The 57671-nt window shown below is 34.5% G+C and carries 43 protein-coding genes and 1 tRNA gene (2 of these 44 only partly in view); 24 read left to right on the top strand and 20 right to left on the bottom strand.

Annotated features, from left to right (window positions below; all coding sequences use genetic code 11):
• Window positions 1–1279: the 5' portion of a BamA/TamA family outer membrane protein gene (locus ACH2AZ_RS01245; protein ID WP_394906277.1), read on the bottom strand. The gene continues 1004 nt to the left of window position 1, outside the view; 1279 of the gene's 2283 nt are visible here — the first part of the coding sequence; its start codon is at window positions 1277–1279; its stop codon lies beyond the left edge, outside the window.
• Complete coding sequence (locus ACH2AZ_RS01240) at window positions 1272–6368, bottom strand: translocation/assembly module TamB domain-containing protein (RefSeq protein WP_394906276.1); 5097 nt, start codon at window positions 6366–6368, stop codon at window positions 1272–1274. The genes ACH2AZ_RS01245 and ACH2AZ_RS01240 overlap by 8 nt, the downstream gene beginning before the upstream one ends.
• Window positions 6369–6580: 212 nt before the next feature.
• Here ACH2AZ_RS01240 and ACH2AZ_RS01235 point away from each other — a divergent pair, with 212 nt between their 5' ends.
• Together ACH2AZ_RS01235 and acnA are read left to right on the top strand one after the other, a co-directional pair.
• On the top strand, window positions 6581–10153 hold the full coding sequence (locus ACH2AZ_RS01235; RefSeq protein ID WP_394906275.1) for a ShlB/FhaC/HecB family hemolysin secretion/activation protein: 3573 nt from the start codon (window positions 6581–6583) through the stop codon (window positions 10151–10153).
• A 33-nt stretch (window positions 10154–10186) separates the two neighbouring features.
• A complete protein-coding gene (gene acnA, locus ACH2AZ_RS01230; protein ID WP_394906274.1) occupies window positions 10187–12961 on the top strand; it encodes an aconitate hydratase AcnA in 2775 nt (924 codons plus the stop codon).
• 45 nt (window positions 12962–13006) lie between these two features.
• On the opposite strand, the gene ACH2AZ_RS01225 is transcribed toward acnA, so the two are convergent.
• Window positions 13007–13927: a ChaN family lipoprotein gene (locus tag ACH2AZ_RS01225; protein WP_394906273.1), complete on the bottom strand. Its 921-nt coding sequence runs from the start codon at window positions 13925–13927 to the stop codon at window positions 13007–13009.
• On the opposite strand from ACH2AZ_RS01225, the gene ACH2AZ_RS01220 reads away from it, so the two are divergent.
• The 4 genes from ACH2AZ_RS01220 to asnA all read left to right on the top strand — a co-directional run bounded on the left by ACH2AZ_RS01220 (window position 13926) and on the right by asnA (window position 20478).
• Window positions 13926–14435, top strand: coding sequence for an NADPH-dependent FMN reductase (locus ACH2AZ_RS01220; protein WP_394906272.1), 510 nt, complete (start codon window positions 13926–13928; stop codon window positions 14433–14435). The genes ACH2AZ_RS01225 and ACH2AZ_RS01220 overlap by 2 nt on opposite strands.
• A gap of 49 nt (window positions 14436–14484) precedes the next feature.
• Entirely contained in the window at window positions 14485–17133 is a 2649-nt protein-coding gene (locus tag ACH2AZ_RS01215) for a cation-translocating P-type ATPase (RefSeq protein ID WP_394906271.1), read from the top strand.
• Window positions 17134–17229: 96 nt separating this feature from the next.
• On the top strand, window positions 17230–19215 hold the full coding sequence (locus ACH2AZ_RS01210) for a monovalent cation:proton antiporter-2 (CPA2) family protein (RefSeq protein ID WP_394906270.1): 1986 nt from the start codon (window positions 17230–17232) through the stop codon (window positions 19213–19215).
• 258 nt (window positions 19216–19473) lie between these two features.
• Window positions 19474–20478 carry an aspartate--ammonia ligase gene (gene asnA / locus ACH2AZ_RS01205; RefSeq protein WP_394906440.1) on the top strand — a complete coding sequence of 335 codons (1005 nt, stop codon included), beginning with the start codon at window positions 19474–19476 and terminating at the stop codon, window positions 20476–20478.
• Between the two features lie 86 nt (window positions 20479–20564).
• On the opposite strand, the gene ACH2AZ_RS01200 is transcribed toward asnA, so the two are convergent.
• Window positions 20565–20649: transfer RNA gene (locus tag ACH2AZ_RS01200), tRNA-Ser, on the bottom strand.
• A 141-nt stretch (window positions 20650–20790) separates the two neighbouring features.
• Between ACH2AZ_RS01200 and ACH2AZ_RS01195 the strand changes: the two genes are divergently transcribed.
• Window positions 20791–21825: a M28 family metallopeptidase gene (locus ACH2AZ_RS01195; RefSeq protein ID WP_394906269.1), complete on the top strand. Its 1035-nt coding sequence runs from the start codon at window positions 20791–20793 to the stop codon at window positions 21823–21825.
• On the opposite strand, the gene ACH2AZ_RS01190 is transcribed toward ACH2AZ_RS01195, so the two are convergent.
• Window positions 21815–22342, bottom strand: a complete 528-nt coding sequence (locus ACH2AZ_RS01190) for a hypothetical protein (protein ID WP_394906268.1) — start codon at window positions 22340–22342, stop codon at window positions 21815–21817. The two genes, ACH2AZ_RS01195 and ACH2AZ_RS01190, sit on opposite strands and share 11 nt — an antisense overlap.
• Before the next feature lie 111 nt (window positions 22343–22453).
• Between ACH2AZ_RS01190 and ACH2AZ_RS01185 the strand changes: the two genes are divergently transcribed.
• Genes ACH2AZ_RS01185 through ACH2AZ_RS01175 form a run of 3 tightly spaced genes read left to right on the top strand, consistent with a single transcriptional unit; the run spans window position 22454 to window position 24926 of the window.
• Complete coding sequence (locus ACH2AZ_RS01185) at window positions 22454–22915, top strand: cell division inhibitor (RefSeq protein ID WP_394906267.1); 462 nt, start codon at window positions 22454–22456, stop codon at window positions 22913–22915.
• A gap of 5 nt (window positions 22916–22920) precedes the next feature.
• Window positions 22921–23616: an SDR family NAD(P)-dependent oxidoreductase gene (locus tag ACH2AZ_RS01180; RefSeq protein ID WP_394906266.1), complete on the top strand. Its 696-nt coding sequence runs from the start codon at window positions 22921–22923 to the stop codon at window positions 23614–23616.
• A gap of 2 nt (window positions 23617–23618) precedes the next feature.
• Window positions 23619–24926, top strand: coding sequence for a cryptochrome/photolyase family protein (locus ACH2AZ_RS01175; RefSeq protein ID WP_394906265.1), 1308 nt, complete (start codon window positions 23619–23621; stop codon window positions 24924–24926).
• Between the two features lie 26 nt (window positions 24927–24952).
• Here the strand turns inward: ACH2AZ_RS01175 and ACH2AZ_RS01170 are convergent, their stop codons facing one another.
• Window positions 24953–26113, bottom strand: a complete 1161-nt coding sequence (locus ACH2AZ_RS01170) for a class I SAM-dependent RNA methyltransferase (protein ID WP_394906264.1) — start codon at window positions 26111–26113, stop codon at window positions 24953–24955.
• A 43-nt stretch (window positions 26114–26156) separates the two neighbouring features.
• Between ACH2AZ_RS01170 and ACH2AZ_RS01165 the strand changes: the two genes are divergently transcribed.
• The 3 genes from ACH2AZ_RS01165 to ACH2AZ_RS01155 are packed head-to-tail and all read left to right on the top strand — an operon-like array spanning window position 26157 to window position 27993.
• Window positions 26157–26900, top strand: coding sequence for a class I SAM-dependent methyltransferase (locus ACH2AZ_RS01165; protein WP_394906263.1), 744 nt, complete (start codon window positions 26157–26159; stop codon window positions 26898–26900).
• Window positions 26893–27558 carry a ZIP family metal transporter gene (locus tag ACH2AZ_RS01160; RefSeq protein WP_394906262.1) on the top strand — a complete coding sequence of 222 codons (666 nt, stop codon included), beginning with the start codon at window positions 26893–26895 and terminating at the stop codon, window positions 27556–27558. Before ACH2AZ_RS01165 ends, ACH2AZ_RS01160 begins: the two co-directional genes overlap by 8 nt.
• Before the next feature lie 3 nt (window positions 27559–27561).
• Window positions 27562–27993 (top strand): DUF4268 domain-containing protein, encoded by a 432-nt coding sequence (locus ACH2AZ_RS01155; protein ID WP_394906261.1) that lies wholly within the window; start codon window positions 27562–27564, stop codon window positions 27991–27993.
• 56 nt (window positions 27994–28049) lie between these two features.
• Here the strand turns inward: ACH2AZ_RS01155 and trxB are convergent, their stop codons facing one another.
• Window positions 28050–29030, bottom strand: coding sequence for a thioredoxin-disulfide reductase (gene trxB / locus ACH2AZ_RS01150; protein ID WP_394906260.1), 981 nt, complete (start codon window positions 29028–29030; stop codon window positions 28050–28052).
• A gap of 134 nt (window positions 29031–29164) precedes the next feature.
• Between trxB and ACH2AZ_RS01145 the strand changes: the two genes are divergently transcribed.
• Window positions 29165–30085 (top strand): tryptophan 2,3-dioxygenase family protein, encoded by a 921-nt coding sequence (locus ACH2AZ_RS01145; RefSeq protein WP_394906259.1) that lies wholly within the window; start codon window positions 29165–29167, stop codon window positions 30083–30085.
• A gap of 15 nt (window positions 30086–30100) precedes the next feature.
• Window positions 30101–32002 carry an acetate--CoA ligase gene (gene acs / locus ACH2AZ_RS01140; RefSeq protein WP_394906258.1) on the top strand — a complete coding sequence of 634 codons (1902 nt, stop codon included), beginning with the start codon at window positions 30101–30103 and terminating at the stop codon, window positions 32000–32002.
• A 48-nt stretch (window positions 32003–32050) separates the two neighbouring features.
• Here acs and ACH2AZ_RS01135 read toward each other — a convergent pair whose 3' ends face one another.
• From ACH2AZ_RS01135 to ACH2AZ_RS01110, 6 genes are all read right to left on the bottom strand, one after another.
• Window positions 32051–32668 carry an L-threonylcarbamoyladenylate synthase gene (locus ACH2AZ_RS01135; protein ID WP_394906257.1) on the bottom strand — a complete coding sequence of 206 codons (618 nt, stop codon included), beginning with the start codon at window positions 32666–32668 and terminating at the stop codon, window positions 32051–32053.
• Between the two features lie 44 nt (window positions 32669–32712).
• Window positions 32713–34101, bottom strand: coding sequence for a TolC family protein (locus ACH2AZ_RS01130; RefSeq protein WP_394906256.1), 1389 nt, complete (start codon window positions 34099–34101; stop codon window positions 32713–32715).
• A complete protein-coding gene (locus ACH2AZ_RS01125) occupies window positions 34102–35442 on the bottom strand; it encodes an HlyD family secretion protein (RefSeq protein WP_394906255.1) in 1341 nt (446 codons plus the stop codon).
• 5 nt (window positions 35443–35447) lie between these two features.
• The gene (locus tag ACH2AZ_RS01120) at window positions 35448–37049 is read right to left on the bottom strand and encodes an ABC transporter ATP-binding protein (protein WP_394906254.1); all 1602 of its coding nucleotides are present in this window, start codon (window positions 37047–37049) and stop codon (window positions 35448–35450) included.
• Window positions 37036–37722, bottom strand: coding sequence for a TetR/AcrR family transcriptional regulator (locus ACH2AZ_RS01115; protein ID WP_394906253.1), 687 nt, complete (start codon window positions 37720–37722; stop codon window positions 37036–37038). The genes ACH2AZ_RS01120 and ACH2AZ_RS01115 overlap by 14 nt, the downstream gene beginning before the upstream one ends.
• Before the next feature lie 230 nt (window positions 37723–37952).
• Window positions 37953–40277 (bottom strand): ATP-dependent helicase, encoded by a 2325-nt coding sequence (locus ACH2AZ_RS01110; protein ID WP_394906252.1) that lies wholly within the window; start codon window positions 40275–40277, stop codon window positions 37953–37955.
• Window positions 40278–40426: 149 nt separating this feature from the next.
• Between ACH2AZ_RS01110 and ACH2AZ_RS01105 the strand changes: the two genes are divergently transcribed.
• Together ACH2AZ_RS01105 and ACH2AZ_RS01100 are read left to right on the top strand one after the other, a co-directional pair.
• Window positions 40427–42031, top strand: coding sequence for an FMN-binding glutamate synthase family protein (locus tag ACH2AZ_RS01105; protein ID WP_379044642.1), 1605 nt, complete (start codon window positions 40427–40429; stop codon window positions 42029–42031).
• Between the two features lie 2 nt (window positions 42032–42033).
• Window positions 42034–42552, top strand: coding sequence for a hypothetical protein (locus tag ACH2AZ_RS01100; RefSeq protein WP_394906251.1), 519 nt, complete (start codon window positions 42034–42036; stop codon window positions 42550–42552).
• A 27-nt stretch (window positions 42553–42579) separates the two neighbouring features.
• On the opposite strand, the gene ACH2AZ_RS01095 is transcribed toward ACH2AZ_RS01100, so the two are convergent.
• Entirely contained in the window at window positions 42580–43485 is a 906-nt protein-coding gene (locus ACH2AZ_RS01095; RefSeq protein WP_394906250.1) for a patatin family protein, read from the bottom strand.
• Complete coding sequence (locus ACH2AZ_RS01090; protein ID WP_394906249.1) at window positions 43485–45569, bottom strand: M1 family aminopeptidase; 2085 nt, start codon at window positions 45567–45569, stop codon at window positions 43485–43487. Before ACH2AZ_RS01090 ends, ACH2AZ_RS01095 begins: the two co-directional genes overlap by 1 nt.
• A gap of 104 nt (window positions 45570–45673) precedes the next feature.
• Between ACH2AZ_RS01090 and recG the strand changes: the two genes are divergently transcribed.
• From recG to ACH2AZ_RS01070, 4 genes are all read left to right on the top strand, one after another.
• The gene (gene recG, locus ACH2AZ_RS01085; RefSeq protein ID WP_394906248.1) at window positions 45674–47779 is read left to right on the top strand and encodes an ATP-dependent DNA helicase RecG; all 2106 of its coding nucleotides are present in this window, start codon (window positions 45674–45676) and stop codon (window positions 47777–47779) included.
• A 108-nt stretch (window positions 47780–47887) separates the two neighbouring features.
• On the top strand, window positions 47888–50308 hold the full coding sequence (gene pheT / locus ACH2AZ_RS01080) for a phenylalanine--tRNA ligase subunit beta (protein WP_394906247.1): 2421 nt from the start codon (window positions 47888–47890) through the stop codon (window positions 50306–50308).
• A 184-nt stretch (window positions 50309–50492) separates the two neighbouring features.
• The gene (gene lysA, locus ACH2AZ_RS01075; RefSeq protein WP_394906246.1) at window positions 50493–51707 is read left to right on the top strand and encodes a diaminopimelate decarboxylase; all 1215 of its coding nucleotides are present in this window, start codon (window positions 50493–50495) and stop codon (window positions 51705–51707) included.
• 25 nt (window positions 51708–51732) lie between these two features.
• A complete protein-coding gene (locus tag ACH2AZ_RS01070) occupies window positions 51733–51957 on the top strand; it encodes a DUF2007 domain-containing protein (RefSeq protein WP_394906245.1) in 225 nt (74 codons plus the stop codon).
• 38 nt (window positions 51958–51995) lie between these two features.
• Here ACH2AZ_RS01070 and ACH2AZ_RS01065 read toward each other — a convergent pair whose 3' ends face one another.
• Window positions 51996–52820, bottom strand: coding sequence for a M48 family metallopeptidase (locus ACH2AZ_RS01065; protein WP_394906244.1), 825 nt, complete (start codon window positions 52818–52820; stop codon window positions 51996–51998).
• A gap of 134 nt (window positions 52821–52954) precedes the next feature.
• Here ACH2AZ_RS01065 and msrB point away from each other — a divergent pair, with 134 nt between their 5' ends.
• The 3 genes from msrB (at window position 52955) to lpdA (ending at window position 55490) form a co-directional block, all read left to right on the top strand.
• Window positions 52955–53464, top strand: a complete 510-nt coding sequence (gene msrB / locus ACH2AZ_RS01060; protein ID WP_394906243.1) for a peptide-methionine (R)-S-oxide reductase MsrB — start codon at window positions 52955–52957, stop codon at window positions 53462–53464.
• Window positions 53461–53988, top strand: coding sequence for a collagen-like protein (locus ACH2AZ_RS01055; protein WP_394906242.1), 528 nt, complete (start codon window positions 53461–53463; stop codon window positions 53986–53988). Before msrB ends, ACH2AZ_RS01055 begins: the two co-directional genes overlap by 4 nt.
• A gap of 113 nt (window positions 53989–54101) precedes the next feature.
• Window positions 54102–55490: a dihydrolipoyl dehydrogenase gene (lpdA, locus tag ACH2AZ_RS01050; protein WP_394906241.1), complete on the top strand. Its 1389-nt coding sequence runs from the start codon at window positions 54102–54104 to the stop codon at window positions 55488–55490.
• Between the two features lie 71 nt (window positions 55491–55561).
• On the opposite strand, the gene ACH2AZ_RS01045 is transcribed toward lpdA, so the two are convergent.
• The 4 genes from ACH2AZ_RS01045 to ACH2AZ_RS01030 all read right to left on the bottom strand — a co-directional run.
• Complete coding sequence (locus ACH2AZ_RS01045) at window positions 55562–56107, bottom strand: hypothetical protein (RefSeq protein WP_394906240.1); 546 nt, start codon at window positions 56105–56107, stop codon at window positions 55562–55564.
• A gap of 124 nt (window positions 56108–56231) precedes the next feature.
• Entirely contained in the window at window positions 56232–56969 is a 738-nt protein-coding gene (locus ACH2AZ_RS01040) for a diphthine--ammonia ligase (protein WP_394906239.1), read from the bottom strand.
• On the bottom strand, window positions 56956–57381 hold the full coding sequence (aroQ, locus tag ACH2AZ_RS01035; RefSeq protein WP_394906238.1) for a type II 3-dehydroquinate dehydratase: 426 nt from the start codon (window positions 57379–57381) through the stop codon (window positions 56956–56958). Before aroQ ends, ACH2AZ_RS01040 begins: the two co-directional genes overlap by 14 nt.
• A 10-nt stretch (window positions 57382–57391) precedes the next feature.
• Window positions 57392–57671 carry the 3' portion of an outer membrane beta-barrel protein gene (locus ACH2AZ_RS01030; protein WP_379044684.1) on the bottom strand. 206 nt of this gene lie beyond the right edge of the window, so the window shows 280 of its 486 coding nt (coding positions 207–486); its start codon lies beyond the right edge, outside the window — the gene reads right to left on this strand; its stop codon occupies window positions 57392–57394.

Here is a 57671-nt window from a genome sequence, read left to right as displayed (position 1 = left end):
CTAAGCCCAATTGTAAACTCTGTAAACCTTTTTGCTGCCCCCCAAATTGTCTTTCATAAGAAAAAGTTGAACCCGTTTTTAGAACCTCTCCGCCTTTTAACCAGTTTTTATTGATGTAATCTAAGCCTATACCAGGGCCTGCAAAAGAATTCGATTTAGTAACGGTTTGCAGGTTGGCTCGAATTGCCCTTTTTTTATAGGGAGATAACCTGATTTCGGCAACCAATTCATATTGATTATTTTCGTTTAAAACAGTGTCTTTTTCTTTATAAACAATATTTACAAATTTATACACTCCCGTCGAAGCCAAACGTCTGCTGGTGCTTTTAGATTTATCTGGGCTATACGTTTCTCCTGGTTTGATTTGTATAAAAGGAGCTAGGCGTTTAGGTTTAAAGAAGAGGGTGTCTTGATAATAATGAATGTTATTAAAAACTTCGGGCAATAGCTTTCTTTTTTCTTTTTCGATGCTTTCATTAGGAAAAACCAAAACACTATCTAAAACATAGGGGTGTTTTGATCTTCTAGGTATATTGTTTTTTAAAGATAAAAACAAGTCGAACCTTTGTTTATCATAACGATTGGTATCGGCTTCAAATATCAAAAAATCACTATTAAAATTATAATAGCCTTTTTCTTTTAAAAATTTATCAATGCGCTCGCGTTCTGCTTTGAATTGTTGCAAATTAAATCGCATTCCCTTCTTGATTAAAGAATTTTGCAAGCTACTCTTAATGTCTTTGTATAATTGCGCCGGATGTATAGAGTCTTCTTCTACCAAATAATCTGCTATGGTATATGGGCGTTTTGCCGCAATTTGATAATTTACCGATGTGGTTTTTGCCGTAGTATCTTGATCAACTTTAGAATTTACCGTGTAATAATAATATCCGTGGTTTTCAAGTCTGTTTTTTATGAGTTCAACTGTTTGATTAACGTTTTCATCTTCAAAATAAACTGGTTCTTCTCCCCTTTTCTTGGCTAAAAATTTATAAATAAATCCCGGATTTTCTTTTTGTCCTTTATAATAAAAAAACAGATTAGGGTACCCCCCTAAAAATTTGGAGTTTGGTTCTGGATAAAGCACCGCATTCAAAGCGTTTTTAAGATTTTCATCTTGTTTAAAAGAAGCATAGAGCGTATCATTAAGTTTAATATCTGCTCCAGTGTAAAGCGTTTTACCTTGGGGAATGAATTTTTTGACCGAACATGCCTGTAAAATCAATGCTAAACACATCCACCCTAAAAACGCTAAGCATGAAAATTTTATTTTAGTCATTTTGGTCTTCTTTTGTTGTTTCTGTAGCCTTGAGCTTACTTGATTTTTGTTTATTTTCTTCTTCGGGAGCGGGCGTCGATGTTTTTTCTTTGTCAAGCTCTTTTTTAAACAATTCTTTAAATTGATTAAACTCTCGATTAAAAATTAAAGCGATACCGCTTACAAAAACTTGACCGTCTATTACGTTTTCATATTCGCTTTTTCTAAATCCGCGCAAGCGCCACCTTCCTGAAGGTGCTAATAAATATTCAATACTTACATTTCCAATAACCGGGTTTTCTTCACCTGGTCTAGCATCTCCTTGTACACCAACTTGACTGCCGGCTTGTACGATCAAACGGTCATTAAATAGCTTTTTGCTAGCCGAGATATTTAAATCGGTTCGACTTTCTGAGGTCGAGCCTTGGTAGTCGGTATAGGAGTTTAAACCGAAGTCTAAATCGATTCCTGTATCGCCTACCAACTTATCTGAAAATACATTTAATTGATCTGATAAAGCATCGTTAATATTATCTCTTGCCACGGTTGCTGGCCCTCCTGAACTACCATCACTTCCCGAGCTAGGGTAAAATCTATTTAAGACCAATAAAGAAAATATTTGTTTGTTAAGTGCGTCTTCTTGTTGATTGAGTTGGTTTATTCTTCCGTAAAGCGCTCCGCCAAAGGCCCCGCGTTGGTCTTCAGGAATTCCTAATCTAAAATTAAGCTTAGGTTTAAGTAATTCTCCTTCTACATTTAAATAGACTTGAAAGGGAATGCGTTGTTTAAACTGATTTTGAACTTCTAAGGAGGCATTGGAAGTTTGACTGGCCATTAGCGCTGAAGCGGATGTTTTTACATCATAAATGGCTGTAACATCTAATTGCGCGTCTGTAGGATCTCCCACCCATGAAATGCTGCTATTATCGGCTAAATCAAACCTGCGTTTTACTAGGTTATAAAGGTTCATTTCATAATGCCCATCGCTAATATCATACCTTCCTGTTAGTGTAGTTCTACCGTTTTTAAAAATATTGAAAAGCAATTCACCTTGACCTACGACTTCTAAATTGTCATTGGTTCGCTCGTCTAAAATGACTTTAAAAGAAGCTCCGGGTTCGACACGTAATTTACTTTTGAGTTCTATGCCTGTATTAAGGGTGTTTTTTTCGGCTTTTGCGTTTTGGGTTAATATATTATCGGGGTTTTCTTTATTTACAAAGACCACTACCCCATCTTGCGTGATACGATTGGCCGCTACATTAGGATAAATATAAGTAATATCTGTACCTTCTTTCACACTTAAATCGGCTTGTATTTTAGGAAAATTCAAGTCTCCCTTTACCTGTGCGTTTAGATCAAAAATTGCTTTACCAAAAAACGAATCATTATCTTCTTCTTTGGCATTTAATGCTAAGAAATCTCGTGCTTTCACACTCAAGTCAAACTCAGGATTAAGTAGAGATTTTGTCAAAATTTGTCCGTTTACTACAAATTGATTTTCTCGTTCATCCTTAATTGTAAATGCATTAAAATCAATCTGTTCTTTAGTAATGCCTATTTTTTCTTTTCCAAGTTTATAAGGAGTGTTTAAAGCGCGAGGTACCACTTGTGCGTTTAGGAAGTTAATGTTTCCTTTATAAGCTAGTTGGTTTTCCTCTTGGGCGAGTTTGATTTGAGCCGAAACTTCTCCCGAAGCCTCTTTAATACTGCTGTCTGCAAATTTTTGCACCAGTTGAAGATTTAATCGTGCAAGATTCAAATCAAACTCATACTGGGTGGTATTTTCTTTAATGGTGTAGTCACCTTTTAATTGCGCCTCTATTTTATCACCTTTTAATTCGGCCAGTAAATCGTAGGTTTTATAATCATTCGCTTGGGCATCGATCTTTAAAACGCCTATTTCATTTTCAAGAATATGCAAATTAGCAATCTGTAAATCGGCGGTAAACGCATTTTCTTTTAAGGGATTGATAAATTTCACCTCACCATCAAGTAATCCGGTAGCAACCGAATTTTTAGGGTTTAAATAATGAAATAAATTCTCAATTTTAAAGCTCTTCCAATCGAGGGCTAACGCAAAATCATTTTCGAGACGTTCGGTGTAAAATTTAAATACCTGCTCTTGATGCTTAAAACGCATTTGCTGCACATTAATTTCTTGGTCATTAAAAACTACCTTATTTTCTGCTGGCACCTGCCAATTTTTGCCGTCTAATTTTAAATCTTCAGGAAGAATTTTAAAATGTTGATAACCGTCTTTTTGGAATAATACCGATTGAATGTTATAGGTTAAATTGTCTTCTTGAAATGCTTGAAAACCAAAGTACAGCTTCTCATCTTTGTAATTGCCTAAAAGCCTCGTTTTACCTATTTGAAATGGTCCTGCCTCAATGGCTCGAAACCCCACCTCTAAATCGGCTGTTTTTCCATTTCCTTTAAGAGCTAGTTTAAAATCACTTAACTTATTATTGCTGTAATTAAGATAAGGCAAATTGAAGTTGCCTTTTAAGGTGTTTTTCTCTTCGTTAAAAGCAAGCGAAAAACGCAAACTATCCATTTGTTTAATACCATCAAAAATAATGTCTTTGAAAATGGAAGTGGGTTTAAAGCTACCTTTTAAATTAATCTTTACGGGTGTTTTATTTTTACTAACTTGTAAAGAATCTCCACGGTATTGGTTGATGTGTTGGCGAAGGGCAGCATCTATAATACTTGGGCTATCGTTTGCATCTAAATTAATTTGCAAAAAATTGCTAGCAACACTCAATAAAGTATTGTCTTGGTCAACGGCAAGATAAGCAGCTAAATCGTCTAAATAATAGGGTCTGTTATCATAAACTGCAACGGTGTTATCTAAGTTTAAACCAGATTGATATTTTTGCATATTGCCTTTAAAATATCCGCTTAAATCAAATTTTGTACGTATATCACGATCGGTTAACCCAAGGGCATATAAATTGGCTCCCTCTAGATGTAAATTAAAATTCACTTGACTTTTAATCGAATCTAAAACCAGTTGAGTTTGGGCTTCAAAATTCAGATTATCATCTTCAAAAACTGCAAAAATACTGCCTCTACCTTTCTTAATATTGGCCGCTAAACTTAAAGCCGAAAAATCATAATTGGCATAACTTAACTCAGTAAAATTGGTTTTTAGTACAGCATCAAGGTTGTTCAATTGTTCGCCTTGCGCCTTTATTTGTGCTGTAAAACTCAAATTACCAAAGTCTTCATTATCTAATAATTGGGCAAGTTGAATTGAGTTTGTTTTTATTTCTCCTTCAAAACCATAAACCTTATCAAGATTGAATTCTCCTTCAACTTGCATCGATCCTAAGCTCGTGTCTAAAAACGCATCTAATTCTCCCGCGCTTGTACTACCAGTTACAGAACTTTGGAGTTCAATTTCATCTGGTAATTTAAAACCTAAATCTTCTGGTTTTATGAATTGCTCAATCGCTGATTTACGAGTGGTAATTTCAAAAATAGGTAAATCAAATTCTAACTGATCAATATTATTTATATTAGAAAAAACACCTTCTAAACTGCTGCTAAAGTGCTCTCCCCAATTCACTTTTACTTGTTCTACATTTAAAGTATTTAAATTTCCATTGGCTTTTAATTTCGCTTGAAGCGGATTTTCACCCAATTGAGAAAAAACTTGGTTTTGTTTTAATTCTGGAGCAAAATAATAAGCTTCTACCCATTGAGTTTCTAGTTGGCTTACATCAACTCTAAAATCTGCTTGGGTATAATCGCTTATAAAATCATCTAAATTAGTATAGTCAATTTGAATATTCGCCCTTAAATTAGACGTGTTAGTTCCCAGTTTTATTTGGTTTACTTTTAATTTTTCATCAGTGATTTGGGCAACAAAAGAAGCTTCTTTTACTCTAAAACCGCTAGATTCTTTAAATGCAAGTCTTTCTAATTGCAAACCAACAGATTTGGTTCTCTCTAGGTTTAAATTTTTGGCTTTCACAAAAAGACCTTTAAAAGTCATCGCTTGTGGATTAAACACATTTTCTTGCCTTGGCTTACTGGCTTCGTGATAACTTATTTGATTATTTTTAAAATCAATATTTGCTAAATTCACCTCCCAGTCTGGCCATATACTTGCATCGGTAATGTTATCAACTCCCTTTGATTCTTTTTGTGGATTATTCAGCATATCTGAATCAATGTCTACTTTTGAGTCAACCAATCCGATCTCGTCAATTTTAATCTTTTGTTGGTTTAGATCCAAATTACCCTTGCTCAATAAAAAATCAGAGAGATTGACATCCGCTTTAAGCTGATTCGGTTTATCTAAATAATTAAACCTTACTTCTTTCAACCGAATCTCATTCATTTTAAAATGCGGCAAGAGGCTTTGGGTAGAATCTTGAACCATAAATTGTGGCTCACTCTGCACATAATTAATCAAAGCCTTTTGAAAGTGCAATTTGTCAATAAAATAATCTTGTTTCTCAAGATCAAATTGCTGCATGGATATATCTAAGGCATTAAATTTAACTTTTAAATCACTTCCCAAAACTGCATCCTGATAAGTAAAATTAAAATCTGAAAAATAAAAGTCGCCTAAATTAATCTTAAGTGGTTGATTTTGATTTTCTGTCTGCGTATTTTTTTGTGTTTGATTTGAATCCGCGAAAGCCTCAATTAGAAACTGAAAGTTAAACCCCGCCAAGGTGTCTTTTCTTTTTATATTGGCTACGGCCCCATCCCACTCTAGAGAGTTAATGTTTAGATTATTGTTGGATAAAATAGGATACAATGGAATATCTGCTTCTAGTTGCCGGGTGTAAAGCAAGGTATCTCCCTTTTTATCTTCTAAATAAAGTCCTTCTAGATTAATATTTCCTTGCCAAGTTATAAAGAGTTTATCAAGTTGAACAACCGTTTCCGTTTTACCACTCACGTAATCAATTACGCGATTAACAATAATACTTTGACCCCAAGGTGAACGTATAAATAAAAGCAAAAGCACAAATAATATGAAAATCACCAAAAAGAATTTGGCAATAAACCTCAGTACACGCTTATACATAGCAGTGTTTTCTTTTTTATTTGGCTTAGATTTTTCTTTAGTTGCTTGTTGAGTCAATTCTTAGAGTTTTCGCGCAAATTTAGTTTAGCCCTGGAATATTTGTCGAGGCCGAGTTGTTTAAATTTAGTTAAAGTTAGTAAACAAGCGAGTCAATGGTAAAATCTTTTAACACTATTAACAAAAAATGTTATAAATGGTTAAATAAAATTATTGGTTCATTAAAATTTAAGATTTTTACGAGCATACAACCAAATTAAAAATTCATGAAAATGCTAAATAAGCTTCACGGGGCTTCGACTATTTTTTGTTTATTACTAGCAATCCATTTCTCAAGCTTTGCTCAAGAAAATAATGAGGTTGCAAATACCCTTTACTTTACCGCAAATACTGGAAATGTAGATCCTACTTATTCTCTTCCTGTTTTAAAAGCTATAACCCAAGACGCAAAAAATGCAACAAACCCGGTTTTTGTGGCTTTAGGTAATATTACTCGTGAAAATGGATTTTCTCCGAAAGAGAACAAACGTGAAAAAGAGAAAGACTTTTTAATGAATCATTTAATGAGACCTTTAATAAGTTTTGAAGGTAAAATAATTTATACCCCTGGTAAAAACGAATGGAACCGACATGGGCACGAAAATATAGACGATTTAGAGTCTTTCCTACAAGATAACAGTAAGGCTGAGTTTTGGCCCAATGATGGTTGTCCTATAGAGCGCGAAAGCTTGAGTGATCAAGTAGAATTGGTAATGGTCGACTCACAATGGTATCTTGAAAATTGGGATGATCATATTTACATAAATAATAAATGTGAAATTAAAACGCGAGAGCAATTTTTTGCTCAGTTTAAAGATGAGCTAAAAGATGAACAAAACAAAACTGTTATTGTAGCTATACATCACCCGGTTTTGAGTGCTCAACGCAAAGGGTTCTTAGGAAGAATGGGGGGCTTTTCTAAACAGCATTATTATAGTAAACCTATGCAAGAATTGGTAGGACGTTTAGAAACGCTTGCTAGTCAATTTGAAGATGTAATATTTGTATCGGGTAACCATACCAATTTACAATATTTAAGCGATGATGGTATACCACAAGTAATAGCGGGAGCGCTTAAATCTGGTAAAAAAACTAGACCTGATACTAATGATGGGCATTTTGGCAGTTCAAAGCCTGGTTTTGCCAAACTAATTGCCTATGCCAATGGCGACACTAAAGTTGCAATTTATGAAATGAGAAGCGGAAGTTCTCAATTGGTATTTTCTCACCTTATTCCCAGTAAGCGCAAAACACTTAAGGAGGTAAATTACCACCCCATTTCAAAATTCGGAGAAACCTATAAAGCTTCTATTTACTCTCAAGAAGAAATTAACAAATCTGACTTTTATGTATGGGCTTGGGGAGAACATTATCGTTCTATTTATGGTCGAGAAATCGAAGCTCCTGTGTTAAACTTAGAAAATTTACCTCATAATGTTCGTGCTTTAAGAGCTGGTGGTGGAAATCAATCAAGAACTTTAAGGTTAATTGATGATAATGAAAATGAGTATAACATTAGAGAACTTAGAAAAAGTGCGGTGCGCTTTATTCAGTCATCCATTCCCGATCACTATGTTAAAGATTACATGAAAAATACTATAGCAGAAGAAATTGTGCAAGACTACTACACTACGGCTCACCCCTATGCTCCATTTGCCGTAGGACACTTATTAGATGCAATAGATATTTATCATGCCAATCCGAAAATAGTATATGTGCCTAAACAAAAAAGACTTGGTAGGTTTAACGCTAGCTATGGTGACAAGTTATATATGTTTGAAGAGCACGTAGGAGATGAAAATAAGAATTTTAAAACTTTTGGTCAAGCCGATGATATTATCAGTACAAAAGATATGCTTCTCGAATTAAGAGATAATAAAAACGCTAGGATTGATGAAAACACCTATATAAGGGCTCGACTTTTTGATATGCTGATAGGTGACTGGGATAGGCATTCAGACCAATGGCGATGGGCGAAATTTGAGTCCAACGATAGTATTGATTTATACAAAGCTATACCTAGAGATAGAGATCAAGCTTTTCCCAAATATGACGGACCGATCATTGCTCTATTAAAATTAGGAATACCTAATTTACGCGTTATGCAAAGCTACACACCAGAACCAAAAAATCTAAAATGGTTGAATCATGCCGGATATCATTTAGACCAAGCTTTTATAAATCGTGCAACTTGGAAAGACTGGGGAAATCAAGTAGAATATATTCAAAAAAACTTAAGTGATTCGGTGATTGATAAAGCTTTCGCGGATTTACTTCCCGATGTTCAAGATGAAAGTATTGAGCAAATAAAATCTACCTTAAAACAACGTCGCGATAATCTTTTAGACATTGCAAAAGAGTATTATACCTATTTTAAAAAACACAAAGTTATTATCGCCACCCACGAAGACAATAAGGTATTTATTAAACGATTACCAAAGGGTGAAACTCAAATTCAAATTTTAGATGAAGGGGTAGAAATTCTCAATACTACTTATAACAAAAAAGAAACTAAGGAAATTTGGCTCTATACACTTGATGGCGATGATCATATTCATATTTCAGGAAATGGAGATAATTTAATAAAGTTGAAAATTTTTGGCGGAGAAGAAAAGGATACCTATGATTTTGAGAATAAAAAGCGTACTAAAATTTACGATTACAAATCCAAAGAAAATAACTTTAAAAATGTAGGTAGAAAAAGGCTAACCAATTCATATGCTATAAATAACTATGATCCTAAAAAGAAGATATATGATTCAAATGTTGTTCTTCCGCGTTTAGGCTATAATCGAGATGCTGGTTTTAGGGCAGGAATAACCAATGTGTATACGCGCTATGACTTGTTACGCAATCCTTTTAGCAGCCAGCATACACTAAGTGTTGATTATTATGGTGCAACTCAAGGTCTTGAGTTCAATTATGACGCCGAATTTGCTCATTTATTTTACAATTGGAATTTAGGTATAGATGCCAGAATTACAGGAAATAACTTTGCGACCAATTATTTTGGCATGGGTAATTCAAGTGCTTATGATGTAGATGATGTGACCTTAGATTATAATCGTGTTAATATGAAGCAATGGCATTTAGCCCCATCACTTATTTATACCAAAGGAAATGCACTAAGAGCAAGTATAAAAGCCATTATCGAGGCTAATGAAGTTAGTTTTAACGACAATCGATTTACCGGTGATAATTTTAATAAAAATAATCCAATTTTTGAAAACCAAATATATGCTGGTGGTGAGTTGGCAATAAACTATAATAATAAAGGAAGTCTTATTGGCTACCCAAGAAGAGGTATGGAATTAGGATTGACAGCCGGTTATAAATCTTCTGTAAATGGAGATTTTGACAATAAATTTGCTTATCTTAATCCCTTATTATCATTTGTTTATCCTATTCATGAAAGTGGTGCGGCAACTCTAGCAACCAAAGCCGAAGCCAATTTTATCTTAGGAAACAATTATAATTTTTACCATGCGGCTACCGTAGGCGGAGATACAAGTTTAAGAGGATTTCGTAATCAACGGTTTACTGGAAAAACAGGCTTTTATCAAACTACCGATTTGAGAGTGGGATTAACTAAATTTAAAACCAATTTTGTTCCCTTACGTGTAGGTGTTTCAGCTGGCTTTGACTATGGTCGTGTGTGGCTAGAAAACGATTCTTCAAATAAGTGGCATACCAGCTATGGAGGCTCTATCTTTATTAACGGCTTTAATGCCTTAACCGCGAATTTGGGTTACTATATGAGCGACGAAGATAACCGATTTTTATTTAGCCTAGGCTTTAGATTTTAAGCATTTGACATATTAACCGTTAAAACCAGAACCATGAAAGAGAAAATTAGATCTATAACAAACAAGTTGAAAATCAACAGTAAAGAGCTTAATTACATCAGCTTAAAAGAACTTGAAAAAGAATACGAGCAAATTAAAAAGCTACCCTTTTCAATTAGGATTTTATTGGAAAATGCATTGCGTAATTACGATGATTTTCTGGTGGATGAAAAGCACATACTTGATTTAATCAATTGGAATCCTTCGGGGAGTAAAAACCCTATTCCCTTTAAGCCTGCTCGAGTCCTCATGCAGGACTTTACTGGAGTACCTGCCGTTGTTGACATTGCCGCTATACGTTCTGAGGCAATCCGTAAAGGAAAAGACGGCTCAAAAATAAATCCTAAAGTCCCTGTAGATTTAGTTATCGATCATTCTGTTCAAGTTGATTTTTTTGGAACCGACTATGCTTATAAAAAGAATGTTGCCTACGAGTATAAACGAAACAAAGAACGTTATGAGTTATTAAAATGGGCGCAAAATGCGTTTGATAATTTTACCGTAGTACCCCCAGGAATGGGTATTTGTCATCAAGTGAATTTAGAATATTTGGCTAAAGGAATTGTTGAACGTGATGGTTGGGCATTTCCAGATACGCTAGTAGGTACAGATTCACATACACCAATGGTTAACGGAATAGGCGTTTTGGGCTGGGGTGTTGGCGGTATAGATGCCGAAGCAGCATTACTAGGGCAACCCATTTATTTTTCGAGTCCTAAGGTTATTGGTTTAAAACTTATAGGGCAAAAACCAAAAGGAGTAACTTCTACCGATATGGTTTTAAAAATAACTGAAACTTTACGGAATTACGGGGTTGTAGGCGATTTTGTTGAAGTATTTGGTTCAGGCCTTGATCATCTTACGGTTCCAGACCGAGCAACTATAGCCAATATGTCACCAGAATTTGGTTGTACAGTGACCTACTTCCCGATAGATCAACGTACGCTTGAATATATGACAGCTACCAATAGAAGTAAAGAACAGATTGATTTGGTAGAAACGTATTGCAAAGAAAATGGATTTTGGAGAGAAGGAATAGAACAAAGCAACTATAGTGATGTAATTGAAGTAGATCTCTCTCAATTAGAGCCTAGTGTTGCGGGCCCAAAATTACCTCAACAAAAAATACCCGTTAGTGAGTTAAAAAATAAATTTAGTGAGATACTGGCCGATGCCCACGGGCGCGACTACCTAGATTTAGAGAAGAGAGAAACTTGGTATGCCGAAGGCGGTTCTGGAACTCAATTCAGTAAAAAAATAAAAAAAGATCCTGCAAACCCCGACATTAAGATTAAAAAGGATGAAAAATTACATGCGGTAAAAATCAAACAAGATTATGAACAATATACTTTAAGTGACGGATCTATTGTAATTGCGGCTATCACATCTTGTACCAATACTTCTAACCCCTCTGTTATGCTGGGTGCAGGTTTAATGGCTAGAAAAGCCATAGAAAAAGGTATAGATGTAAAACCTTGGGTAAAAACCTCTCTAGCCCCCGGCTCAAAGGTTGTTACTAATTATTTAAAGCGAGCCGGACTTTTAGAGGACTTAGAAGCCTTGCGTTTTCATGTTGTTGGTTATGGCTGCACTACCTGTATAGGAAACTCAGGTCCCCTACCCTCCCATATTGAAAAAGCTATAGATGAAAACGATTTATTAGTAGCTTCAGTTTTAAGTGGAAATAGGAATTTTGAAGCTAGAATACACAACAAGGTAGAAATGAATTTTTTAGCCTCACCTATGCTTGTTGTGGCTTATGCAATTGCTGGGCGCGTTGATATCAACTTATTGGAAGATGTTTTAACCCGAGATGCAAACGGAAATCCAGTTTACTTAAAGGATATATGGCCAGATAAGGAAGAAATTCAAGATGCGATTAAATCGGCTACTACCCGAGAAGACTATAAGCAAGAGTATGCAGTTATTTTTGACGGTGAGGAGCAGTGGAAACAACTTAAAGCACCTTTAGGTTTAGATTATGAATGGCGAGAAGATTCTACTTATATCAAAGAAATTCCTTTCTTTAAAAATATAAGTGAAAAAGCAAAACCTTTGTCTAATATAAAAAATGCCCAAGTTCTAGTTAAAGTTGGTGATTCAGTTACTACCGATCATATTTCTCCTGCTGGGCTTTTTTCTGAACGAAGTGAAGCGGGTGAATATTTACTTAAAAAAGGTATAGAAAGAAAAATGTTTAACTCATACGGTTCCCGTCGAGGTAATCACGAAGTGATGATGCGTGGTACTTTTGCGAATGTGCGCATGAATAATGAGATTGCTCAACGCAAAGGTGGATACACAAATTATTTTCCCGATAACGAAGAAATGAGTATTTATAAGGCGGCTATGAAATACAAAGCCAGCAAAACACCATTAATTGTGTTAGCTGGTACACAGTACGGTTCTGGCTCTTCTCGTGATTGGGCTGCAAAGGGCACCAACTTATTAGGTGTTAAGGCGGTAATAGCTAGTTCTTTTGAGAGAATACATCGTTCAAATCTAGTTGGTATGGGTGTATTGCCTTTAAAATTTAAAAGCGGTGAAAATGCAGAAAATTTAGGATTAACCGGAAAAGAAAAATATACCATTACAGGTATAGAAAGCGGATTAACTCCAGGAAAAATTCTGTCTGTAACTGCTATAGATGAAAAAAGCAAGAACACGCAATTTGAAGTTGAACTTCGATTGGACTCTAAAATTGAAATTGAGTATTTAAAACACGGTGGAATCTTACAATATGTACTGCGAGAATTTTTATCCGAATAAATCGTGTTGCTCTCTAGGTTTATTTTTAAATCTAGAGAGTTTAACTTAATATGTTGCAGTCATATCCTCATCCACCACCAAAACATAAGAGGCTTTCTTTTTGTATTCTTGCTCCAGTTTATTTACATCCTCTTGCATCACAGTGCTTATAGTTTTAATCTTTAAGGCATTATTTTGGTTGATTAAGTACCAAAAAATACCTTCATAATAGTCACTATGATAAGCACCGTTGAAATGTATAAATAAATTAGGGTGCTTATAATTTTTTAAAATAAAATGAGCCATAGTAGCATCTTTAATCGCCTGAGCTTTTGGAAAGTTAGGATTACTGTGACCACGCATCATTTTCATCATTTTCTTATACCCAGGAAGTTCGGGATCATAGGAAATGGGTAAAGGTGCTATAAATTGTTTTTCTTTATTGGGTAAAGAATCCAACACCTCAAAACCATTGCGGTAAACCATTCTGGCATAACGCCTGGGTACATTTGTTGCTACAAATGTTATTTTGTTTTCTTTAGCAAAATCAACTAGAGGTTTATAATCGGTATGATAATTATTCCACAATCGGGCGAGGCTATCTAAACCACTTTGGTCAATTTCTTGAGCTAAATATTGATTTAATTGGGACTGATTATCGGTTTCGAGCATTTCGGCACCTAAGGTTAAATCTCTTTTCTTATCAAGCTCTTTGATCAACTCCAATTGTATCCAATGAGCGATAGGGTTATTGTGCAGTTCTCCAAACAAAACAATCTCCTGCTTTGATAGGTCTTTTACCATTCTTTTAAAAGAAACTTTTTTACCCTTTTCATTATAAATTTTAAAAGCAGTTAGCTTTTGACCTTGTAAGGCAAAAGTTGAAAATAAAATCAGCAATAAAAAAGAATTTTTAATTTGTTTAGATACGCTCATATATTTATTTTTTGCTAATTTAAGCAATTCAGAAAAAACTTTATTGCTCATGCGTATTTTAGGAATATCTGGGTCAACTCAAGAGGCAGGGACCAACCATAAGTTATTGCGTGCTATAGGAACCGCTGTAGAAAACCCAGCAACCTTCATTATTGAAAACCAGATTAATAATATTCCACTATTTAGTTTAAAACGCCTAGAAAATCCGCAAAAGCAAATTCAACAACTAAAAGAAAATATAGACCAGGCACAGTTGGTTATCATATGTACTCCTGAATATCTTCATAATATACCTGCAGCACTCAAAAATATATTAGAATGGTGTACGGCATCGGGTGAGTTTTACCAAAAAAAAGTACTCCCCATAACTTTTACTCCAAAAGAACCACGTGGTGATATGGCCATGCGTTCTTTTTTGCAAAGCCTCAAAGCCTTAAAATGTAATATAAAAACCCATCTAAATTTATACCATCAAGATGTTTTATTAGATGATAAATTCTTACAATTGAAGCCAGAAACAAAAGAAATTATTTTGGCCAGCATTGATTTATATCAGTAAAATAGTAAACTTAAGCTATTAAATTTGCTTTTAAATCTCAGTAGAATTTATGTTGTTTTATCAAGAAGAAATAAACGCTGTTTTAGAAAAATTTAAGGTAGATAAAAAGCAAGGCTTAAGTAAAGCAGAGGTCGAATCGAGAATAAAAACTCACGGCTATAATAAATGGCGCTCTTACAAATCAAAAAGTTTGTTGAGTCTTTTTATAGCACAATTACAGGATGCATTAATATATGTTCTATTAGTAGCCATAGCTATTACCGCATATATGGGCGAATATATTGATGCTATAATCATTTCAGGGGTTATTTTAATCAATGCAGGTTTAGGGGTTTATCAAGAGGTAAAAGCGGGGAAAGCTATACAAGCACTACAAAAATTAGCAGCTTTAAAAGCTACCGTTATACGTGAGGGCATTAGACAAGTTGTAGATACGGCCACTTTGGTACCTGGTGATATCGTGGTGTTAGAAACAGGACAAATCATACCTGCCGATATACGGTTAATATCTAGTGTAAATTTACAAGTTGAAGAAGCAGCCCTTACGGGGGAATCTGTTCCTGTTTATAAAAATGCTAAAACTGTTCTTTCTGATAATCACGTTGTTTTAGGTGAACAAAAAAACATGGTTTTCATGTCAACATTAATTAACTATGGGCGTGGATTAGGTGTTGTTGTAGCTACTGGAAGAAAAACAGAAGTAGGTAAAATTGCCGAGAATATTAATACTACAGAAACAAAAACTCCTTTGGAAATTCGTTTATCAGACTTAGGAAAAACCTTGGGTAAAATTGCCTTAGGCGTATGTTTTTTATTTTTTATAATTGGTTTTTGGCAAGGTAGACCTTTAGCAGATCTTTTTTTGACTGCGGTTTCTTTGGCTGTTGCTTCTATTCCAGAAGGTTTAGCAGCCATTGTTGCCATTGTTTTATCTATTGGAGTAACCAAAATGTCTAAAAAGAACGCCATTATAAAGCGCTTACCGGCGGTGGAGACTTTAGGCTCTGTTAATATTATTTGCAGTGATAAAACCGGTACTTTAACCATGAATCAAATGAAGGTAATGCAAGCTTACACTTTTAATTCTGGTTTTGTATCTAGGATAAATACTTCAGCAAAAGCTGATTTACTTCAGTTAAGTAAAATAATGCAATTGTGTAATGATGCAACTTTAACTAAGCATCAGCAAACCGGAGACCCCACCGAGATTGCCCTACTCGACTTTGCAGATCAATTAAACATCAATCGTGAACAAATTAATTTAAATTACCAACGAATAGATGAATATCCATTTGATTCCGATCGCAAAATGATGTCGGTAATCGTCACCAATCAAGCAAATACCGAATTATTGGTAAAGGGAGCGATTGATCAAATATTACCCTCTTGTTCGCATATACAAATTGGTACAGAGGTGAAAGAGCTAACGGAGACGGAGAAACAAGAAATCTTAAAATCAAGCGAACAAATGTCTGCAAAAGCCTTACGAACTTTAGCAGCAGCATATAAGCCTTACCCTAAAAAAACAGAGAAAGAGAATTGGGAAAAAGAACTCATTTTTGTTGGCTTTGTGGGTATGATTGATCCACCTAGAAAAGAAGCCAAAAAAGCAATAGCCAAAGCCCATCAAGCAGGTATAGCAACTTTTATGATTACTGGAGATCACAAACAAACAGCTATTGCTATAGCAAAAGACTTGGGTGTTCTTCAATCTGATGATCAAGCCATAACAGGTCGCGAATGGGATTCTTTAAGCTCAAAAGAACAGCAAGAAAAAATAAATTCTATGCGCGTGTTTGCCAGAGTTTCTCCACAACATAAAGTTAATATTGTCAAACGGCTTCAAGAAACTGGGCACATAGTCTCTATGACGGGAGATGGCGTAAATGATGCCCCTTCATTAAGCCACGCCAACATTGGCGTAGCCATGGGAATAACGGGAACAGATGTCGCAAAAAACGCATCGGATATTATTCTAACCGATGATAATTTTGCTACTATAGTAAGTGCTGTAGAGCAAGGAAGAAATATTTACAGCAATATCAAAAAATCGGTTTTATTTTTACTTACTAGTAACTTAGGAGAGGTTATAGCTATGTTGGTAAGTATTTTACTAGGAATGCCTGTTCCTTTAATAGCTACTCAATTGCTTTGGATCAACTTATTAACTGACTCACTCCCAGCAATAGCCTTAGGAATGGATCCAGATGACCCTTCGGTAATGCAACATAAACCTAGACCTCCTAAAGAAAGCTTTTTTGCGCATAAGCAAGGACTTAGAGTATTGGCAGGTGGTTGCCTAATCGCTTTGGTAACACTTTCGGCCTATACTTATGCTTACTCGATAAAAGGCTATTCTCCTTTTGATTCAAACATTCCTCAAACCATTATAGATTATGCCCGCAGTATGGCATTTATGAGTATCATAACTGCACAGCTATTTTATGCTTTGGCTTTTAGACATTATCGAAGGTCAATCTTGAGCCTGGGGCTCTTTTCAAACAAAGTCCTGAGTACGGCTATTGTTTTAGGAGTTGCTTTACAGTTGGTTTTACTTGAAATTCCATTCTTACGCGAAGCTTTTAAGTTGAGTTCTTTGAGCTTAAACGATTGGGGCATTGTTTTAACATTGGGATTAATTCCATTGCTTGCAAATGAAATAGTCAAATTTATTTATCGAATTAAAAAGGATAAATAGGCGTTTTATAATTAAAAATTCTGTAAATTTTAACGCTAATTATGCGCAAAAAATAGTTTTTTGCGTCTACAATTTTATTAGCTATTACAGAACTTTATGCATATCCCTATTTTACAAGACATTTTAATTTTACTGGGGTTTTCGGTAATTATTGTTTTTCTACTACAACGCCTTAAAATCCCTTCGATTATCGGTTTTTTGTTTACTGGAATCATAATTGGACCCAGTGTACTCAGCCTGGTTACCGCCGACGAACAAATAGAAATAATTTCTGAAATTGGCATTATTATGCTTCTTTTTGTCATTGGAATGGAGCTTTCGATAAAACAATTGGCCTCAATAAAAAAAACAGTCTTTATAGGTGGGGGGCTTCAGGTTTTACTGAGTATTCTAATTGCAGGAAGTTTTTATTATTTTTTGGGGTTTTCTTGGGAGGAATCAATTTTTGTTGGATTTTTATTCTCGCTTTCCAGCACAGCAATTGTATTGAGCGTACTCCAAGATCGAAATGAAATAAACACCAATTACGGTAAAAACACGCTGGCTATTTTGATATTTCAGGATATCATTGTAGTACCCATGATGCTGTTTACACCTATCATTGCCGGTCAATCAGACAATGTTACCCAAAGTATATTGCTATTGTTGCTTAAGACAGCTGTCGTGGTTATTATAACCATAATAAGCGCAAAATATGTGGTTCCCAAACTGTTATATGCCGTGGCTAAAACAAGAAGCAAAGAACTATTTTTACTTACCACCATAACCATTTGTTTTGCAGTAGCTTTCCTTACCTCTGAGACTGGATTATCGCTAGCTTTGGGTGCTTTTCTAGCGGGACTTATTATATCTGAATCGGAATTTAGTCACCAAGCTACCAATATTATATTACCGTTTAAAGAGCTGTTTACGAGTTTTTTCTTTATCTCAATTGGTATGCTGCTCGATATTAATTTTTTTCTTGAGAATTTCTTAATAATTATATTGGTTGTATTAGCCTTGTTGCTTATAAAATCTTCTTTAATTGCCTTGTGTATTAGGTTATTAGGGTATCAAATGCGAACTGCTATTTTAACTGGATTTGCACTTTTTCAAGTTGGGGAATTTGCATTTATACTTTCTAAGGTGGGCATAGAAAATAATTTACTCTCAACCACTACAAACCAGTATTTCCTAGCTATTTCAATAGTGTCTATGATGATTTCACCCTTTGTGATTCTGTATGCAAGCCGTTTTACGGATTCAGTTCTAGGCAACAAACTAGTTCGCGCTCTACAAAAAAATCCGCAACAGCATGAAGAGGAATTAGAAACTGATGATAAAGGATTAAAAAATCATTTGGTCATTATTGGCTATGGTATTAATGGTTCTAATCTAGCAAAAGCGGCTTATCATAGTAATATTCCTTTTGTTGTAATTGAGTATAATGCCGAAACGGTAAAACGAGAAAAAAAGAATAATATTCCTATTATTTATGGAGATGCAAGTCATTCTCATATATTAGAAAAAGTCAATGTGGTTCAAGCAAGGACAATCGTGGTTGCCATCTCTGATGATAAAGCGACCAAAGCTATAATTGGCACCATACGAAGTTTATCTAAATCTGTACAATTAATTGTAAGAACCCGATATGTAAAACAGACCAACCAATTAATTACATTAGGGGCAGATGAAGTTATACCTGAAGAGTTTGAGACCTCTGTTGAAATTTTCTCTCGGGTAATGCATAACTTCTTGATTCCCGAAGAAGATATCCATCACTTTGTTGAATACATTCGTGCCGATAATTACGAATTATTACAAAATAAAAAAGAATTGCCACGCACATATAAACCAAAACCGGCACATCCAGAATTTAATATAACTTGTGTGCGCGTTATTCGAGACAGCGGAAAGTTAATTCAAAAACCCTTATCCCAACTAAATTTACGCGAAAACTTTGGTGTCAATATACTGGCCATAAAACGCAAGGAAATTATGATAGACAATATTGGACCAGAAGAGAGAATTTTACAGCATGATTTAGTCTTCATAAACGGGAATCCCAAGAATATTGAGCGTTTTAATAAAGCATTAGTTTAGGGCTGCTTATATGTTTTTTTAATATTTAATGGTAAAAAAAATATCAAATCTTATAATTTTTTAAAAATAATTTCTATATTTGATTATTATTACAACCAACTATAACTAAAATACTACTTAAAGATGTACTTTTTAAATAATAATAACAATACTAATTTAACTGCCTTTGGGTAGCGGTATTGTGTATTATTATTTAATCATCTAGCCTGCTACTTTTAGCAGGCTTTTTTTGTTTATAAACTAATCTAAATCTAATAAATTATGAAAACAGACATTCTAAAAACAGAAACACAATTGCATTTCCTAAAAAAAACCTTCAAGAAGCAATTGGAAAAAAAGTTAAAGCTAACACCCGTATCGGCGCCATTGGCTGTTATTGAAAATACTGGAATAAACGATGACCTCAACGGGATTGAAAGATGTGTTCAATTTCCTATTAAAGCACTAAACGATGAAAAGGCTGTTGTGGTAAATTCATTAGCAAAATGGAAAAGGCACAGGTTAAAAGAACTAGCTTTTAAACCAAACACGGGTATAATCACAGACATGCGTGCAATTCGACCCGATGAAGATTATAGTCCAATTCACTCTATTTACGTTGATCAATGGGATTGGGAAAAAGTAATTGAAGAAGAAGATCGCAACTTAAAAACCCTCAAAAAAACCGTAAAAAAGATTTATAAAGCCCTGCTTAAAGCCGAAAAAAAAGTTGAAGATCGTTTTAAAATAAAAACTAAACTACCTCAAGAAATAACGTTTATTCACGCCGAAGACTTACTACAACGCTACCCACACCTGCCAGCCAAAAAAAGAGAAGATAAAGTAGCAAAAGAGTATGGTGCTATATTTTTAATTGGTATTGGTGGTTCGTTAAGCAATGGCGAGGCGCACGATGGCAGAGCGGCAGATTACGATGATTGGTCTACCCCCACTTGTGCTAAATACAATGGTTTAAACGGCGACATTTTGGTATGGAACCCCGTATTACAACAAGCGTTTGAATTATCTTCAATGGGTATTCGGGTTGATTCAAAAACCTTATTGCAGCAATTGGAAAAACGAGATCAATTATATAAGAAAGATTATTATTTTCATCAATTGTTACTTAACGATTTATTGATGCCTAGTATGGGCGGCGGTATAGGGCAGTCTCGTGTAGCCATGTTTCTACTAAATAAAAAGCATATAGGCGAAGTTCAAAGCAGCATTTGGTCTCCTAAAGTAAGAACAGAACTGCAAGCTCAAAATATTTTTTTATTATGATCTTAAGAATATAGGGAGCCTTTTAAAATGAAATTAAAAAGGCAAGAAACAAAAAACCCACAGTAAAAACTGTGGGTTTTCTTTTGCGGAGAAAGAGGGATTCGAACCCCCGGAGGTGTGACCCTCGCCGGTTTTCAAGACCGGTGCATTCGACCACTCTGCCATTTCTCCTGAGCGTCTACCGAGCTTAACACCCGATTGCGGTTGCAAATATAAACGCTTTTTTGGTTTCTCAAAAATATATTCAAGAAAAAAGAGTTTTTTTTTAGCTCCTTTAATTGTAAATTCGTTGCTTTTAAACAATAAATCGATATGGCTCAACTCGTTAAGCAACCACTCTTACTTTTTATTTTTTTTGTTTTTTGTTTACAATCTTGTAAAATAAAAAATCATGATACAGCATCAGAAATATCTTCAGAAGAGAAGTACGCAAATACTATAGATGAAGATAACCTTAAAAAGCATTTATATGTATATGCTTCAGATGAGTTTGAAGGTAGAGAAACCGGAGAACCAGGTCAAAAAAAGGCGGTTCAGTATTTAAAAAAGGTATATCAAGAATTAAATATTCCATCTGCTTGGGGAAATGAAGAATATTTTCAATTTATCCCTACTTCATTTTTCGACTATAAATTTAAAGATTCTGAAAATGTATTGGCATTTATCCGCGGAAGCGAAAAACCAGAAGAAGTATTAGTTATTTCGGCACATTTAGATCACGAAGGCATAGATGAAAATGGCAATGTTTTTAACGGTGCAGATGATGACGGTTCTGGTACGGTAGCCATATTAGAAATCGCCAAAGCATTTAAATTAGCTCAAGAGCAAGGACACGGTCCCAAACGTTCTATTTTATTTTTACATGTTACTGGAGAAGAAAAGGGATTATTAGGTTCTCGTTATTATGTTGAAAATCCTGTTTTCCCATTAAGTAATACCATTGCCAATTTAAATATTGATATGATAGGAAGAATTGATGAAACACACAAAGATAATCCTAATTACCTTTATTTAATTGGTAGCGATAAATTGAGTCAAGACTTGCATGATATTTCTGAAGAAGCCAATGAAAAATTTACACAAATAGACCTAGATTATACCTTTAATGATGACAATGATCCCAATCGGTTTTATTATAGGAGTGACCACTACAATTTTGCTAAAAATAATATACCTGTAATCTTTTACTTTAACGGGACTCACGAAGATTATCATCGCATTAGCGATACGCCAGACAAAATAAACTATGAACTTCTTGCCTTACGCACAAAATTAATATTTCATACCGCGTGGTCTTTAGTCAATCGTGAAAACAGACCTTATTTGATCCAGCCGTTTAATGATTAGCATTAAGTTCAATTTGGATATTATTCAAACGAATATTGGCTTCTGGAACAACAAAAGAAAGAATTAAATTTTTCTGATTGATTTTTAGTTCACCATTTCGTATAGCATAATAGCCAGCTTCTCCTCTACAGTAACAGGATTTGTGTAACAAAACCTTGTACTGAAGTAGTTCAATATTGGTGGCCTTAATGGGATAATACTTATTAGGAAGCTCGATATATATATCCTCAAAATAATGTTGGTCAAGATGCATCTTATCGGCATTAATTCGGCTAGTAAGTTTTATGATTTGCTTACTACTATCGGCTACAAATTGAGGATAAATTTGGTTACTTACCTCATCTTTTATAAGAATCATTTTTTTATTACCCATTATTTCGGCTTCACAAGCACTTTCTGCCATACACCCAGATCGCCAATAAATAGACTTAATTGCACTAGATTGTTTTGATGATATTTGTGAGGTCTTACAGCCAATGAATAAACCACTAAATAAAAATAAGTACAGTAAACGCATGTTTTTTTATCAAAAATAGACAATATTCAAGAAAAACAATTGCTTAATAAAATAACTTTTGTTTAACTATTAAACTGTTTTGTTAAACAATAAAAATTGTACTTTTGAATTATGAAAATTTATACTTTACAAAGTAAACAGCGTTTTCCTATTTCGGTAGAACAAGCTTGGGATTTTTTATCAGATCCTAAGAATCTTAAAATTATCACTCCAGACTATATGGGGTTCCATATTCAATCAGGGGCAGATCGACCCATGTATGCCGGACAAATCATTGAGTATATCGTAACGCCTATAGCTGGCATTAAAACCAAATGGGTAACAGAAATTACTCATGCTGAAAAAGGTAAATATTTTGTCGATGAACAAAGGTTTGGGCCATATTCACTATGGCACCACAAGCATTTTATAAACGAAATTCCTGGAGGTGTAGAAATGGAAGATATTGTGCATTACAAATTACCCTTAGGAATTCTTGGACAAATGGCTCATCCGATATTGGTTCAGCCAAAATTAGAGGAGATTTTTAGCTACAGAACCCAACAGTTGGAAAAACTATTTGGTAAATTTTAATTATTATGGAAAAAACAATTTTATTTATTGGCGGTAGCAAAGGTATAGGATTTGAAACTGTAAAATTGCTACACGATACGCATAACGTCCTCGTCGCCTCACGTAGCGAAGGTGAATTATCAGAAACTAAAGCAAAACATTTAGAGTTTGATGCCTTTCAGGATGACATCAACACACTTGATTTACCTGTTAATCTAGATGGACTTGTATATTGCCCAGGAACTATAAACCTAAAACCCTTTAACCGACTTAAAACCGATGATTTTGAAGAAGATTTACAAAAGAATTTTCTTTCGTTAATTCGCATTACAAAAGAACTTTTGCCTAAGCTAAAAAAAGGACATCATCCTAGTATTGTATATTTTAGCACAGTAGCGGTACAATTGGGAATGCCATTTCATACCAGCGTAGCAGCATCAAAAGGAGCTATTGAAGGCTTTACGCGTGCTTTGGCTGCCGAAAATGCCCCTACCCTTCGCGTCAATGCTATTGCGCCATCTTTAACCCATACAGGTCTAGCCGATAAAATGCTAAACAACGAAAAGAAGTTAGAAAGTATGAACGAGCGACATCCTCTGAAGCGTATCGGTAAGCCTAGTGATATTGCGGCGATGGTTAAATTTCTACTAAGTGAAGATAGCAGTTGGATTACTGGCCAAATTATGAAGGTAGATGGTGGTCTGTCTTCGGTAAAACTTTAAATATGTCAAAAGAATTAAATCTTTTTTGGTTTAGACGGGATCTAAGACTTGATGATAACAAAGGTTTGTTAGAAGCATTAAAGTCTGATTACCCTGTTTTGCCAATTTTTATTTTCGATTCGCAAATTTTAAGTGAATTACCTAAACAAGACCCCAGAGTCACTTTTATTTATGAAAGATTACAAACGATGCGGTCTGTTTTACAGGATGAATACGGAAGTTCAATTGCAATATTTTATGGAGAACCGGTTACCATTTTTAAGCAAATAGTAAAAGAGTATGATGTAAAACAAGTATTTACCAATCGGGATTATGAGCTTTATGCAATTTCGCGAGATAAAAAAATAGCAGAATTACTCCAAGATCATAAAATAGAATTTATTACACATAAAGATCAAGTAATTTTTGAAAAAGAAGAAATAGTAAAAGACAATGGCGAACCCTATCTGGTATACACCCCTTATATGAAAAAATGGCGTTCTGCTTTTAAGGAAGCTATGGCAGAACCTTTTTATACCAGCTCATTCACCAGTAATTATTATAAGAACTCTCGGCTACCTAATTTAAGCCTTTCGGATATTGGTTTTGAAAAATCTTCAATTTCTTTTCCTGAATATGATGTTACCCCTACTACCCTAAATGAATACTCAGAAAATAGAGATTTACCGGCAAAGAGGGCTACCTCAAACCTAAGTCCGCATTTACGCTTTGGAAGTGTCGGGTTAAGAAAAATAATAAAGAAGGCGCTGCAAGCTAAAGATGATTTCTTTCTAAAAGAATTGATTTGGAGAGAGTTTTTTATGCAGATTTTGTATCATTTTCCTGAGACAGCAACCAATGCGTTTAAGAAAAAATACGATAATATCGCTTGGCGAAATAATGAAGAAGAGTTTAAAAAATGGAAAGAAGGTAAAACCGGATACCCTATTGTTGATGCAGGAATGCGTCAATTGAATCAAACAGGATTAATGCATAATAGAGTACGAATGGTGGTAGGTAGTTTTTTATGTAAACACCTGTTAATCGATTGGCGGTGGGGTGAAGCTTATTTTGCTGAAAAACTACTTGATTACGAGATGGCTTCAAACGTAGGTAATTGGCAATGGGTTGCGGGCTGTGGTGTTGATGCTGCGCCATATTTTAGAATTTTTAATCCGCATAGCCAATTAGAAAAATTTGATAAGGATAAAAATTACATTAAGAAATGGATACCTGAACTGGAAACAGAAAGCTATATTTCTCCTATAGTAGAGCATAAAGAGGCTCGAGAGAGATGTTTAAAAGTTTATAAAGCGGCTGTTCAGAAATAGACGCTTTATAAACTTCTAAATCGCTCTTATTTTTTGATTTTATGCACTTTTTTTGTGCCTGAATAAATCTCATATTTCAATAGCTTGGCTTCTAACTTAGCATTGTAAAGCTTTATTTTTCGAGAAGGTCGTAGGCCTACATTTTTTATCGCTTCAAAATCAGATACAATAAACCAAGCTTGAGTATCTTGATAATTTTGTTTTAAAGTATCTCCTAAGCTAGAGTAAAACCTAGGTATATCAATCGACAACCTTTCCCCGTAAGGGGGATTAAATACCATATGTAAATGGCCATCTACTGGTTTTTCGCTGTTAAAAAAGTCTAATTGTTCAATTTTTATGAACTCTTCTAAGTTTGCATTTTTAACGTTATCTTGTGCCTTTCGCACCGCAGAAGGGGCTTTATCGTACCCAATAATAGCATACTCAAAACCACGTATTTTATTTAAAACCGACTCTTCTATCTTTTCAAATAAATCAACATCCCAATCTTTCCAACGTTCAAAACCGAATTCTTTTTTATTTAAGTTTGGTGGAATGTTACACGCAATCATTGCAGCTTCTATTAATAATGTACCGCTACCACACATTGGGTCTAAGAAATGTGATTGACCGTCCCACCCGCTCAGTAAAAGCATACCGGCAGCCAGTACTTCATTTATTGGTGCAATATTAGTTGCCGTTTTATATCCACGCTTGTGAAGCGATTGCCCAGAACTATCTAGTGAAACTGTACAAAGACTTTCTTCAATATGAATGTTTATTCTTAAATCTGGATAATCTAAATCAATATTGGGTCTTTTTGAGCTCTGATCTCTAAACCGATCAACAATGGCGTCTTTAGTTTTAAGCGCTATAAACTTACTATGGGTGAATCGGCTAGAGTGCACAGTTGCGTCAACTGCCAATGTTCCATTATTATCTAGAAAATTCTCCCACTTTATAGCGTATATTTTTTTATATAAATCGTCTTCATTAAATATTTTAAATTGTTTAATGGGTTTTAAAATTTTAATTGCAGTTCTCAGGCTTAAATTTGCCTTATACATAAAACCTTTATCTCCTTCGAACCTAACATTTCGAACACCCTTTTTAACGTTAATCGCGCCTAAGTTCTTTAACTCAGTTTCCAAAATCTCCTCTAATCCGTAAAGGGTTTTGGCCACCATTTCAAAATTATTTTGCATATATAAATTCTCTTACGGCAAAAATACATTATTTTTGTGGGCTATGAGAATTGACGATAAAAAATGGTACGCACATTGGTTTGATACCCCTCACTACCATAAACTCTATAAACATAGAGATGAAAAAGAGGCTGCTTTTTTTATGAATAATCTAGTTGAATACCTAGGTTTAAAACGTGGTAAACATATTTTAGATGTGGCTTGTGGTAGAGGAAGACACGCCAATTTTTTAAACAAAATAGGGTTTGAGGTAACAGCTATAGACCTTTCTTCCAATAATATAGCATTTGCTGAGCAATATGCCAATAAATCTTTGCATTTTAAAAGACAAGATATGCGCTTGGCGCTGCCTGCCAAATTTGATGCCATTTTTAACCTGTTTACGAGCTTTGGGTATTTTGAAGATGATGAAGATAATGAAATGGTTTTAAAGGCTTTTAAAGAGCAACTTAAACCAAAGGCTTGTGCCGTTATCGATTTTGTGAATAAAAATCATGTTCAAAGAAATCTGATTAAAGAAGAAACTAAACGGGTTGAAGAGATTAATTTTCATATCAGACGAAGAATAGATTCTAAATTTATATATAAAGATATTAGCTTTGAGTCTGAGGGGCAATACTTCCATTTTACCGAACGAGTAAGAGCATTTGAGTTAGTTGATTTTAAACATTTTTTCAATCAACTAGGGCTTAATCTGGTCGATGTTTTTGGCGATTATCAATTAAATGCTTTTGACGTAACCGAATCACCAAGAATGATATTAATTGTAAATCTCGCAGATGAGTAGTTTCTTACCTATTCTAGCTGTTTTAATAGGTGTATTAATAGCTAGGCTTATAAAATACAATGCCAATGCAATAAAATTACTATTATCTTTTAGTGGTGCTTTTTTGTTGGCGATTACTGTATTTGAGTTTATACCACATGTTTACCAAGACTATAACAAATTAGTAGGTGTATGTACAATGTTGGGTATTTTATTGCAATTGTTTTTAGAATTTTTGTCTAAGGGAGCCGAACACGGGCATATTCATATTGATAAAAATGAGACTAAATTCCCTATTTTGCTCTTTATTAGCTTATGTTTACATTCTTTTTTAGAAGGCTATCCTTTACACGGACATAATCACTTATTATGGGGTGTAGTAATTCATAAAATTCCAATTGCAATAATAATTAGCTCTTTTTTACTTTACTCTTCGCTTTCTCGCATAAAAGTTTTTTTGTTTCTAATTTTATTTGCTTTAATGACACCATTAGGAAGCTTAACCCAGCAATATTTTACAGGATTAGCGAAGTTTAATATATATATTGAGGCAGTTGTTATTGGTATTTTATTGCACGTTTCTACTACCATTTTATTTGAATCATCTAAAAACCACCAATTCAATCTATCTAAGGTTTTAGCTATCTTGGTTGGGGTTGTTACAGCTTATTTTTTATAATCAATGTTTAGCAAGTCGGAATCAAAAAAAATAAGAGAAGAATTTTGGACCCAATTTGGAAAACAAAGTCCGAAAAAATGGATGCTATATAATACAAAAATTAAAGCGATTGATCTAAAGTTTAATTTTGATACTAAAAGGGCAAATCTCGGAATTCAGATAGATGCAATAGATTCTAACAAGCAAAAAATCTATTGGGATAAGTTAATAAGTTTAAAGCAACTGTTACTAGATGAGGTTAGCCCTGATTTTATTTTTGATGTAAATTACGAGGTGATGCCAGGTAAATATATCGGTTATATCTATATTCCACTAGAAGAGAAAGTTAGTATTCATAACAAAAATTCTTGGGAAATTGTAATTCCTTTTTTCAATAAAAATATGTTGGCTTTAGAACATTTTTTTATTGAATACTATGAATTTATAAAGGCATAAAAAAATCCGTAAAGTTAATTTTACGGATTTTTTTTAAAAATTATTCAAACTTCAACCTAAGAAGCCGAAACCTCTTCTTCTGGTGTTGCCACTGTGGCCAAGTAACGCTCGGCATCTAGAGCTGCCATACAACCTGTTCCTGCTGCTGTAATGGCTTGTCTATAGTCTTTATCTTGAACATCACCACTAGCAAAAACGCCAGGTATATTGGTTTTTGTAGTTTTTCCCTTTGTGATTAAATAACCCGCGTCATCCATCTCTAACTGATCTTTAAAAATATCGGTATTAGGCTTATGACCAATAGCAATAAATAGACCTGTTATTTTTATTTCTTCTTTTTCTCCAGTTTGATTATTAACCATACGCAAACCTTCAACTACTTGGTCTCCTAAAACCTCATCTACTTCTGTATTATAACGCAAATCTATATTTTTTGTAGAAGTAACACGGTGTTGCATAGCTTTAGAGGCACGCATTTCGTCTTTTCTTACCAGCATGGTTACTTTATTGCATATATTAGCTAGGTAAGTAGCTTCTTCTGCTGCTGTATCACCACCACCTACAATAGCCACATCTTGGTTTTTATAAAAGAAACCATCGCAAACCGCACATGCAGAAACACCACCTCCACGTAGACGCTGTTCACTAGGTAAACCTAAATATTTTGCCGTTGCACCGGTAGAAATAATAATTGTTTGTGCCTCTATCCAGGTTTTGTTGTCTACACAAGCTTTGTGAACACCTCCAACTTCTTGGCTTAATTTCACTTCGGTAATCATACCTATTCTTACTTCGGTACCAAAACGTTCTGCCTGCTGTTGCAATTGCACCATCATAGTTGGACCATCGATCCCTTCGGGATAACCTGGAAAATTATCTACTTCTGTAGTTGTAGTCAACTGGCCTCCAGGCTCCATACCTGTGTACACAACTGGTTGCATATCGGCTCTTGCGGCATAAATCGCAGCCGTGTAACCCGCGGGTCCAGAACCAATAATTAAGCATTTTATTCTTTCCATTTTATTTTCTTCTGCCATAATTTTCAAATTTCTTGGTAAAAATAACAAGAAAGCCTTACATTTCAGAATTAAATTAATGAAGAATTTTTATTACTCGATAAGTTCTAGTAATTTAAAATTATTTTTACCTTATAACCACTAATAAAAACCTTATGAGTACCCAAGATAAAGTGATTCAGCAAATTGAAGAAAAATATAATAATTTGGGAGAAAATCCTGAGAATTATTTGAATGGATTGCTACAAGCCAAACCTATAAATTATTGGGACTATATTCAAGTAGACACCCTTTTAACCCTACAGAAGCCAAGAACAGATTTTAAAGATGAAGAGATCTTTATCATGTATCATCAAATTACCGAATTGGTTTTAAAACTAATGATTCATGAAATTAAACAACTGGTTCATGGTGATTTACCCGAACAAGAAATTTTCAAAGAAAAACTAGAGCGATTAAATCGGTATACGGGAATGTTAATGACTTCTTTTGATGTAATGCGCTTTGGAATGGATTATGACGATTATAATGTTTTTAGAGCAACCTTAACACCGGCAAGTGGGTTTCAAAGTGCTCAATTTAGAATATTAGAAATTTATTGTACCCCCCTAATCAATCTTATAAACGCTAAGGGGCGTGAACGTTTACCTAGTAATCCTACCACACAAGATTATTTTGAACACATTTACTGGAAAGATGCCGGACACAACCGTAAAACGGGTAAAAAATCTTTAACTTTAAGACAGTTTGAAGAAAAATATTTAGCCGATTTTATTACTTTAGCCGATAGCGTAAAAGGAAACACCTTGGCTGAACGTCTTGATAAATATGGTGTTATAAATGATTCTTTACTCGAAGCTGTTAGAGAATTTGATAATGCCTATAATGTGCTTTGGCCTATAGTACACCTTAACACTGCTCAACATTATTTAAATAAAAAAGGAGAAGGTAAGGCTGCTACAGGAGGATCTGAATGGATGAAATACCTTCATCCTAAATACCAACAGCGGAAATTTTTCCCTTCTGTTTGGAAAGATCAAGAAATTTTAAATTATAAAGACTTTCCTAAATTTTAAATATAATTCTTTGGTATGAATCATCAAATTAAATCTTTCGCCGCTTATAAAAAAGCTTACAAAGCAAGTATTCAAGACCCCGCATCGTTTTGGGATGCTATTGCAAAAGACTTCATATGGAGAAAGCCCTATTCAAAAGTTTTAAAAGCAGATTTTGAAGAACCAAATATTAAATGGTTTGAAGATGGCGAACTAAATATAACCGAGAACTGTTTGGACAGATATGCTAAATCTCAACCCAATAAAAATGCAATTATCTGGGAGCCGAATGATCCTAATGAGGAATCTAGAATTATAACCTACAAGCAATTGCTAGTTAAAGTAAAGCAATTCGCTAACGTTTTAAAACGCAAAGGAATACAAAAAGGAGATCGTGTTTGCATATATATGCCAATGATACCTGAATTGGCTATAGCTATGCTCGCCTGTGCACGCATAGGAGCTATTCACTCTATCGTTTTTGCAGGGTTTTCAAGTAAGGCCTTAGCTAGCCGAATTAACGATAGCTCCTGTAGATTATTAATTACGGCCAATGAATACTTTCGTGGCACAAAATCAATTCCGTTAAAGGAAATCTGTGATGAGGCTTTAAAAGATACACCTAGCATTGAAAATGTAATTGTATATCGCAGAACCATCAACCCTACCCAAATGCATCCCAATCGCGATACTTTCTGGTTTGATGAGATGCAACAAGTTGGCTTAGATTGCGAAGCCACTCCCGTAAATGCTGAAGATCCTTTATTTATTTTGTATACCTCGGGTTCTACCGGAAGACCAAAAGGAATGGTACATACAACAGCAGGTTACATGATTGGAACCAGTTACACCTTTCAAAATGTTTTTCAAACCGATGCTGACGCGATCTATTGGTGTACCGCCGATATAGGTTGGATTACGGGACATTCTTATATTATTTATGGCCCGCTTTCGTCTGGAGCTACAAGTCTTATGTTTGAAGGGGTACCCAGTTACCCTGATTATAATCGGTTTTGGGAAATTATAGAGAAATTTAAAATTACCCATTTTTATACCGCTCCCACGGCAATTCGAGCACTAGCAAAACAGCCGTTACAACACGTTGAAGAACATAATTTAAGTTCTTTAAAAGTTTTAGGAAGTGTTGGAGAACCCATTAATGAAGAAGCTTGGCATTGGTTTAATGATAATATAGGAAAAACAAAATGCCCTATTGTAGATACTTGGTGGCAAACAGAAACAGGAAGTATAATGATAGCCCCATTAGCGGGTGTAACAGCAACAAGACCTGCCTTTGCTACCTTACCCTTACCAGGAGTTGAACCCGCGCTAATGGATGAACAAGGAAAGGAAATTGAATTTAACGGCCAAAAAGCAGAAGGACGCCTAGTCATCAAATCGGCTTGGCCTGCAATGGCGCGTACTATTTGGAATGATCATCAAAGATTTAAAGAAACCTACTTTAGCACCTACCCCAATTTTTACTTTACTGGAGATGGCGCTTATCGCGATGCGACAGGGAACTATAGAATCACTGGTCGTGTAGATGATGTGGTTATCGTTTCTGGGCATAATTTGGGAACGGCACCTATAGAAAATGCTATTGGAGAACACGAAGCTGTTTCTGAAAGTGCTATTGTTGGCTTTCCTCACGATATTAAAGGTAATGCATTATATGCTTTTGTTATATTATATGATGGAATAGAGAAGAGTGAAGCGCTTAAACAGGAAATTATAGATGAAATTGTAAAAAATGTGGGAGCGATAGCCAAGCCTGATAAAATTCAATTTGTACCGGAGTTACCCAAAACAAGAAGCGGAAAAATTATGCGAAGAATTTTGCGTAAAATAGCTTCTAAAGAAACAGAAAATATGGGTGATATCTCAACTTTGGTAAATCCTGAAATTGTAGCTGAAATTAAAAAAGCCGCATTATAGAATAAAAGGCAACTCAAGATGAGTTGCCTTTTATTTTTTATATTTTGTCTAAAAAATTTCTAAGCTACCTTTTCCTTCTCGAATAACCTCTGGCTGTTCACCGGTTAAATCAATAACAGTACTCGCTTGATTATCTCCATAACCCCCATCTATCACAGCATCTACTAATTTTTCCCATTTTTCAAGTATAAGAGATGGGTCTGTAGTATACTCCAACACTTCATCTTCATCCTTAATAGAAGTAGAGACAATAGGATTACCCAATTCATTTACAATAGCTTTAGCTATAGCGTTATTAGGCACACGAATACCAACCGTTTTTTTCTTTTTAAAGACTGCGGGTAGTTTACTAGATCCAGGTAAAATAAAAGTATAAGGTCCTGGTAAATTCCTTTTTAAAAGTTTAAAATTTTGATTGTTTAGCGTTGCATACTCCGAAAGATTACTTAGATCTTCAACAATAAAAGAAAAGTTCGACTTCTCTAATTTTACTCCTTTTATGCGTGCTATTTTTTCTAAAGCTGCCGTATTGGTAATATCACAACCTAAACCGTAAACGGTATCTGTGGGATAAATAATCAAACCTCCATTCCTTAAAATATCAACTGCTTGTTTAATAGCCTTAGGAGATGGATTTTCTTCGTAGATTTTTATCAATTCTGCCATAATTTTGAATTTTAAAAATTTGCTATTTTAAAGATACCTTAAAGCTAATCAATTTTTGGTTGTAAAAGGCTAATCAATTCCGCGTAAGCTAAATTTAATTTATTTTTAACTTTATTCAGTTTAATTCTATTCTCTATAAATTTATTGTCTCGGCTATTGATTAAAAATATAGAGCTTTCTCCTAGGGCAAACAAACGTTGCTCTGCTTTTACTAATTTTTCACTACCATCTACTATTTCTTGTAGAATTTCTAGCTGTTTGATCTGCGTATTGATTAACACTCGTTGCGCCTTAATATCATTTTCTAAACGATAAGCAAGTGCCGATTTTTCATAGCTTAATTTTTCGATCTCATATTTTGCTATGCGTACATCTGCCCGCTCTTTTCTTAAAAATAAAGGAAATCTAAAAGCTACACCAAAAGTGTAATCATTTTCATTAAAAATAGGTTGGTCGCTCCATTGCTCGGTTAAAAAATTATATTTGATGCGTAAATCGGGTAATAAATTATTACGTTTTAAGCGCAAGTTATAGTCTTGTGCAGTAAGGTCATTCTCTAGCAATTGAACCTGAGGATGTTGGTTTACTTGAAAGTTATTTAAACCGATAAGGTTGGGTACAAGTTGAGCCATCTTTATATTAGAATCTGGAACTAATTCTTCTGTTATAGCTAAGGGTACATTTTCTACCCATAAAAAATTAGATACTACTAATTTAGCTTTTTGTTCCTGCAGTTTGGCTTCGTTAAAAGCCAATTCTTGTTTTTTTACAAATAAATGAGTTTCAAGGGTATCTATTGTAGGGATATCTCCCGCTAAAGCCTTTTTAACCACTCCTTGATTTCTAGTGATGGCATTTTCTAAAAAAGTTTTATAAACCTGTTTATTTTCATAATAAAGTATCCAATAAGAATAAGCCTTCAAGGCTTTAGTTAAAATTTCATTGGTTTTGATATCACGCTGTATTCTTTCTGAATCTTGAAAAATTTTTGCCTGTTTTAGTGCATTTCTACGATCATCATACAACAAGTCTTTGGCTAAAGGAAGGCTAACACCTACCGCCCATAAGCCTTCTTCTGGGGTTATGTTTTGGCGATTTACATAATTACCTTCGGTTAAATTATATTGCGTTTGAAGCTCAACACCAAACCAAGTTGGTATTTTGATTTCACCTTGCCACAAATCATAATACTCTGTACCCTTAAAATCTTTCTGTTTTACCTTACCACCAAGTTTTGGATCGAACAAGCCTCTCGCCTTTAATAGTTTTTCTTCGGCTTGAGACAATTTAAGATTTGCCTGTTTTATAACCGGATGATGTTTTTTTATAAGTGCTAAATACTCGTCTATACCAAAAATTTCTTCTTGACCTGTTACCCTAATTGGGGTAAAGACTAATAATAACACAAAACAAATAAAGTTGATTGCTTTCATTTATTTCTTTACGGATTTATTATCAGAAACGTAGTAATCTGGTGGAAAACCATTTAAATTTCGCCAGATTTCGTACCACACCGGCACATTTTTTAATAAAGCAAGGGTTCGAGCTCCAGAACCTACACGTAGCGCATCTGGCCAAGATTCATATTCTTTTGGTGCTAATAACAAGCGGTATTTACCATTTGGACTAATATTATTATCTATTGCAACCACCGTTGCTCCAAAAGTACCATAAGAAGCATTCGGCCATCCGCTAAAAATAATTGTTGGCCATCCATCAAATTGTATTCTCACCTCACTTCCTAACCTAACCAATGGTAAATCTAGGGGTTCTATATAAGTTTCTACAGCTAAATTCGGATTATGAGGCATAATATTTACAATTTTTTCACCTGCCTTTAAAGCCTCTCCTCTACCAGTTTTTATAGTCTTATTAATAAATCCAGCTATTGGAGAAGTTACATAATAGAGATTTTGACGCACTTGGTAATTGCTTAGGGTATTTTCTAATTTACTAACCTGTGCTTTAGCTTCAAACTGTGTGCTTGATGTGCTGGATATATTGCTTTGCACCTTACTAATTTTATCGTCGAATTCAGCTTGAATTCTGTTGGCTTCAATCTGTGCATTTAATAATTCGTTACTATAAGTAAGTAATTTATTTTCAAGTTCAATTACATAGGCTTGGTTTTTTTGAAACTTAGAAAGCTTTTCCTCTACGTCTTGTAAAGACTTAAGTCCTTCTTTTTCGAGTTCTTCATTTCGTTCGTATTGTTTTTTTGCAATAGCTAAATCAATTTTAGCTGCCTCTAAAGCAATACTATCGCTTTTGTACTTAAGTTGAATTTGTTTAATTTTATTTTCGTTTTGTTCGGTCTTTAGTCTTCTTTCTTGCCGTAAAGCTCTCAATTGATTGTTTAAAGCGGTGATTTTATCTTGATACGCATTAACCGCACCAGATTTAGCGTCAATTTGCTCACTTGTTCGCTTTAAGAGCAGGGTGTCAAAATAAGCTTCTTTAATTTCGTTAATTTTTAAAATGGTGTCGCCTACCTTTACAAAATCTCCCTCTCTTACATACCATTTTTCAATACTACCCGGTATAACAGATTGTATAGTCTGCGGACGCTGATTTGGCTCTAAAGTAGTAACATAGCCGCTACCTGAAATGGTCTGTGTCCAAGGTAAAAACATAAATACAAAAAGCACTAAAAAACTAAAAAGTAAAATTTTGGTAAGGTAGCCGCTATGTTTATTCTTAAATAAGAGCTGGTAGGCACTAAAACTGGCCAATTCTTTTTTGGCATTAAAGGCATCGTCATTAAAATTGCGCATAGCTTCTATTCTTTAATATCAACAATTTTCAATTGGCTCGAAAGTTTTTGGTTACTTGATATGACTAAAGTAATTTCATTTTCTCGAGTATAAGTAATTAATTTTTCTAAATACGAATCAGGATTTGCAAAAGCGTGCTCAACAAAAAGCATCTTGGGCTTTTTAAGTAGTGCTCTTAGAAGAAAAATAAGCTGTTCCAATTTAAAAGTTATCACATCACCATTGGGTACAATATACTGCTGCAAGCCAAATGGTAAAGTCTGTATTTCATCAATTAAATTGAAATATGAAAGTATTGAAAAAACATCTTTTTCTTTAATGTCTTTCCTGTTTAAGGTTAGATTTTCCCATAAGGTACCTTCAAAAATTTGGTCGTCGCGTAAAACTAAGCCAAGATAATTGCGGTAATTTTTTAATGATACTGTATAGATTTCACGTCCGTCAAAATATATTTTACCATCTTTCGACTTTTTAACTCCAGTAAGGTAATAGAAAAGATCTCGGGTTTTTAAATCGTTCCCTACCACATTAATTTGGTCGCCACGATTTATGACTAAATCAGCTACGCTCAATTTACTGCTTTGCAGCCTAAAAATATGCAATGGAAAAAGGCTAATCTCTTGGCTTAAAGTATCGGTGTTAAAATCTAACTTTTTTTCACCTATTTCTTCTAATTTTTCAATGGCTGTAGAAACATCATAAATTGTTTCAAGACCCAATACTAGTTTTTCTACAGAATTAATCAATAATAGAATAATGATTTCTGCTGCCACAAACTGTCCGATATTCATCTGCTGGTTAAGTACCAGTAATCCACCTATAATTAGCAAACCAGCAGTTACGGTAACTTTAAAAACAACCATTATTTTAAACTGGCTTTTTAAAATAGAAAAATGATTTTGCCGATGCTCCAAATAAGATTCAACTAATTGATTGTTTTTATTTAATTCTATATTATTAGAGGCAATTTTTAAACTGATATAGTTTTTGGCTACTTGTTGCACCCAATAAGCTACCTTATACTTACTTTTTGATTCTTGCAGACTAGAAACTAATGCTTTATCAAAGGTAAAACGCAGCAAAATATAAAACAAAATGACCAGTAGAAATCCAAACACAATAAAAAATGGATGGTATAAACTTAATAGTAATAATCCTAACAATATTTGTAAAACTGCGGCAGGTACATCTAAAAGCAGCTTTTGTAGTCCTTTCTGTAAATTTATTACATCAAAAAAACGGTTGGCTAATTCTGGAGGATATTTATCAATAAGTTCTCTTACCCTTATTTTAGGAATTCTGTAAATCAAGTCAAAAGAGGTACGTACAAACAATTTTTGCTGTATATTTTCTATAATATCCAATTGTAATATTTGTAACCCTCCTGCAAAACCAACCCCCAAGGTTACAATGGTTACTAATATAATCCAAGAACTACTAATTTGGGCACCTTGCAATAGGTTGATAATAGCTTGAATACCTAGCGGTAAACTTAGACTGATAATCCCAGCGAAAATAGCATAGTATAATATTTGAAAAATATCTTTTCTTTCTAGGGCTAACAAATCAGCTATTTTCCTTAAAGCTGGAATTCTATTTTTTTCCATAGAGCATTACTTTATCATTAAATAAATCCATAAAAAATTCTTGTACCCCATTTTTGTCTTCACCTTCAATTGAATTAGGGAAGTGGTTTCGTAAAAATTGTTGTTTTAGTGTACCTTGCACAAGTTGATGAGCTAAAGATTTTTTAAACGAATATTCAGGTAAAGCCGCCTGAATAATGGTACTTATGCGTTCTACTAATTGCTTATATACTCTAAAATTTCCTGCTTTATTTTCATAATCAACATCGTGAACTTGAAATGCTCTGGCATATTCTTCTACCACTATGGCGTGTAATTTTTTAATAGATATGATTTCGTGATGTGGTAAATCCTGTGGTAAATCTGTAAGAATCTCTATCGTTTTAAAAAGAATTGCGGTGGGCTGGGTTAGACTTTGGGTTTCTAAGACAAGATTGTATTCGATCCAGCGCCAATAATAAGATATTAAATACAATAAAAGCTTGTGTTTGTTTTCAAAATAACGGTAAATAGAACTTTCATTAGATCCTATTTGATTGGCAAGTTTCTTAAATGTAAAACCGTCTAAACCATCGTCTTGCATCAACTCAATAGAATGCTTAATAATTTTACGTCCTAGAGCGGTCTCTAACGGATTTTTAAGGTAAATAACTGGTGGTATAACAAAATGTAATTGATTAACCAGTTTTTTCATAGCGTTATCTTTACTTGCAAAGATAGTAGTAATACTATTAAAATTATGTTATCGATAAGAAAATCTACTAAATTTTACATTTTCATAACATAAGTTTAATTTTAACAACAAAAGGCGAAAAATCACCGCCTTTAAAGTTATAATTAAAGTAAGATTTTTAGTCTATTTTGTCATAATATATTTTTATGAATTTATAGACAGGCTATTTTATTTTTGATAGTAGTTAACGCCTAATCTAAAATCTTAAGCTTGGCAAAGCGAAGTAATAATTTTTTGAGTCCTCCATTTTCAAAATTTATCTCTGCTTTTTTATCTTGACCAACTCCTTCTAATCCTACTACCTTGCCTCGCCCAAAACGTAAGTGTTCGACAACTGCACCCACTTCTAACTGTAAAACTTCTTTATCTATTCTTGCGGTATTCTGGCTGTTTTGAGGTCTTATTTTTCTTAATTTGCGTAGTTGCTCTTCACTTGGCTTATGAGCCGGAGGAGGTACTCCTGGAGTTGGTTTATTTTGCCTTAATTTACTTTTATCGACCTCACCAAATAAATCTGGATTCACAAATGAATTACCTCTAAGCTCATCGGGTGGCATAAGGTATTCTTTATATTGCTCGTCGATTTCTTCTATAAAACGGCTAGGTTCGGCATCTATAAGTTTTCCCCAACGATATCGGGACAGTGTGTAAGTTAGATAAGCTTTTTGTTCTGCTCTTGTTAAGGCAACATAAAATAACCTGCGTTCTTCTTCAAGCTCTGATCGCGTATTCATACTCATCCCTGAAGGGAATAGATCCTCTTCTAAACCTACAATGTAAACATATGGAAACTCCAAGCCCTTTGCCAAGTGGATGGTCATTAGGGCTACTTTATTATCATCATCTGTTGCATTATCTAGGTCGGTGGCTAAAGCGACATCTTCAAGAAATTCAGAAATATTACCAGTAGCATCAGCAAGTTCTTTTTGCTCTTCGACAAAATCTTTTAGTCCATTAAGCAATTCTTCTACGTTTTCAATCCGCGCAACTCCCTCTGGAGTCCCATCTTTTTTTAGTTCTTGAACCAATCCTGTTTTTTTAGCTACCATTTCGGTAAGCACAAATGCGTCAGAATTTTTTGCTGTAACCTGAAAACTCTTTATCATCGTAGCAAATTGGGTTAATTTACCTCTTGTGCGGGAGTTGATTCCGGTATTGAGCTCGTGTAAATGTTCAATGATTTGAAATATAGGTTTATCATATGAGTTTGCCGCTAGAATTAAACGATCTAGGGTAGTCGCCCCAATACCCCTAGCGGGATAATTGATAATTCTTTTTAAGGCCTCTTCGTCATTCGGGTTCACTATAACCCTTAAATAAGCCAAAACGTCCTTGATTTCTTTTCTTTGATAAAATGAAGTTCCTCCATAGATGCGATAAGGAATATCACGCTTTCTTAACGCATCTTCTATAGCTCTACTTTGTGCGTTGGTTCTATAAAGTACGGCAAAATCGCCATTACTCAGGTGGTTATTCATTCTATTTTCAAATATGGAGCTAGCAACAAATCGACCTTCTTCCCCGTCGTTTAGAAGTCGGTTGACTTGAATTTTAGGACCATCATCATTATCAGTCCACACCACTTTTTCTAGCTTTACCTTATTTTTGTCTATCACCGAGTTGGCCGCGTTGACAATATTCTTAGTGGAGCGGTAATTCTGTTCTAAACGATAAGTTTTAACGTCTTCATAATCTTTTTGAAAATTTAAAATGTTGTTGATATTGGCTCCACGAAAGGCATATATACTTTGAGCGTCATCTCCCACAACGCAAATATTTTGAAATTTATCACTCAATGCCCTAACAATTAAATATTGTGAATGATTGGTATCTTGGTACTCATCTACTAATATATATCTAAACCTATCTTGATATTTAGCTAAAACGCGAGGAAAACGAGTTAGCAATTCATTGGTTTTAAGCAAAAGGTCGTCAAAATCCATTGCTCCCGCCTTAAAACATCTTTTTACATACTCATCATAAATTTCACCAAGTCGTGGTCTTTTGGCCATAGCATCGGCCTCTTGCAAATCGGGATTGGCATAATATGCTTTAACAGTAATTAAACTATTTTTAAAAGATGAAATTCTAGAAAATACTTGCTTATACTTATAAATGTCTTTGTCTAAGTTTTTCTCTTTAATAATAGTTCTAATTAATCTTTGGGAATCTTCGGAATCATAGATTGTAAAATTAGAAGGGTAACCCAACTTATCGGCTTCAATACGAAGCAAACGAGCAAAGATAGAGTGAAATGTACCCATCCATAAATTTTTAGCTTCACTCGCACCTACAATTTTTGCAATTCGCGCCTTCATTTCTCTAGCTGCTTTGTTGGTAAAAGTAAGAGCAAGTATATTGAAAGGGTCTACCCCCTGTTGCATTAGGTGTGCTATTCTAAATGTAAGTACACGAGTTTTTCCAGATCCAGCACCAGCAATAACAATCATTGCTCCGTCTTTTTGTAAAACAGGAGCTCTTTGCGCTTCATTAAGTCCTTCTATAAATTTATTCACAATGCATTTTTTTTGAGGCGTGAATTTATCAAAAAATTAAAAATTAAACTCATAAATGTTCTAGAGATATAAAAATAAAAACTTTTTAGTTTACCGAATAAATTAAATACCTTAGTCCAAAAATAAAATTTTGCTTTAATTCAAATTTAATGGATGCTATTCTTGATTTTTTAGGTAACCTTGCCTGGTGGCAATGGCTACTTATTGTGGTGCTTATAGTTGCGATACGGGATTTGTTTTTCAACAAAAAGCATATTATCACGAGAAATTTTCCTGTGGTCGGACACTTCAGATATATGTTAGAAAGTATTGGTCCTGAGCTTCGCCAATATATCGTGGCAAACAACCGCGAAGAATTGCCTTTTGATAGGATTCAACGCGGTTGGATTTACGCTTCGGCAAAAAATCAAAATAATTATGAGGGTTTTGGAAGTGATCGTGACATTTACGCAACTAATTATATTTTTATCAATAATGCGATGATGCCCTATAGATTGCCCGAAAATCATCCAAATGTAAATGATCCTTATTTTTTACCTTGTGCTAAGGTAATGGGGCTTTCGAAAAATCGCAGAAGACCATATAGGCCTGCTTCGGCAATAAATGTTTCGGCTATGAGCTTTGGAAGTTTATCGGCGAAAGCTATTGAATCTTTAAACCGAGGAGTAAAAATGGCCAATGCTTTTCACAACACAGGCGAAGGAGGTGTATCTCCTTACCATAAAAAAGGCGGCGATTTAATGTTACAGATAGGAACGGGTTATTTTGGAATTCGTGATGATGAGGGAAACTTTAGTATGGATAAACTCGTTAAATTGTGCGAAGACAACCCTCAAATTAGGGCAATAGAAATTAAACTTTCACAAGGAGCTAAACCTGGTAAAGGTGGTGTTTTACCAGCTTCTAAAATCACTAAAGAGATTTCAGAAATTAGACATGTCCCCTTAAATAAGGATGTTATCTCACCCCCATATCATTCGGCTTTCACCGATGTTCCTTCAATGGTTGATTTCATCGAAGACATTGCAGACAAAACAGGCCTACCAGTTGGTGTAAAAGCCGCAATTGGTAAAACTATAGGTTGGAAGCAATTGGCTGAATTGATGAAAGAAACAGGAAAAGGACCAGATTTTATAAGTATTGATGGCGGTGAAGGAGGTACAGGTGCTGCACCTCCTAGTTTTGCCGATCACGTTGCTGTGCCTTGGGCCTATGGATTTAAAAGTGTTTATAGAATATTTAAAGATTATGATCTCACCAAAGATATTTTCTTTATAGGTAGTGGTAAATTAGGGTTTCCGTCCTCGGCTATTATGGCCTTTGCCATGGGAGCAGATTGTATAAACGTTGCACGCGAAGCTATGATTAGTATAGGTTGTATACAGGCCCAGTCCTGTCATAACAACACCTGTCCTACTGGTATAGCGACACAAAACAAATGGTTGCAACGCGGTATTGATGTCAAAGACAAAGCCAAGCGAAATCTTTTTTATTTTAAAAACTTTAGAAAAGAAGTATTAGAAATTACGCACGCTTGTGGTTATGAACACCCTTGTGAATTTACTATGGATGATGTAAACATTAACCTGAGTGATCAAGATTTCACCAAGACATTAGCAGATGCCTATGAGTATCATAAAACTAAGGTTGAATTTAAAGGTATGGAAGCAATTCAAAACTGTCCTTACCTTGGAGGAAATTATCAAAAAGAAAAATCTGAAGAAGACGTTAAAAAAGATACAGTAAGATATTAATTATGGAAGAAAACTTAATACAACTAGCTTTTTACTTGTTACCGGCTATTTTAGTGGCTTTAATAAGCTACTATTTCTTTGATGGTTATTTTAAAGCTGAAAATAAAAAACAATTGTTTGAGCTGCGAAGGCAAAGCAGTAAACAGACCTTACCCATTAGATTACAGGCACTAGAACGACTAACAATTTTACTTGAACGTATAGATCCAGGCAGTTTGCTTATCAGAATAAAGCCAAACAGCCAGGATAAAAATGAATATGAAAATTTACTTATACACCATATAGAAAAAGAGTTTGAACACAATATTTCGCAACAAATATATGTTAGTGAGGGTTGTTGGAATGCAATTAGAGCTACCAAAAACGCAACTATTGCCCTTATTCGAAAAACCAATATGAGCGAGAGTGTTGACTCTCCCACTAAGTTAAGAGAAGTTATTTTATCTGAAATGATGGAAAAAAGTTCACCTAGTCAAACTGGTTTAGCCTACATTAAACAAGAAGTTAAGGGGCTTTGGTAAGCTTTTAAATTTTAAAACAAAAAATTTTTATCGTAGCTCATTCTCATCCGAATGAGCTGCTTTTTTTTGTGCATATAAGTAACCTTGTTGCCACCATTCTGACATTAATTTTTTGTCAAAAATTAATGAATTCTCTGTTAATTTACTAGGTGTGTAATATAGGTTTAGGGTTACATTATTATTTATAGCTGCCAACTTTCCCTCAATTATATTGCTTCGTTCAACTTGGTCGAGCATAAATCCGAAAAGGTTTACCATAAGCGAGAAAGGGTTGTTCCCCAATACTTTATTATGCTCCATATTTTCAGATTCTAACACAATTGCATCAATTTCTGTAGCACCACGCCGTATTGCTTCACGAATGGGCACTAGTGAACCAAAACCTCCATCGGCATACTCACAACCATTTTTCTTCACCAAACTCATAAATGGCGCGTAGTTACAAGAAATCCAGATCCATTCGCAAAATTCATCATAGTTAAAATTTTTAATCGATTTATACTCAACCTTGTTTTTGGTAAGATTTGAAACGGTAACTACTACATCGGTTACACTCTCTTTTATCAATAAAAATTCTTCTGGTGTGATTTTTTGACGTATGAGTTTGTGTAGGTTTTTACTTTCTCCAAACGTACGTTTATTTTTTATGAACTGAATTAGCGTATTAATGAAGTTAATACCTACATACTCTCTATCCTCTTTTTTCTTAATGGTAAAAGGATTTATACTAAAAATACTTGATTGCGTAACCTGTGTATAAGTATTGTACAGCTTATCTAATTTACCGATAGCTAAGTGAGGAATTAATAAACTACCCGTAGATGAACCAACAAAAATAGAATATTTCTTATTTTGTGTACGAATTAAAAATTCAGCTACACCACCTGCATAGGCGCCTTTACTACCCCCACCCGAAATAACCAATGCCTTCATTAATCTAAAATTGTTTTTAAAAATTGTTTATTCCTAAATTCTACTTGTTGGCTGAGAGCAATTATCTGTTCTTTTAACTCTCTTTGTTTTGCTAATTCTTTAATCAAATTACGTGCAAAGCTATAAAAACGCCAATTATAATGCTGGGTAGCTTTTATTAAATTGAGCAAGCTTTCATCTGACCATAAATTAATTTGCCTTATTATAGAAAAGGCACTTCGTCTAATACTAATATCATAAATAGCATTGGTATACTGATTCAATTCTTGAAAGATTACCGTTTTGTTTTCCGGTTTATAAGCGGGAGTTGCCAAATGCAGCCCTAGCCAAAGGTGGCGTAAACTTTTATTGTAAAAACCTTGCTTATCTTTTAAGAGCTCTAGGTAATTCGCTCGGTTGCTCTGAAAATTGATCCATAAATTTAAAAGTGCAGCTTCTTGTGTGGTATATGATTTTTCATATAGTAATTGCTCATATTCTTCTTTTAAAGTGAGCGGAATCTTATCAATATGCAGTGCTACACTTTGTTTTACCAGTAAAGATTCGCTTTTAAGCGCCAATTTAAGTAAAGCAACCACTTCGGGTGAATGGGTATTTTCTAAACTCAATTGAATTACTGCCTCTTGCCCCAAATATTCGTTTACAGGAGCGCTTAATACATTCTTTAAATCTTCAACTTTCTGCTCTAGTGGAAGCTCTCTTAATGCGTTTAATGCTAAATATTTTTGCATAAATTCATTGGTGCTTAAAAGTCTCATTGCTTCATAAGAAGGAAATGTATTTGCTAATAACCACTTTTTCTCAAACCAACTTAAATCCTTGCCTGAAATTTCTTCGGCTACTTTTATAAAATCTTCGGTTCTAACATTCTGGTAAGCATATTTTTCTAAAAAACTTTCCACTATCTTTTTAAAAACTGACTGGCCTAATTTATTTTCTAAAAAAAATAGCGCCCACGCTCCTTTTTGGTAATAGGTGAGTGAGCTTGCTTTTGGATTCAGAAGCGCTTCTCCTCTACCCGATTCACTCGCTGCAGATAATCGTTCTGCGGTTTGGTACATAGAATAAAAAAAATAATCGTCACCAAATATTTCTCGCTCTGCTTTTAAAGCATAATAGGTAGCGAAACCCTCATGCAGCCAATGATGTGTTGAGCTGGTTTCGGTAATTAAATTACCAAACCATTGATGAGCCAATTCATGGGCATTTACATTGACATAATTTTGATCGACAAAACCTATAGAGTCGGTTAAAAATTGTTCTGAGAAAACGGTGGCTCCTGTATTTTCCATTCCGGCATATAAAAAGTCCTTTACGGGTACTTGTTTGTAATTTTGCCAAGGATAAGCTACCCCAATACTTGACTCGAGAAAATCGAATATTTCTTTGGTATATCGGTATGTAGGTTCAACCAACTTATGATCCCTGGGGTCAAAATACAGATATATAGGTACACCCGATTTACTCTGAATTTTTTCAAAATCAAATCTCCCTAAAGCAACCATTACCAGGTAACTACTCATCGGTTTTTGCATATCATACGTCCAGCGCGACACCTCCTCAAAATCACTCTTGCTTTTCAATTTTCCGTTACTAATTAAGGTATACTCTCGAGGTGCCTCAAAACTTAGATCAAACTCTATTTTATCGTTCATATCATCTAAGCTAGGTAACCAGTGAGAGGTGTATTTTCCTTGTCCTTGCGAGAAAATTTGAGCTCTTTCTGGAGTTTCCCAGTTATTAAAATATAAGGTTTGTTGGGGCCTTGCTAGATATTCAAATTGAATAGAATATAAACTATCTGACTTAAAATCATTATAAAACCATATTTTTTCAGATGTAGTTTTCAAGGATATTTGTGAGGTTTTCAAAACTACTTCTTCCATATATTTAGCATCTAAAAAGATAGAATCGCATGCTTGATTTAGGATAAATTGAAGTTCTACCTCACCGGCAACCTGCTTTTTAACAGGTTTAATTTTTAAAAAAGCACTTATATTTTTAATATCTAAATACCTCTGATTTTGGGCACAAATCAATTCCGTAAAGAAAAGAGGAAGAAGCAACAAATAAATCTTTTTCATAAAAGCGTTTTGGTGTTGAAAAATACAAAATTAATTGGTTTAAATTAACCTATTTTAAGCGCATTGTAGTTGCGAAAACTTTTTACAAAAACTATCTTAGCCCTATGAATTCATCTTATTTATTAACTCCAATAGATTACCTCAAAGGAATAGGTCCAAATCGGGCTAAACTGTTAAAGGAAGAACTGAGTATTTATACTTATTCAGATTTATTGCATTTCTTTCCTAACCGGTATATTGACAGAACTAAATATTACAAGATAAACGAGCTACAAAGAAATGATGCAGAAGTGCAAATTGTAGGTAAAATAACGCATTTAAAGATTATTGATCAAGGTAAAACCAAACGCTTGGTCGCTAGTTTTACAGACAATACCGGTAGCCTAGAATTGGTTTGGTTTAAGGGCATTAAATGGATAAGAGAATCGCTAAAATTAAACACAGCATATGTTATTTTTGGTAAAATTAATTGGTTCAACGGGCAATTTTCTATGCCTCATCCAGACCTTAAAAGCCTTGAAGAACAGAAAAAAAGTTTAAGTGGCTTGATGCAGCCCATTTATCCAAGTACAGAAAAATTAAGTAAGCGTGGCGTGAGTAATAAGATTATTTCTAAAGCCATAGAGAATCTAATTAAGTTATCTTACAAGCAATTTTCTGAAACTTTACCCGATTACCTTCTAAAGGAGCTAAATATGATGCCTAAGGCAAAGGCCCTTTTATATATACACTTTCCAAAAAACGCTGAGTTGTTAGCTCAAGCAAAATATAGACTAAAATTTGAAGAGTTATTTTATGTACAACTGCAACTCATTCTAAAGAATAAAATAAGAAAACAAAAGATTAAAGGCTATAACTTTACAAAAGTAGGTAGCTTATTTACAAAGTTTTATGAGCAACATTTACCCTTTACACTAACTAACGCTCAAAAACGAGTGGTAAGAGAGATTAGAAACGATATGGGGACTGGTGCTCAAATGAATAGGCTTTTACAAGGTGATGTTGGTTCTGGAAAAACAATGGTGGCTTTTTTATCTTCTTTATTGGCTTTAGATAATGATTTTCAAGCTTGTATAATAGCGCCAACAGAAATTCTAGCCACTCAGCATTATCAGGGGTTACTAGAACTTTGTGCACCTATTAATATAGAGATAGAGTTATTAACTGGATCAACTAAGAAAAAAGACCGCAAAAGAATTCATGAAAGTCTGGAGTGTGGAGAGCTTAAAATACTTATTGGCACCCATGCACTTTTAGAGGATAAGGTTGTTTTTAAAAATTTGGGCTTAGCTATTATTGATGAACAGCATCGTTTTGGAGTTGCTCAACGTGCAAAATTATGGACCAAAAATCAATTACCACCTCATATTCTGGTCATGACCGCTACGCCAATTCCAAGAACCCTTGCTATGAGTCTTTATGGCGATTTAGACATCTCTATAATTGATGAACTCCCGCCCGGCAGAAAGCCTATCACAACGGTTCATCGCTATGATAATAATAGGTTAAAAGTATTTCATTTTCTCAAAAAAGAAATTAAAAAAGGTAGACAAGTTTATATTGTTTACCCGTTGATTCAAGAAAGTGAACATATGGATTATAAAGACTTGATGGATGGGTATGAGAGTATTGCTAGAGATTTTCCTATGCCAGAATATCAAATTTCGGTGGTTCACGGTCAAATGAAACCAGCTGACAAGGAGTTTGAGATGAATCGTTTTGTAAAAGGTGAAACCCAAATTATGGTAGCTACAACGGTTATAGAAGTGGGTGTTAACGTACCCAATGCAAGTGTAATGGTGATTGAAAGTGCAGAGCGCTTTGGTTTATCGCAGTTACACCAATTAAGAGGACGGGTGGGCCGTGGTGCCGAACAAAGTTTTTGTATTTTAATTACAGGGCAAAAACTTTCTAATGATAGCAAAATCAGGTTAGAGGCGATGACTCAAACTAACGATGGTTTTAAACTATCTGAAGTTGATTTAAAATTGCGTGGACCTGGAGATTTAATGGGCACCCAACAAAGTGGTATTTTGCAAATGAAAATTGCCGATATTGTTCAAGATCAAGATATTTTACAACAAGCCCGTAAATGGGCAAAAAAGATTATTGAAAAAGATGAACGTTTAGAACATACCGAACATACCCGGCTAAAAAACACCTATTTGAATATCACTAAAAACAAAAAAAATTGGAAATACATCAGTTAAACAAAAAATTTAAAATATTATAGAATTGTACCCAAGCCAATTGATATTTAAAGCTTTTTTGAGAAAATAAATTTTATATTTGCTCCCCATAAAACAAGATGATTACCTATGAAAATTTCATATAACTGGATTAAAGAATTTATCAAAACAGATTGGAGTGCCGAAAAAATGGAAGTTTTACTTACAGACCTAGGTTTGGAAGTAGAAGGTATTGATGATTATGAGTCGGTAAAAGGCGGTTTAGAAGGAATTGTAGTAGGAGAAGTCATTTCTTGTATCCAGCATCCCAACGCCGATAAATTAAAGCTAACCCAAGTTAATATTGGTGAAAAGGAAAACTTACAAATTGTCTGTGGTGCCCCAAATGTTGCTTCAGGTCAAAAAGTACCGGTGGCTACCATTGGTACTCAACTGTATGATGATAAAGGAGAAGCTTGGAAAATAAAGAAAGGTAAAATAAGAGGTGAATATAGCTTTGGAATGATATGCGCCGAAGATGAATTAGGATTAGGGCAAAGTCATGAAGGGATTTTAGTGCTAGATAGTAAATTAAAACCAGGCACACCTTTAAATCAGGTTTTTGAAATAACCTATGATAAGGTTTTTGAGATTGGCCTTACCCCTAATCGCGCTGATGCTATGAGTCATTTTGGTGTCGCAAGAGATATAAAAGCTGGTTTGCTGAGACACGACATCAACGGTTCGCTAAACACCCCATCGGTGAGCGGTTTTCATGTAGAGAAACGTAGTCACCGCGTACAAATTGAAGTTCAGGATTATCAATTAACCCCACGTTATTGCGGTATTACCCTTTCGGATGTTGAAGTTAAAGCATCTCCCAATTGGATGCAAGACAAATTAAAAGCGATAGGAATCACACCGAAAAACAATATTGTTGATGCTACCAATTATGTAATGCATGAGCTTGGCCAACCGCTTCACGCCTTTGACGCTAAAGCTATTAAAGGTAACAAGATTGAAGTTAAAACGCTAGCTGCAAAAACAAAATTTACGACGTTAGATGATGTTGAACGTGAGCTTCACGAAGAAGATCTTATGATTTGTGATGCAAACGGTCCTATTTGTATGGCGGGGGTTATGGGAGGTTTAAACTCTGGGGTGACAGAAAAAACCACTACCGTATTTTTAGAAAGCGCGTACTTTAATCCGGTAAGCGTGAGAAAATCAGCTAAAAGACATGGTATAAACACTGATGCTTCGTTTCGATTTGAGCGCGGTGTAGATCCTCACATTACAGAATATGCCTTAAAACGAGCAGCCCTTTTAATTCAAGAAATTGCAGGAGGCTTTGTTTCTAGTGATTTAGATGATATATACCCAAAAAAAATAAATGATTTTCAGGTATTTCTCACTTTTAAGAAAATAAACTCTTTAGTAGGGGAAGAATTAGACCCTAGTGTTATCAAGTCTATTTTGGCATCCTTAGATATTCGCGTCAATAACGTTACAGAAACCGGTTTAGGCCTTACAATTCCTGCCTATCGCGTGGACGTACAAAGAGAGGTTGATGTAATTGAAGAAATTTTAAGGGTTTATGGATATAACAATATTGAATTTAGTGAAAAACTAAATGCAACCATAGCCAACACTAACCGATATGAAGATTTTAAAATACAAAATCTTATCGCTCAACAATTAGTGGCCCAAGGTTATCATGAAATGATGGCTAATTCACTAACCAAAGATTACACCGCTCTGAATAAAGATCTGGTAAAAGAAGAAAATGTAGAAATCCTAAATCCACTAAGTCAAGAACTAAGTGTAATGCGCCAATCTATGCTGTTTAGCGGATTGGAAGCTATCGCCTATAATTTAAATCGACAGAGCACCGATCTTAAATTTTTTGAATTCGGGAAGATTTATCAAAATAAAAAAGGATACAAAGAAAATAAGCAATTACAACTAATTGTTACTGGAAACAGAAATGAAGATAATTGGTTTGAGACTACGAAACCAACCGATTTCTTCTACTTAAAGGGTATAGTAGAGGGCTTACTGTCTCGACTAAACATAACCAAATTTAATACTATCCCTATTGATTCTAATGATTTATCAGAAGGATTAACCTATAGTATAAAGAATATCAATTTAGTAAATTTTGGAGTTGTTAAAAAGTCAATTTTAAAAGAATTTGACATAGAACAAGAGGTACTAACAGCTTGTTTTAATTGGGACGCTATAATAGAAATAATCAGCAAGACAAATGTAAAGTATGAACCTATACCAAAATATCCTTCTTCAAGAAGAGATTTTGCCCTTTTGGTGGATGAATCTGTAAAATTCGAGCAAATCTACGAGCTTGCTTTAAAAACGGAGAAAAAATGTTTGGAGTCTGTTGATTTATTTGATGTTTATCAAGGAAAAGAATTACCAGAAAACAAAAAAAGTTATGCAGTTAGTTTTACTTTTTTAGACAAGAATAAAACTCTGACTGACAAACAGATAGATAAAGTAATGAATAAATTACAAAAACAACTGGCTAAAGAACTCGACGCCCAGTTGAGATAAAATGAACCGAATTAATTAGCTTAATACCCCAATATTAGTGCTTTTTAAAAATGCAAAATCTTAATTTTTATAAGAACAAACACCATTTTCTTATACCCTTTAATATGATCAAATTTTAAAAAAGACCACTTTTTTGCGGTTTAAGCTGAGATTGAAATAAAATCTAGTTTATACCCCAATTAAAATGAAAAATTCCCATTTAATCAAGGCAGCCGAACGATTTGGCACTCCCCTTTATGTTTATGATGCGCAAAAAATTCAGCAACAATTTTACCGCCTAAAAAATGCCTTCAATTCTATTGATAATTTAGCAATTAGGTATGCGGTAAAAGCACTATCCAATTTAAATATTCTCAACCTCTTAAAAGATTGCGGGAGCGGATTGGACACCGTATCCATTGAAGAAATTAAATTAGGTTTACACGCAGGATTTGATCCTAAGAAAATTATTTTTACCCCAAATGGAGTTTGTTTTACAGAGTTAGAAGAAGCCGTAAAGCTAGGCGTACAAATCAATATTGACAATTTAAATGTACTAGAAAAATTTGGAAACATTTATCCTGAAGTACCGGTTTGTTTACGCATAAATCCCCATATTATGGCTGGCGGAAACACCAATATCTCCGTTGGCCATATAGACTCTAAATTTGGAATTTCTATCCACCAATTACCGCATATTTTACGCATAGTTGACAATACAAAAATGAATATTAACGGACTCCATATGCACACGGGTAGTGATATTTTAGATATTGGAGTGTTTCTTCAAGCAGCCGAAATCTTATTTGATACCGCCAAACATTTTAAAAATTTATCGTTTCTTGATTTTGGTAGTGGCTTCAAGGTGGCTTACGGACCAAATGATATCGAAACAGATATTGAAAACTTAGGAGAAAAGCTAAGCAAACGATTTATAGATTTTTGTGAGTCTTATGGCAAAAAACTTGCCCTTACTTTTGAACCTGGGAAATTTTTGGTAAGCGAGGCAGGATATTTTGTTGTAAAAACCAATGCAATTAAACAAACCACTTCAACTGTTTTTGCTCAAGTTGATTCTGGTTTTAATCACCTAATTAGACCGATGCTTTATGGAGCAAAACACGAAATTATAAATATCTCTCAACCCAAAAACCACAAACGCTTTTATTCGGTTGTGGGATATATCTGCGAGACGGACACTTTTGCTAATAACCAACAAATAAGCGAAATCAACGAAGGTGATTATCTAGCCTTTAAGAATGCTGGAGCTTATTGCTTTTCAATGGCAAGTAATTATAATTCTAGATTAAGGCCAGCCGAAGTGATGCTTTATAAAAAAGAGCTTTACCTTATACGTGAAAGAGAAAAGTTTGAGGATTTAATCGATAAACAACTCGTACATGCATTGCCAGAATCATAAAATTATTGTATTTTACAAATAAAAAATGGACACAATCATAACTTTGGTATATACTGGAAGCGATGTCAACATTCAATATTTACAGAATATTCTAGAAAAAGCTGGCATCAATAGTATTAAAAAAAATAATTATGAATCTGGATTAAGAGCTGGTTTCTATGGCGGCGATATTAATCAGGTACAGCTATTTGTCCCAAAGGCCCACGAGTCTGAGGCAAAAAAGATTGTTCAAGCTACTTTTCCTGAATAAAAAAAACCTTCTGAAGCTTCAGAAGGTTTTTTTGTCTATTATTTAAATGTGGTGACTCCAAATTTTTTTGCTTCAGCCACAGCTTCATCGGCCCATACCTCAAGATTATTAATCCTCGTATCGTTAGAAGGGTGAGTCGATAAAATCTCTGGAGGAGCTTGTCCGCCTTGAGCCTTCATGCGTCGCCACAAATCGGCTGCTTCGTGGGGATCATAACCTGCTACAGCCATCAATGTAAGTCCTATCTTATCAGCTTCTGTTTCGTGGCTCCTACTATAAGGTAACATTAAACCTACTTGTGTGCCTATACCATAAGCTTGATTCAATAAAGCAGCATTTTCTTCGCTTACACCTGCTGCTTGAGATCCAACCGCGGTAGCTACAGCACCTAATTGTTGTAATTGACTGGCACTCATACGTTGTTGACCATGATTGGCTAAAGCGTGTGCTACTTCGTGGCCCATTACTACAGCCAAACCTGCCTCACTTTTAGTTATGGGTAAAATTCCTGTGTAAACCACTATTTTACCTCCTGGCATACACCAAGCATTTACTTGATCATCTTTAACCAAATTATACTCCCATTGGTAACCTTCTAGATATCCTTGATAACCATTGGCATTCAGCCAACGTTGCGCAGCGGTAGCAATTTTTTGTCCAACCGTTTTAACCATCCTAGATTCTGAGGTATTGTTAACAACCTGATTTTCCTGTAAAAACTGGTCATATTGTTGAAAAGCCATCGGTAAAATTTGTGCATTAGGCACTAACGCCAATGTTTTTTTTCCCGTAAACGGATTTTGGCTACAACCACTCAAAATCAGAAAAATAAAACTTAAAAAAATTACAAATTTGTTTTTCATGATAATTTAAATTTTGTCTCAATATAGAAAAATATGACAATATTCGTTTTTCCTTTATTAAGGTTTTAACAAAAAATACTCCGTAAAAGTATGCAAAAAACGGCACGAAACTTGTTTCCTCTAAGAGAAAAAACATGAAAAATTTAATTTTTATCGGGGTTACAATATTATTTGTAAGTTGTACTTCTCAAGCCCAAAAACAGAATGAAAAAAATAAAATTGATAAAAAAAACATGAATAAAGAGGTAAATTATTCAGTACAAAAAACTGAACAGGAATGGCAGTCTATTTTGACGCCAGAAGAATATCGAATTTTGCGGCAAAAAGGAACCGAAAGACCACATACAGGAGAGTATAATTTGCATTTTAAATCGGGCGAATACCATTGCAAAGCTTGTGACGCTTTATTGTTTGAAAGTGACACTAAATTTGACGCTCATTGTGGTTGGCCTAGTTTTGACAAAGCCATTGAGGGAGGCATAGAATATAAAAAAGATACCTCTTTAGGAATGATAAGAACTGAGATATTGTGTGCTTCTTGCGGTGGTCATTTAGGTCACGTTTTTGATGATGGCCCTACCCAAACGGGAAAAAGATATTGCGTAAACTCAATAAGTTTAAATTTTAAAGAAGACGAAGAATGAAAAAATTACTATTATTATTAGCCTTTCCTATTTTATGGAGTTGCGAAGGCGATCGAGGACCTATGGGTCCACCAGGCATAGACGGAACCAATATTCTAGGACAAACCTTTGAGTATGAAAACGTAGACTTTAATTATGATTTTAATGCCAATCTTTTTACGCGTATACTTGATATACCACCAGAGATTGCAATAGAACCCTCTGATGCTATACTGGTTTATCGCCTAGAAGTACAGAATGTTAACGGAAATAGTGTTGAAACGTGGAGTCTTATCCCACAAAACTTTTTTTTACCAGAGGGGACTATTCAATATGTTTACAACCACACCGATTTAGATGTAGAATTGCTAATAGATGGTAATTTTGATTTAAGCAACCTTGATTTTGGTTTTACAGATAATCAAGTTTTTCGTTTTGTTGTGTTACCATCAGACTTTGCAAAAGACCCTAAAAAAGATCTATCGACTTATAATCAATTAACTCAAGCACTCGAATCGGAAAAGCTAAGTTTAAAAGAGTTTTAGTTAACGTGTAAAAAAATCCCTATAACATGGAGTAGATAATAAAGGCTACTCTTTTGGTTATGGGGATTATTGTTTAAATTCGCAGCACATTACTACAGATAAAAAACAATACTATGAGTAAATATGATGTCATTGTACTTGGAAGCGGTCCGGGTGGATATGTTACCGCAATTAGAGCTTCTCAATTAGGCTTTAAAACCGCTGTAATAGAAAAAGAAAGTCTAGGAGGGGTTTGCCTTAACTGGGGTTGTATCCCTACAAAGGCACTGCTTAAAAGTGCCGAGGTTTTTAACTATTTAAAGCATGCAGAAGATTATGGTTTAAAAGTTAAAGAAGCCGATAAAGATTTTGATGCCGTGGTAAAAAGAAGCCGTGATGTAGCCAACGGAATGAGTAAAGGGGTTCAATTTTTAATGAAAAAGAATAAAATTGACGTCATTGAAGGTTTCGGAAAGTTATTGAAAGGAAAAAAAGTAGAGGTTGCGAAAGATGACCAAACTAAAACCTACGAAGCAGATCATATTATTGTTGCTACGGGTGCAAGATCTAGAGAATTACCAAACCTACCGCAAGACGGTGAAAAAGTAATTGGATACCGCCAAGCTATGACCTTAAAAAAGCAACCTAAAAAAATGATTGTAGTAGGTTCTGGTGCTATAGGCGTTGAATTTGCCCATTTCTACAATGCCATGGGAACCGAGGTTACTATTGTAGAATATTTACCAAATCTTGTACCAGTTGAAGATATTGATGTTTCAAAGCAATTTGAAAAATCATTCAAGAAATCAGGTATAAAGGTAATGACCAATGCTTCTGTTGAAAAAGTAGATACCTCTAGAGAAGGTGTAAAAGCGACAGTTAAAACCAAAAAAGGAGAAGAGATTTTAGAAGCAGATATCGTTTTAAGTGCCGTAGGAATTAAAACGAATATTGAAAATATAGGATTGGAAGAAGTTGGTATTCAAGTCGACAAAGATAAAATCCAGGTAAATGAATGGTACCAAACAAATGTTCCGGGTTATTATGCTATTGGTGATGTTACCCCAGGCCAAGCTTTAGCTCACGTAGCTTCAGCTGAAGGAATTCTATGTGTTGAAAAAATTAAAGGTATGAAGGTTGAAGCCTTAGATTACGGCAATATTCCAGGCTGTACTTATGCTTCACCCGAAATTGCCAGCGTAGGATTAACTGAAAAGCAAGCAAAAGAACAAGGTTACGAAATTAAAGTGGGTAAATTCCCTTTCTCGGCCTCAGGAAAAGCTAGCGCTTCAGGTAAGAAAGATGGTTTTGTAAAAGTGATTTTTGACGCTAAATACGGCGAATGGTTGGGTTGCCATATGATTGGTGCTGGTGTGACCGATATGATTGCCGAAGCTGTGTTGGGTAGAAAATTAGAAACTACCGGACACGAAGTTTTAAAAGCGGTTCACCCTCACCCTACTATGAGTGAAGCGGTTATGGAGGCTACAGCCGATGCTTATGATGAAGTAATTCATTTATAATCATCAATTATAAAAAAGAAAAAGCCGAGAAGTTCTAAACTCCTCGGCTTTTTTGATTTACTTATTTTTAATTATAAAGATGGGTTTACTTTAGCATCAAATTGCATATCTAAAGTAACCGTAATATTATTTGCATCTTCTGTACTGGTAAATTGCACAATTAATTTTAAATCTTCGGCACTTAAATAATCGTCTAAATAAGCATCTGTGGTGTTTAAACTAATTCGCTCGACTCCCTTTGGCACATTATCTAAACTGGCCACCTGCATAACATCCAGACCATCTTTACGAACGCTTAAAGTCACAGAATCAACAAAATCAAAATTATTCTGGTCATCGGCGCTGACCAAAACAATATCAATATCGTCTAGTTCTATTTCTTCAACTTGATTTATAGCCTCATCTGTTCCTAGCTCCTTTTCTAACTCTGCACGCAGATTAATGCTAGTTTCAATTGGGAAGTTGAATGCATTAATTGGTAAATAGTCAACTGTTTTATTAACACTTACTGGGATATCACTAATGGTTCTAATTCTATCTACTACATCGTCATCGCTACAAGCGCTAAAAAATAAGCTACAGATTAAAAGGGGTAGAAATAAAATTTTGTTTCGCATAATATTTTTGATTTTAGATTATGATCAAAAATCGTTAATACAAAACTTAATTTTTCAAAGCGCCTTCTTAAAACTATCTTATAATAACGGTCGGTATTCTAAAATAATAAAGTAAATTGTTAATTTATGACTCAATTGGTATTACTTCTTGAAACCAAAATTGATTATCCCAAAAGCTTTGGTTTTTAAAGCAATCGTCTTTATCGTTACGTTTACTCGGCTGATAGCTTTGCATGATTTTATCTCCTAATTTAAAGGGTACTGGAAATTTAAAATTGGGTCCGTCATAAACAAAAGTATGAAACTCCCCATTTTCTCCACAAGGATCAACCCCTTTTGGTAAATCGTTTAAAAATTCCCTATCATAAATTCTACCGCAAAAAGAAGCATCTAACCTCTTAGCACTTACTGCTATAACTATTGCTTTAAATCCTAAATTGATAAAATAATTAGCTAGGTTTTGTGTGTCTTTTCCCCATAGCGGAAAAATCGGTTCAACTCCTAAAGGTCGATATTGTTTTTCTCTATACTCTTTTAAATCATCTAAGGCGATATCTCCAAAAACACTCGCTGTGAATCCTTCCGCTTTAAGCGAAGTAACTTTTTTTTTAACCGCTGCATTATAGGTGGTCATCGAAACATCTCCTTTTAAGCTAAGAAAATCTAAAGGTAGTCCAAGAGATTTAGCTTGCGCTTCTACCAAAGAGATGGGTACACCGTGCATGGTTACCCGATTTAAATCTGCGTTATAAGTTGTTAGTAAAAGCTCAACACTTAAAGATTTAGACTGTTGTAGATTATTTAGAGCTAAGCAAGCATCTTTACCGGAGCTCCAATTTAAATAAGCTTTAGTTATTTTCATGCTTTAAATAGTATATCGCCATAGCATAGCCTCTAAGTCCGAAGCCAGATAAGCTAGCTTTACAAACCGCACTTAAGTAAGAATGATGGCGAAAAGATTCGCGGGCAAAAATATTTGAAATATGTACCTCGACAACTGGTGTTTGAATGGCCTTTACAGTGTCTGCCAATGCAATAGAGGTATGCGAATAGGCAGCTGCGTTAAGAATAACAGCATCTACCTTATCTGCCGCAATTTGTAATGCATCGATTAAATCACCTTCGTGGTTAGACTGCAAATAATCAATATTTATATTTTTAAATTCTTGACGTAATTCACCTAAATAATTCTCGAAATTTGAAGTTCCGTAAATCTGGGGTTCTCGTGTTCCCAGTAAATTTAAATTGGGTCCGTTTATGATAAGAATTTTCATTTTGTTCGATTTATAAGTCTAAAGATAAGCCTATCATTAAACTATTAAAATCGCTTGACTGAAAGGTTTCACTATTTTTTGCAATTTTAAAACCATAATCTAAACTCACTGTAAAATCTTTTAAAAGTTTCAAGCCTGCTCCTATACTTAAATCTAAGCCCAATCTATCTTTAAAATCACTGTTGGGTATATCAAAAATGTAAGTAGCTTGCGGACCCGCTTGCACGCTTAAATTTGATAATAAGTAATATTTTAAAACTACTGGAAAATAAAGTAAATTATTGTCGCTA

Source organism: uncultured Mesonia sp. (assembly GCA_947499595.1).
In the GTDB taxonomy this organism is placed as follows: domain Bacteria; phylum Bacteroidota; class Bacteroidia; order Flavobacteriales; family Flavobacteriaceae; genus Mesonia; species Mesonia sediminis.
This window is presented reverse-complemented; position numbering and strand designations above follow the sequence as displayed.

What these genes read in the sequence shown, in the direction of transcription:
- ACH2AZ_RS01235 (WP_394906275.1), top strand. Translation starts at nt 6,581, where the DNA reads ATGCTAAATAAGCTTCACGGGGCTTCGACTATTTTTTGTTTATTACTA.
- acnA (WP_394906274.1), top strand. Translation starts at nt 10,187, where the DNA reads ATGAAAGAGAAAATTAGATCTATAACAAACAAGTTGAAAATCAACAGT.
- ACH2AZ_RS01220 (WP_394906272.1), top strand. Translation starts at nt 13,926, where the DNA reads ATGCGTATTTTAGGAATATCTGGGTCAACTCAAGAGGCAGGGACCAAC.
- ACH2AZ_RS01225 (WP_394906273.1), bottom strand. Translation starts at nt 13,927, where the DNA reads ATGAGCAATAAAGTTTTTTCTGAATTGCTTAAATTAGCAAAAAATAAA.
- ACH2AZ_RS01215 (WP_394906271.1), top strand. Translation starts at nt 14,485, where the DNA reads ATGTTGTTTTATCAAGAAGAAATAAACGCTGTTTTAGAAAAATTTAAG.
- ACH2AZ_RS01210 (WP_394906270.1), top strand. Translation starts at nt 17,230, where the DNA reads ATGCATATCCCTATTTTACAAGACATTTTAATTTTACTGGGGTTTTCG.
- ACH2AZ_RS01195 (WP_394906269.1), top strand. Translation starts at nt 20,791, where the DNA reads ATGGCTCAACTCGTTAAGCAACCACTCTTACTTTTTATTTTTTTTGTT.
- ACH2AZ_RS01190 (WP_394906268.1), bottom strand. Translation starts at nt 22,342, where the DNA reads ATGCGTTTACTGTACTTATTTTTATTTAGTGGTTTATTCATTGGCTGT.
- ACH2AZ_RS01185 (WP_394906267.1), top strand. Translation starts at nt 22,454, where the DNA reads ATGAAAATTTATACTTTACAAAGTAAACAGCGTTTTCCTATTTCGGTA.
- ACH2AZ_RS01180 (WP_394906266.1), top strand. Translation starts at nt 22,921, where the DNA reads ATGGAAAAAACAATTTTATTTATTGGCGGTAGCAAAGGTATAGGATTT.
- ACH2AZ_RS01175 (WP_394906265.1), top strand. Translation starts at nt 23,619, where the DNA reads ATGTCAAAAGAATTAAATCTTTTTTGGTTTAGACGGGATCTAAGACTT.
- ACH2AZ_RS01170 (WP_394906264.1), bottom strand. Translation starts at nt 26,113, where the DNA reads ATGCAAAATAATTTTGAAATGGTGGCCAAAACCCTTTACGGATTAGAG.
- ACH2AZ_RS01165 (WP_394906263.1), top strand. Translation starts at nt 26,157, where the DNA reads ATGAGAATTGACGATAAAAAATGGTACGCACATTGGTTTGATACCCCT.
- ACH2AZ_RS01160 (WP_394906262.1), top strand. Translation starts at nt 26,893, where the DNA reads ATGAGTAGTTTCTTACCTATTCTAGCTGTTTTAATAGGTGTATTAATA.
- ACH2AZ_RS01155 (WP_394906261.1), top strand. Translation starts at nt 27,562, where the DNA reads ATGTTTAGCAAGTCGGAATCAAAAAAAATAAGAGAAGAATTTTGGACC.
- trxB (WP_394906260.1), bottom strand. Translation starts at nt 29,030, where the DNA reads ATGGCAGAAGAAAATAAAATGGAAAGAATAAAATGCTTAATTATTGGT.
- ACH2AZ_RS01145 (WP_394906259.1), top strand. Translation starts at nt 29,165, where the DNA reads ATGAGTACCCAAGATAAAGTGATTCAGCAAATTGAAGAAAAATATAAT.
- acs (WP_394906258.1), top strand. Translation starts at nt 30,101, where the DNA reads ATGAATCATCAAATTAAATCTTTCGCCGCTTATAAAAAAGCTTACAAA.
- ACH2AZ_RS01135 (WP_394906257.1), bottom strand. Translation starts at nt 32,668, where the DNA reads ATGGCAGAATTGATAAAAATCTACGAAGAAAATCCATCTCCTAAGGCT.
- ACH2AZ_RS01130 (WP_394906256.1), bottom strand. Translation starts at nt 34,101, where the DNA reads ATGAAAGCAATCAACTTTATTTGTTTTGTGTTATTATTAGTCTTTACC.
- ACH2AZ_RS01125 (WP_394906255.1), bottom strand. Translation starts at nt 35,442, where the DNA reads ATGCGCAATTTTAATGACGATGCCTTTAATGCCAAAAAAGAATTGGCC.
- ACH2AZ_RS01120 (WP_394906254.1), bottom strand. Translation starts at nt 37,049, where the DNA reads ATGGAAAAAAATAGAATTCCAGCTTTAAGGAAAATAGCTGATTTGTTA.
- ACH2AZ_RS01115 (WP_394906253.1), bottom strand. Translation starts at nt 37,722, where the DNA reads ATGAAAAAACTGGTTAATCAATTACATTTTGTTATACCACCAGTTATT.
- ACH2AZ_RS01105 (WP_379044642.1), top strand. Translation starts at nt 40,427, where the DNA reads ATGGATGCTATTCTTGATTTTTTAGGTAACCTTGCCTGGTGGCAATGG.
- ACH2AZ_RS01100 (WP_394906251.1), top strand. Translation starts at nt 42,034, where the DNA reads ATGGAAGAAAACTTAATACAACTAGCTTTTTACTTGTTACCGGCTATT.
- ACH2AZ_RS01095 (WP_394906250.1), bottom strand. Translation starts at nt 43,485, where the DNA reads ATGAAGGCATTGGTTATTTCGGGTGGGGGTAGTAAAGGCGCCTATGCA.
- ACH2AZ_RS01090 (WP_394906249.1), bottom strand. Translation starts at nt 45,569, where the DNA reads ATGAAAAAGATTTATTTGTTGCTTCTTCCTCTTTTCTTTACGGAATTG.
- recG (WP_394906248.1), top strand. Translation starts at nt 45,674, where the DNA reads ATGAATTCATCTTATTTATTAACTCCAATAGATTACCTCAAAGGAATA.
- pheT (WP_394906247.1), top strand. Translation starts at nt 47,888, where the DNA reads ATGAAAATTTCATATAACTGGATTAAAGAATTTATCAAAACAGATTGG.
- lysA (WP_394906246.1), top strand. Translation starts at nt 50,493, where the DNA reads ATGAAAAATTCCCATTTAATCAAGGCAGCCGAACGATTTGGCACTCCC.
- ACH2AZ_RS01070 (WP_394906245.1), top strand. Translation starts at nt 51,733, where the DNA reads ATGGACACAATCATAACTTTGGTATATACTGGAAGCGATGTCAACATT.
- ACH2AZ_RS01065 (WP_394906244.1), bottom strand. Translation starts at nt 52,820, where the DNA reads ATGAAAAACAAATTTGTAATTTTTTTAAGTTTTATTTTTCTGATTTTG.
- msrB (WP_394906243.1), top strand. Translation starts at nt 52,955, where the DNA reads ATGAAAAATTTAATTTTTATCGGGGTTACAATATTATTTGTAAGTTGT.
- ACH2AZ_RS01055 (WP_394906242.1), top strand. Translation starts at nt 53,461, where the DNA reads ATGAAAAAATTACTATTATTATTAGCCTTTCCTATTTTATGGAGTTGC.
- lpdA (WP_394906241.1), top strand. Translation starts at nt 54,102, where the DNA reads ATGAGTAAATATGATGTCATTGTACTTGGAAGCGGTCCGGGTGGATAT.
- ACH2AZ_RS01045 (WP_394906240.1), bottom strand. Translation starts at nt 56,107, where the DNA reads ATGCGAAACAAAATTTTATTTCTACCCCTTTTAATCTGTAGCTTATTT.
- ACH2AZ_RS01040 (WP_394906239.1), bottom strand. Translation starts at nt 56,969, where the DNA reads ATGAAAATAACTAAAGCTTATTTAAATTGGAGCTCCGGTAAAGATGCT.
- aroQ (WP_394906238.1), bottom strand. Translation starts at nt 57,381, where the DNA reads ATGAAAATTCTTATCATAAACGGACCCAATTTAAATTTACTGGGAACA.